This window comes from Xenorhabdus ehlersii, assembly GCF_003610465.1.
GTDB lineage: Bacteria > Pseudomonadota > Gammaproteobacteria > Enterobacterales > Enterobacteriaceae > Xenorhabdus > Xenorhabdus ehlersii.
Genome location: NZ_RAQI01000006.1, coordinates 173,015 through 230,685, shown reverse-complemented (window position 1 = coordinate 230,685; position 57,671 = coordinate 173,015). Strand labels below are relative to the sequence as shown.

At 46.5% G+C, this 57,671-nt stretch carries 30 protein-coding genes (1 of these 30 cut by a window edge); 10 read left to right on the top strand and 20 right to left on the bottom strand.

The features are described from left to right. Positions 1-81 precede the first annotated feature (81 nt). Positions 82-2,226, top strand: a complete 2,145-nt coding sequence (pta, locus tag BDE27_RS17385; protein WP_099132000.1) for a phosphate acetyltransferase — start codon at positions 82-84, stop codon at positions 2,224-2,226. A 64-nt stretch (positions 2,227-2,290) separates the two neighbouring features. Here the strand turns inward: pta and BDE27_RS17380 are convergent, their stop codons facing one another. Genes BDE27_RS17380 through BDE27_RS17355 form a run of 6 tightly spaced genes read right to left on the bottom strand, consistent with a single transcriptional unit; the run spans position 2,291 to position 9,908 of the window. After that, the gene (locus BDE27_RS17380) at positions 2,291-3,715 is read right to left on the bottom strand and encodes an amino acid permease (protein ID WP_099132001.1); all 1,425 of its coding nucleotides are present in this window, start codon (positions 3,713-3,715) and stop codon (positions 2,291-2,293) included. Between the two features lie 36 nt (positions 3,716-3,751). After that, positions 3,752-4,732: a succinylglutamate desuccinylase gene (astE, locus tag BDE27_RS17375; RefSeq protein ID WP_099132002.1), complete on the bottom strand. Its 981-nt coding sequence runs from the start codon at positions 4,730-4,732 to the stop codon at positions 3,752-3,754. Positions 4,733-4,744: 12 nt separating this feature from the next. Then, positions 4,745-6,088 (bottom strand): N-succinylarginine dihydrolase, encoded by a 1,344-nt coding sequence (astB, locus tag BDE27_RS17370; RefSeq protein WP_099132003.1) that lies wholly within the window; start codon positions 6,086-6,088, stop codon positions 4,745-4,747. Positions 6,089-6,104: 16 nt separating this feature from the next. Continuing rightward, positions 6,105-7,586 carry a succinylglutamate-semialdehyde dehydrogenase gene (gene astD, locus BDE27_RS17365; protein ID WP_099132004.1) on the bottom strand — a complete coding sequence of 494 codons (1,482 nt, stop codon included), beginning with the start codon at positions 7,584-7,586 and terminating at the stop codon, positions 6,105-6,107. Between the two features lie 58 nt (positions 7,587-7,644). Beyond that, positions 7,645-8,673 (bottom strand): arginine N-succinyltransferase, encoded by a 1,029-nt coding sequence (gene astA, locus BDE27_RS17360; RefSeq protein ID WP_244208834.1) that lies wholly within the window; start codon positions 8,671-8,673, stop codon positions 7,645-7,647. A 23-nt stretch (positions 8,674-8,696) separates the two neighbouring features. After that, positions 8,697-9,908, bottom strand: a complete 1,212-nt coding sequence (locus tag BDE27_RS17355; RefSeq protein WP_099132006.1) for an aspartate aminotransferase family protein — start codon at positions 9,906-9,908, stop codon at positions 8,697-8,699. A gap of 775 nt (positions 9,909-10,683) precedes the next feature. Here BDE27_RS17355 and BDE27_RS17345 point away from each other — a divergent pair. The 5 genes from BDE27_RS17345 to BDE27_RS17315 all read left to right on the top strand — a co-directional run bounded on the left by BDE27_RS17345 (position 10,684) and on the right by BDE27_RS17315 (position 40,910). Next, positions 10,684-12,318 (top strand): cyclic peptide export ABC transporter, encoded by a 1,635-nt coding sequence (locus BDE27_RS17345; RefSeq protein WP_099132008.1) that lies wholly within the window; start codon positions 10,684-10,686, stop codon positions 12,316-12,318. Between the two features lie 349 nt (positions 12,319-12,667). After that, the gene (locus tag BDE27_RS17340) at positions 12,668-15,907 is read left to right on the top strand and encodes a non-ribosomal peptide synthetase (protein WP_120211384.1); all 3,240 of its coding nucleotides are present in this window, start codon (positions 12,668-12,670) and stop codon (positions 15,905-15,907) included. A gap of 36 nt (positions 15,908-15,943) precedes the next feature. Then, complete coding sequence (locus BDE27_RS17335) at positions 15,944-25,915, top strand: non-ribosomal peptide synthetase (protein WP_099132010.1); 9,972 nt, start codon at positions 15,944-15,946, stop codon at positions 25,913-25,915. A 4-nt stretch (positions 25,916-25,919) separates the two neighbouring features. Beyond that, the gene (locus BDE27_RS17320) at positions 25,920-39,983 is read left to right on the top strand and encodes a non-ribosomal peptide synthetase (RefSeq protein WP_244208829.1); all 14,064 of its coding nucleotides are present in this window, start codon (positions 25,920-25,922) and stop codon (positions 39,981-39,983) included. A gap of 309 nt (positions 39,984-40,292) precedes the next feature. Continuing rightward, on the top strand, positions 40,293-40,910 hold the full coding sequence (locus BDE27_RS17315; protein ID WP_099132011.1) for a beta/gamma crystallin domain-containing protein: 618 nt from the start codon (positions 40,293-40,295) through the stop codon (positions 40,908-40,910). 102 nt (positions 40,911-41,012) lie between these two features. On the opposite strand, the gene yfcD is transcribed toward BDE27_RS17315, so the two are convergent. After that, positions 41,013-41,531 carry an NUDIX hydrolase YfcD gene (gene yfcD / locus BDE27_RS17310; protein WP_099132012.1) on the bottom strand — a complete coding sequence of 173 codons (519 nt, stop codon included), beginning with the start codon at positions 41,529-41,531 and terminating at the stop codon, positions 41,013-41,015. A 124-nt stretch (positions 41,532-41,655) separates the two neighbouring features. Between yfcD and BDE27_RS17305 the strand changes: the two genes are divergently transcribed. After that, the gene (locus BDE27_RS17305) at positions 41,656-42,276 is read left to right on the top strand and encodes a glutathione binding-like protein (protein WP_099132013.1); all 621 of its coding nucleotides are present in this window, start codon (positions 41,656-41,658) and stop codon (positions 42,274-42,276) included. A 148-nt stretch (positions 42,277-42,424) separates the two neighbouring features. After that, positions 42,425-43,345, top strand: coding sequence for a TIGR01777 family oxidoreductase (locus BDE27_RS17300; RefSeq protein ID WP_099132014.1), 921 nt, complete (start codon positions 42,425-42,427; stop codon positions 43,343-43,345). 63 nt (positions 43,346-43,408) lie between these two features. On the opposite strand, the gene BDE27_RS17295 is transcribed toward BDE27_RS17300, so the two are convergent. The 11 genes from BDE27_RS17295 to BDE27_RS17245 form a co-directional block, all read right to left on the bottom strand. Next, positions 43,409-43,999 carry a UbiX family flavin prenyltransferase gene (locus tag BDE27_RS17295; protein WP_099132015.1) on the bottom strand — a complete coding sequence of 197 codons (591 nt, stop codon included), beginning with the start codon at positions 43,997-43,999 and terminating at the stop codon, positions 43,409-43,411. A gap of 45 nt (positions 44,000-44,044) precedes the next feature. Continuing rightward, positions 44,045-45,562, bottom strand: coding sequence for an amidophosphoribosyltransferase (gene purF / locus BDE27_RS17290; protein WP_099132016.1), 1,518 nt, complete (start codon positions 45,560-45,562; stop codon positions 44,045-44,047). Between the two features lie 32 nt (positions 45,563-45,594). After that, positions 45,595-46,083 carry a colicin V production protein gene (gene cvpA, locus BDE27_RS17285; RefSeq protein WP_099132017.1) on the bottom strand — a complete coding sequence of 163 codons (489 nt, stop codon included), beginning with the start codon at positions 46,081-46,083 and terminating at the stop codon, positions 45,595-45,597. Positions 46,084-46,223: 140 nt separating this feature from the next. Next, positions 46,224-46,907: a cell division protein DedD gene (dedD, locus tag BDE27_RS17280; RefSeq protein WP_099132018.1), complete on the bottom strand. Its 684-nt coding sequence runs from the start codon at positions 46,905-46,907 to the stop codon at positions 46,224-46,226. Continuing rightward, positions 46,897-48,201, bottom strand: coding sequence for a bifunctional tetrahydrofolate synthase/dihydrofolate synthase (gene folC, locus BDE27_RS17275; RefSeq protein ID WP_099132019.1), 1,305 nt, complete (start codon positions 48,199-48,201; stop codon positions 46,897-46,899). The genes dedD and folC overlap by 11 nt, the downstream gene beginning before the upstream one ends. Beyond that, entirely contained in the window at positions 48,194-49,141 is a 948-nt protein-coding gene (gene accD, locus BDE27_RS17270) for an acetyl-CoA carboxylase, carboxyltransferase subunit beta (RefSeq protein ID WP_099132020.1), read from the bottom strand. The genes folC and accD overlap by 8 nt, the downstream gene beginning before the upstream one ends. A 125-nt stretch (positions 49,142-49,266) precedes the next feature. Next, positions 49,267-49,965 (bottom strand): DedA family protein, encoded by a 699-nt coding sequence (locus BDE27_RS17265; RefSeq protein WP_099132021.1) that lies wholly within the window; start codon positions 49,963-49,965, stop codon positions 49,267-49,269. Positions 49,966-50,035: 70 nt separating this feature from the next. Continuing rightward, positions 50,036-50,869, bottom strand: a complete 834-nt coding sequence (gene truA, locus BDE27_RS17260; RefSeq protein ID WP_099132022.1) for a tRNA pseudouridine(38-40) synthase TruA — start codon at positions 50,867-50,869, stop codon at positions 50,036-50,038. Then, the gene (locus tag BDE27_RS17255) at positions 50,869-51,879 is read right to left on the bottom strand and encodes an aspartate-semialdehyde dehydrogenase (protein WP_099132023.1); all 1,011 of its coding nucleotides are present in this window, start codon (positions 51,877-51,879) and stop codon (positions 50,869-50,871) included. Before BDE27_RS17255 ends, truA begins: the two co-directional genes overlap by 1 nt. 54 nt (positions 51,880-51,933) lie before the next feature. Further along, positions 51,934-53,061 (bottom strand): 4-phosphoerythronate dehydrogenase PdxB, encoded by a 1,128-nt coding sequence (gene pdxB / locus BDE27_RS17250; RefSeq protein WP_099132024.1) that lies wholly within the window; start codon positions 53,059-53,061, stop codon positions 51,934-51,936. A gap of 73 nt (positions 53,062-53,134) precedes the next feature. Then, the gene (locus BDE27_RS17245; protein ID WP_099132025.1) at positions 53,135-53,914 is read right to left on the bottom strand and encodes an AraC family transcriptional regulator; all 780 of its coding nucleotides are present in this window, start codon (positions 53,912-53,914) and stop codon (positions 53,135-53,137) included. Positions 53,915-54,063: 149 nt separating this feature from the next. On the opposite strand from BDE27_RS17245, the gene BDE27_RS17240 reads away from it, so the two are divergent. Continuing rightward, complete coding sequence (locus tag BDE27_RS17240; RefSeq protein WP_099132026.1) at positions 54,064-54,966, top strand: DMT family transporter; 903 nt, start codon at positions 54,064-54,066, stop codon at positions 54,964-54,966. Here the strand turns inward: BDE27_RS17240 and BDE27_RS17235 are convergent. After that, positions 54,916-56,349, bottom strand: coding sequence for a sensor histidine kinase (locus tag BDE27_RS17235; protein ID WP_099132027.1), 1,434 nt, complete (start codon positions 56,347-56,349; stop codon positions 54,916-54,918). The genes BDE27_RS17240 and BDE27_RS17235 overlap by 51 nt on opposite strands. Continuing rightward, entirely contained in the window at positions 56,349-57,014 is a 666-nt protein-coding gene (gene tctD, locus BDE27_RS17230) for a transcriptional regulator TctD (protein WP_099132028.1), read from the bottom strand. The genes BDE27_RS17235 and tctD overlap by 1 nt, the downstream gene beginning before the upstream one ends. A gap of 284 nt (positions 57,015-57,298) precedes the next feature. Between tctD and BDE27_RS17225 the strand changes: the two genes are divergently transcribed. Then, a protein-coding gene (locus BDE27_RS17225; protein WP_222941512.1) for a Bug family tripartite tricarboxylate transporter substrate binding protein crosses the window boundary here: on the top strand, positions 57,299-57,671 show its start. The gene runs 602 nt beyond the window's last position; only the first 373 of its 975 coding nucleotides appear in the window; its start codon is at positions 57,299-57,301; the stop codon falls past the right edge of the window.

Sequence of the window (57,671 nt, the reverse complement as noted above, 5' to 3'; positions counted from 1 at the left end):
TTGCTATTGCCGGCGGTTTTCTCGAATATATCGCACTGAGTCACATTTATTGACTGACGAGCAACCGTTAAAGAGGTTTCCGTGTCCCGTACAATTATGTTAATCCCTACTGACACTAGCGTTGGTTTAACCAGTGTCAGCCTGGGTGTTATCCGCTCCATGGAGCAAAAAGGCGTTCGTCTGAGCGTTTTCAAACCTATCGCACAACCACGTCACACTGGTTCCCAGGATCAAACTACTTCGATTATCCGTTCACATGCCAGCATTCATGCTGCTGAACCTCTGGATATGGCATATGTGGAATCACTGCTGACCACTAACAAAAAAGACGTGTTAATGGAAGAGATCGTGGCGCGTTACCACGAAAACGCCAAAGATGCGGAAGTGGTTCTGCTCGAAGGTTTGGTTCCGACTCGCAAGCATCCGTTTGCCCAATCCCTGAACTATGAAATCGCCAAAACACTGAACGCTGAAATCGTGTTCGTGACTGCCCTGGGTACTAACACCCCAGAGCAACTGAAAGAACGAATTGAACTGAGCCGTGCTGAATACGGTGGCAGCAAGAACCAAAATATTATCGGTGTTATCGTCAATAAACTGAATGCACCGGTTGATGACCAAGGCCGTACTCGCCCAGATTTATCCGAGATCTTTGACGAATCAACTAAAGCGACGATTACCAACGTCGATCCAAAAACTATCTTTAAAAACAGCCCACTGCCAATTCTCGGTTGCATCCCGTGGAGTTTTGACCTGATCGCTACCCGTGCGATTGATATGGCTAAGCACCTGAAAGCGGACATTATCAATGAAGGGGCTATCGAAAGCCGTCGCATTAAGTCTGTGACTTTCTGTGCTCGCAGCATCCCTAACATGCTGGAATACTTCCGTCCGGGTTCTCTGCTGGTGACTTCTGCTGACCGTCCTGACGTCCTGATCACTGCATGTCTGGCAGCCATGAACGGTATTGAAATTGGTGCCGTATTGCTGACTGGTGGTTACTCAATTGATGATTCTATCCGTGAGCTGTGCGAACGTGCATTCAATACTGGCCTGCCTGTTTTCACTGTGAAAACCAATACATGGCAGACTTCCCTGAACCTGCAAAGTTTCAGTCTGGAAGTTCCAGCCGATGACCACGAGCGCATCGAAAAAGTACAAAACTACGTTGCACAACATATCAGCAGCGAGTGGATCGATTCTCTGGCAGCCGCATCAGAGCGTCCAAATCTCCTGTCACCACCGGCATTCCGCTATCAGTTGACCGAACTGGCTCGTCAGGCTGGCAAGCGTATCGTTCTACCAGAAGGCGACGAACCACGTACCGTCAAAGCAGCGGCTATTTGTGCTGAACGTGGCATTGCAGAATGTATCCTGCTGGGCGATCCAGAAGAGATCCGTCGTGTAGCTGCGGCTCAAGGCGTTGAACTGGGTGCAGGTATTGAAATCATCAACCCAGCATCAGCACGTGAACGTTATGTGCCACGCCTGGTTGAACTGCGCAAAAACAAAGGCATGACCGAAGTTGTTGCCCGCGAACAACTGGAAGACAACGTGGTTCTGGGCACTATGATGCTGGAACAAGGCGAAGTTGACGGTCTGGTTTCCGGTGCAGTACACACCACAGCGAACACGATCCGCCCACCATTGCAGTTAATTAAGACAGCACCAAATAGCTCTCTGGTTTCTTCTGTCTTCTTTATGTTGCTGCCAGAGCAAGTGCTGGTTTACGGTGACTGTGCCATCAACCCAGATCCAACCGCAGAACAACTGTCCGAAATCGCGATCCAATCTGCGGATTCTGCCAAAGCATTTGGTATTGAGCCTCGTGTTGCGATGATCTCTTACTCCACCGGTAATTCTGGTGCAGGCAGCGATGTTGAAAAAGTGCGTGAAGCAACCCGTTTGGCACAGGAAAAACGCCCAGATCTGATCATCGATGGCCCATTGCAGTACGACGCAGCTATCATGGCAGATGTAGCGAAATCCAAGGCACCAAACTCACCAGTTGCAGGTCAGGCAACCGTGTTCATCTTCCCAGATCTGAACACGGGTAATACCACTTACAAAGCAGTACAACGTTCAGCGGATCTGGTTTCCATCGGGCCAATGCTGCAAGGTATGCGCAAACCAGTTAACGATCTGTCCCGTGGCGCGCTGGTTGATGATATCGTTTATACCGTTGCACTGACTGCAATTCAGGCAACTCAGCAAGAAAACGCATAATTTTCTGGCTGTATAAACATGAAATAGCCCTATGCTGTTAGCGTGGGGCTATTTTTTATAACGACTAATTTACCATTTCATCCCGCATACCCTGCTGTTCGCGATTTTTCCGCATGCGCCACAAAATTTCCAATATCACAAACCACACTGGCGTACCATACAGTGCAATACGGGTGTCATAATCAAACACCATGATCACCACCGTAAAGACAAAAAAGATCAAGGTACACCATGTCATGGGAATACCCATTGGCATTTTATAGATAGATTTTTTATGCAGATCAGGACGTTTCTTACGATAAGCCAGATAAGCAATCAGTATCATACACCAGCTATAAATAACCATGATGGCTGCCACGGTCGTAACAATAGTAAATAATTTCATGACATTGGGGATAATAAACAGCAAGAATACGCCACTTGCCATGCAAAGCACCGAAAATATCAAGCTAAAAATGGGAACGGCACTGTTGATTGAAAGTTGCCCAAATTTGCGGTGCGCCAGCTTTTCCGTGGATAAACCATAAAGCATACGGGTACAGGCATATAATCCACTGTTGGCCGAGGACATCGCCGAAGTCAGGGCTACAAAATTAATCACCGCAGCCGCTGCCGGTAGTCCTGCCAATGCAAACAGTGTCACAAAGGGGCTAACTTCCGGTGAAATCTGTGGCCATGAGGTAACAGCGATGATGCACATCATGGAAAGCACGTAAAAGATAATGATCCTGATCGGAATATTGTTGATAGCTTTTGGTAAAACTTTCTCTGGTTCTTTGGTTTCAGCCGTCACTGTGCCAACCAGTTCAATGCCGGTAAAAGAGAAAATGGCAATCTGAAAACCGGCCAGAAATCCAAATACGCCATTGGGCAGGAAGACTTCTGGCTCCGTCAAATGGCTTATAGAAGCGGTCACACCATTCGGTGAAGTCCAGCCCACAAAAACCATGCCAATGCCAACGACAATCAAAGCAACTATCGCCACCACCTTAATCATGGCAAACCAGAATTCCGCTTCACCAAACAGCCGTACTGAAAAGAAATTACACAGGCACATCAAGCCCAAAATAAACAGTGCCGTTAACCAAAGCCAACTGTCTGGAAACCAATACTGAATATAGCCACCACATACCACAACATCTGCGATGCAACTGACGATCCAGCTCATCCAATAAGTCCATCCCAGAAAATAGCTGGCCTTATCCCCAAGATAATCTGCGACAAAATCAGCAAACGTTCTATAGTCCAATTTAGTGAGCAACAGTTCGCCCATTGCTCTCATTACCATAAAAGCAAAAAAGCCAATCAAAAGATAAGTCAGGATAATTGAAGTCCCTGATACTGCGATGGTTTTCCCTGCTCCCATAAACAATCCTGTACCAATAGCGCCACCAATTGCGATCAACTGAACATGGCGCTTACCCAATCCACGGTGAAGTTTCTGCTCACCGGCGGATTGTTCCACAGGTGTTTTTAATGATCTCGTCATCAATAACCTCTACGGCTTGCTGTTTTATGAATTGATTTAGGTTAATTTCTCTAACAACAATCCTGCCCGTAGCCCAATAGCAACACGGGCATTAGGAAACAGGATAAAATTTGCTGGAGACCCGATTTTCCAGGATTGATTTTGCTGGCGGGCGATTTCAAAACCTTCCGGTAATTCAGTAAAGTTTTTCGTATCTTCTGGAATATTGAGCTGAAAACTATCATGTTGTTTGATAATTGCATCAACCACATGATAACGTTTAAGCGCCGGTTTAGCTCGTTTGCCGCAAGACAAACCGGCGATCAAATCCTGCAACGCTATGGTAATATTGCTGAATCTTGCCAGATCGTTTTGTCCAAAAGGCAGTGCCTTACCGATTTCTAACGTGCAACTATCCATATTGAAATGTTCGCTGGTAAAGTTACTGAACGTTCCCCCTACGGTGTTATGAAATACCAAGGCATCGAGATCGCTATCTTCCAGCCATTGTAAAAAATCCGCAGCATATTCACGTGTCTGGTATGGCAATAGCGCGAATTGTTCATGGTAGGAACCTCGGATTGCAGTGTGAAGATCGAGGTGCCGATGTTTCGTTGATGCCATCACCGCAGGTTCATGAAAAAATCGACGGATAACAGACTCCAATTCCATTGCACGCTTCGATTCATTCCCCAAAGGAAAATTTTGATAACGACCACCAAACATGCGGTTGAGATCATTATCAATATACCGCTGCCCTGCCCGCATGGCAGGTAAGTTGCCAAATATCAGCAAAAGGTTATGTTGCAATGGCAATTTTCCCTGAGCCAGTTGTGACAATAACTGGATAAGTATTTCCACAGGTGCCGTTTCATTGCCATGAATTCCAGAGGAAATAATCAATGTATCGGCGGGTTTTGATGATCTTTGCGGTAATAACTGCAATACGCCTTCTGCCAACCATGATGACTGAATAGCTGATGGAAAACACAAGTTATTTTCGATTTTGTTTTCAAGCAATAAAGTCAGTAAATCCATTTCATCTCCTGATTAATTCTGAAACTCATAAATCGAGCCCAACTTGAGGATCTGCGTCAGTTCATCAAGGGCAGAATAGACTTCCCTTAATAGTTGCGGATCAGCAAGATCAGCCGCATACAAGGAATCCCGATAATGGTGTTCAACCCATGTCGTCAGGCGTTGATACAGTTCTGGTGTCATCAAGGTAGCTGGATTTACCGCAGCTAACTCTTGTTCGTTCAAAACAACCCTGAGTCGCAAACAAGCCGGCCCGCCGCCATTGCGCATACTTTCCCGCAAGTCAAAAAAATGGAGTTTATTGATGGGAGAATTTCCTTTCACAATCAACTCGTGCAAATAAGCTGAGACATTGTGATTTTGACGGCACTCTTCCGGTAAAATCAGCATCATGTTGCCATCTGGCTGGCTCAACAACTGGCTGTTAAACAAGTAAGACTCGACCGCATCCTGAATAGTGACTTGCTCCATAGGCACTTCAATTGCCACCAAGGTGTGTCCAATCCGAGCCATTTTTTCTCTCAACTCAGTCAATACTGATTGCTGATTTAAGAAAGCCTGCTGATGATAGAAAAGGACATTACGGTTGCTAACTGCGATAACATCGTTATGAAACACACCACTATCAATGGCAACGGGATTTTGTTGGGCAAATACGATCCTGGATCCTTCAAGCTGATGTAGACGAGCAATTGCCTGACTTGCTTCCAATGTCTGCCGGGCGGGATAACGCTTAGGTGTAATTCCTTCCTGCAATGCCTTGCGACCATAGACAAATAACTGTACGCCGGCTTCATCATATTCGCCGCAAAAACGATTATGGTTTGCCGCACCTTCATCTCCCCAATCCGCATGTTGTGGCAGAGGATCATGATGAACAAAATAATTTTGATCAGGAAAAGTCGCTTTCAAAGCCCGTGAAGTCGTGGGGTTTTCCAGCGAACGATGCAGCTTGTTATTTAAATTAGCCACCGTGAAATGGACACATTGATCCGCACTATCTGCTGAAGGGGAAACCGTTGCCGCATTTGCTGTCCACATAGAAGAGGCAGAACTGAGGTTAGACAGCAACAACGGAGAATATTGTGCGGCTTTATTTAATACTTGTTCATCACTGCCGATAAACCCTAGTTGGCGCAATGCAGGCAGGTTAGGACGCTGTTGCGGGGGTAAAACCCCCTGTACTAACCCCATATCAGACAACGCCTTCATTTTCATTAATCCCTGAAGTGCGGCTTTGCGAGGATTAGATTCTTTACCCTGATGATTCATGGAAGCTTCATTACCTGTTGATAGCCCAGCATAATGGTGAGTCATTCCCACCAAACCATCAAAATTTGCTTCAACTCCTGACATAATCACCTCTGCCATCCTATTGATTGATGAAAAAATTAAGCCCTGGTGCAGGTGTTTCAGGCAAAACCAAACTTTCAGTAGTCAGGGAAGCCATCGGCCAGGCACAATAATCCGCTGCATAATAAGCGCTGGGGCGATGATTACCGGATGCCCCAATACCACCAAACGGTGCCTTACTGGATGCGCCTGTCAGCGGCTTATTCCAATTCACAATCCCCGCTCTCGCCTCTTGCAGTAACTTCTCAAACAGGCTGGCGTCAGGAGAGATTAGCCCAGTTGCCAGCCCAAATCGGGTATCATTTGCCATTGAGATGGCTTCATCGAAAGTGGTATAGCGCTTCACTGTTAACAGAGGGCCAAAATATTCTTCATCAGGAATATCTTTGACATCGGTGAGATCAATAATGCCGGGTGTCATAAACGTTGAGTTCGGATCAGGCTGGGTTAAGGTGAGCAAAGATCTCCCCCCTAAGGCTAATAACTTAGTTTGGGCTTCCAGCAAACTTTCCACTGCCGCTAAAGAGATGACCCCTCCGATAAAAGGCTGAGGATCAGCATTCCAATGGCCTGGCACAATCTGGCCTGTGGCATCAACTAACCGCTGGATTAACGCATCGCCTTTCTCTCCCTGCTTCACCAGCAATCTGCGGGCACAAGTGCAGCGCTGCCCTGCGGAAATAAATGCCGACTGGACGATGGTATAAACTGCAGCTTCAATGTCATCATAATCGTCCACAATCAGCGCATTGTTGCCTCCCATCTCCAGAGCCAGCATTTTTTCTGGCTGACCCGCCAATATACGATGGAAGTGGAACCCTGTTGCCGCACTGCCTGTAAACAGCACACCATCAATTTCGCGATTATTCAGCAAAGTACCGCCAGTTTCTTTGCCCCCCTGAACCAAATTCAGCACACCTACAGGCAATCCCGCCTTAATCCATAACTCCACCGTGTTCTCCGCCGTCATTGGCGTCAATTCACTGGGCTTGAACACCAATGTGTTACCGGCAATTAGCGCAGGGACAATATGTCCATTCGGTAAATGCCCCGGAAAATTATAGGGACCGAAAACAGCCATTACTCCATGAGGACGATGCTGTAATATCGCTTTCCCGTCTGGCATCGATGTTTCGGAATACCCCGTTCGCTGTTCCCATGCTTCAATCGAAATGGTGATCTTACCTATCATAGATTGGACTTCTGTCCGTGTTTCCCACAAAGGTTTACTGGTTTCCTCACTGATCACTTGCGCAATCTTTTCTTTTTCCTGGGCCAGCAAATCAGCAAATGTCTGAATAATTGCAATCCGTTTTTCAATCGCCAATCCAGACCATGCAGGAAACGCTTTGCGGGCGAATTGGCAGGCTGCATCTACCTGATCGGCAGAAGCGCCGTTTGCCTGCCATAAAACTCGCTGATCTACAGGAGAGTATTTAACGACAGGTAGACCTTTCCCTGCTATCCACTCACCGCCAATGTAATTTGCTTGATGATTCATTACGAAATTCCTCAATTGCAACAGCGCTTAATGACAAAGCCTTTAATTGTGAAAACACTTAAGAAAAAAGAGAAACGAAGCGTACCAGATCGCCATCATCCACATGCAACACCTCCATTTCTGCGGAGGTAAGCAGCAATTCATCGCTATCTAGCGGCTCAGAAACAGGCAGAAGGAGTGCTTTAAATGCCTGAAAATTCAGGTTAGAAACAATACATTGTACGCCACCCTGTGATCGGGAAACCTGGTCGTCTCTTTTCACATGCACAAGCCGGCTGGCTTTGATTGTACGTACATTGTCAATCTCGGCATCCAAGATAGCGCCCGCATCAAAAATATCGACCGCATCGTGATAAGCAAATCCCTCTTTTTCCAAAATAGCGCGGGCGGGCAGCGTATTTTCATGTACCTGGCCAATGGTCTGGCGTGCTTCTTCTGGCAACAAAGGCACATAAATCGGATGAAATGGCATCAATTCTGCAATAAACGTTTTGGAGCCAATGCCAGTCAGATAGTCAGCTTCAGCAAAGGGAACATTGAAGAAATGTTTCCCCAGGGCATCCCAAAATGGCGATTCACCCTGTTGATTCGCCACGCCACGCATTTCCGCAAAAATGCATTTCGGGAAGAGATGCCTGAATGCGGCAATAAACAAAAAGCGGCTGCGGGAAAGAAAAACACCATTGCCTCCCCCGTGATAATCGGGATCAAGGAACAACGTACACAATTCACTGCATCCGGTATAATCCTGCCCAACAGTCAGCGTTTCAAATGTGTTATAGACGCCCAATTCGCGGGAAGCTCGCACTGATCGATGTATGCGAAAATTGTAGAAAGGTTCCTCCAGCCCAACAGCAACTTCCAGCGCACTAACACCAACAACACGATGCTTTTCCGTGTCTTCCAAGGTAAATAAAAATCCTTGTTGTGCTCGTCCCTTTGCATTGTTGAAAGAATCAATACTGCGTGAAATCCGTGCCGTCAGATATTCCTGATTATTGGGTAATGTCGTCAGGCCAATTCCTGCACGGGACGAAAGATTGAGGATATCCTCTAAATCTTCATATTGAACGGATCTAAATAGCATCATGATATCACCTCAAATCGGCTTTATTCCTGAACAAATCGCCTGAGGGCGTTTTCAAGGCGGCTGAAACCGTCATTGATATCCTGCTGTTCGATATTTAACGCAGGAGCAAAACGCAACACATTGGGGCCGGCTATCAAAGCAATCAGTCCCTCTTCCGCAGCAATATTGGTCAGGTTTTTCGCCTTACCCTGATATTTTTCAACCAACTCTGCTCCCAACAATAGCCCTTTACCACGCAACTCACTAAATACCTGATAACGCTGATTAAGCTCAGACATCCGCCGCATAAATTCATGGTGACGCTCTTGTACCCCTGCAAGAAACTCCGGTTGGTTCACCAACTCAACGACTTTGTTAGCAACGGCTGCCGCCAGCGGATTGCCGCCAAATGTTGTGCCGTGTGACCCTGGCTGGAAAGCCTCTGCGATATGTTGCCTGACCAACATGGCGCCAATTGGGAATCCACCACCAAGCCCTTTGGCACTGGTCAAAATATCCGGCTCTACCCCACCCCCCTCGTAGGCATACAAATACCCAGTACGACCAATACCCGTTTGAATTTCGTCAAAAATCAGTAACGCTTGATATTGATCACATAACTCCCGTAATACTTTTAAAAATGCCGGTTCGGCAGGGATCACCCCCCCTTCGCCAATGATCGGCTCAACGATCACAGCGCAGGTTTTTGCTGATATATGAGCCTTGATAGCGTCGATATCGTTAAATGGCAGATGAGTAATTTGCTGCGGTAGTGGAGCAAAATCTTGAGAATATTTAGGTTGCCCTCCGACAGTCACAGTAAATAATGTTCTGCCGTGGAAGGAGTTCTCAAATGAAATAATTTCGTTCTTATGATTTCCATATTTATCCAGCGCATATTTTCTGGCAATTTTTAATGCCGCTTCATTCGCTTCCGCTCCGGAATTACAGAAAAAAACCTTATCTGCGAATGTATTTTCAACCAGAGATTTCGCCAGTTTTAAAACAGGTTCATTTGTATAGCCATTACCGATATGCCACATATTCTCCATTTGAACATTTAATGCATTCTTTAATTCATCATTGGCATGGCCCAGTGAATTCACAGCAATTCCACCAGCAAAATCAACATATTCCTTACCATTCTGATCCCAGACACGCGAGCCTTTAGCAACGACTGGGATAAAATTTGCAGGTGAAAAACAGGGAACCATATACTGGTCAAACCAATTTCTTTGAATCGTGTTTAACATTTGTTTTTCCTCAAATGATTAAGGTATAAAAAAATAAGAATAATTTTATATATTATTAAATTTAACCTTTAATAATTGGTCTTATTTAAGTTATCAATTCATTGTTTCGATAAGCTCTCAATGAATTATTTCGATCTTGTTTGATCATGAATTGACCTCATAATTCCTTTGATATTTAACAAAGTCAACACAACTGAATCACAATTGATTTACTTTATGATGTTTTTCACAATTTATAAAAATGCATTTTTTTCAATTTATGCATCGTTTATGCATAAAAAAATAAATAAAAAGAGGTATGGAATTGAAGATAGTGGAGAGGGAGTATTATTGTTTAATAATTATTCAAAAATAATGGTTATAAGTTATTCCCATAAACTAAAAAATGTATTTGCAATTAGTAATTTTTATCCTATAAAAAATATTATTGTTTAAAATCAATCAATTAATTTTATTCTATCCGTTTTTAGTGCTTTAGAGTGAAACCCAACCTAAACCTCTTTGTACTATACCTATGCTATCTCCTATCCCTTAAAAGGGGAGCGATTTCTGAAAAAATAGTATTCCTCAAAATCCTTCAAATTATTCACCTGGTTAGTTACATGTAGTTATCATTAATATTGCTATTAATCTTTATCACAATTATATTTATTAATATTGCCATACCATAAATCACACTTGCAGTTTTATAAGAAAAAAATAACCATAGTGGATTGAGTAAGCAGATATATGAATTTTCATATTAATTATAACCTTCGACAATGGCTTGTTTTTTATGACTCTAATAGCTTATTTATATCGTCAATCTTGGGTATTACTGTTGGTATCGACAATAAGCGCATTAATTAGTGGGTTTGCCGGTGCTTCGATAGTCGGGATGATCAGTCAAGGAGTAACAGAAGAAATTAATCTAATTACATTTCTTTGGAGCTTTTTTGGCGTCTGTTTTATCTTTTTTATTACTAAAACCGTGTCAGAAATTACATTATCTCACTTAGCCCAATCCACTATTTTTTCATTACGTCTAAGTTTGAGTAATAAAATTTTGCGGGCACCACTCAAAAAACTGCATAAACTTGGACGGCACGGTTTATTAGCAGTTTTAACCAAAGACGTCGATGTTTTCGTCCATTCCTTTATGTTGGCCCCTTCTGTTTTTGGCAATATCACCCTAATCATAGCCTGTTTCGGTTATTTAGCCTGGATGTCCTGGCAACTGTTTCTCATTTTAGCGGCACTCAGTCTTATCGGCATGTATGTGTTTTATCTGTGGGAAAAATACCCATTACAATTAATGACAGATATGCGTGACCAAATAGATAAAATATATCTTAATTTCCAAAGCCTGATTGATGGTAGTAAAGAACTGCAACTCAATAAACAAAAAGGAAATCTTTTCATTAATAAAGTGATTGCTCCTGCCGCCAAAGTATTCCAGGAGATCTGTATTAAAGCCAACTCCAGCTATGCCTGGGTTATTAATGCCAGTTCTGTTACATTTTATGTCATGATTGGTATCATTATTTTTGTTGTCCCGATTTGGCTTCCCCAAGAACCATCAACATTGGTTACTGTATCGCTGCTTGTTCTCTTCTTATCAGGCCCAATCAGTGAAGTTATTGGCGCAATCCCAGAACTGAGAGAGGCGGAAGTTTCATTGAATAAAATGCGGCGTCTTGATAGCCAACTGGAAGAAGCCCTGTCAGTACAAGTTGAAGGCACGAACCCATTTAACCAGCAACAATCACTCGAGATTGAACTGAAAGATGTTGTCCACCATTACACAACGGATAAAGAAGATCGCCAATTTGCACTCGGCCCATTAAGTTTGAAAATATCGCAAGGCGAAATTGTTTTTATTGTCGGTGGGAATGGCAGTGGGAAAACAACCCTCGCCATGTTGCTTGTTGGCCTGTTTGAGCAAGAATCCGGCACTATCTCACTGAATGGTGTACAAGTAACACCAGCAAATAATGAACATTATCGTCAACATTTTGCTGCCGTTTTTTCTGATTACCATCTATTTGAGCAGTTACTCAACAGCGATGCGAATGTCACTGAAAAAGCAACACATTATATTGAAGCATTAAACATGGCACACAAAGTTAAAATCGTTGATGGCGGATTTTCCACCACAAATCTTTCCGCAGGCCAACGGAAACGACTGGCTTTGGTTTCAGCTTACTTAGAAGACCGTCCTATTTATCTGTTTGATGAGTGGGCAGCCGACCAGGATCCCATGTTTAAACGCTTATTCTATACTGAGCTGCTGCCAGAATTAAAAGCCAGAGGTAAAACTGTCCTGGTTATTAGTCATGATGATGCTTACTTTAATATAGCTGACCGCATTATTAAATTAGAGGATGGTCATATTAAAGAAGTTGATCATAAGGACCATTATATTCAATAAAATGAAATAACGCTTATAGCAAAGAGCCTGATAAAACAGGCTCTTATTTCACTTTATATACCCCAAAAAACTTGAGCAACAAAGTGAACAAAAAAATCACCAATGGCAATAAAATTTATCACATAATACCTATAATAAAATTAGACACATTAGAAAAACATTATTAGAAATGTGTAACAAAATCATTTAATGTAAAATTATCTAATTTTGTAATAAACATAAAAAATAAGACTGTTCTTTTTTATTAGAATGGTCAGTTATTTTTATTGTTTAAACCTAAGTGTGATTTTTGTTTTATCAGTTCTCATGTTTTTATTTTTTAATGTACCCATAAAAAGGGATCTATAGAATGAATTACCCTGAAAAATTGAAATCATTCCCTTTATCAGAAGCTCAACGCAGCCGCTGGTTTCAATATCAAATTGCCCCTGACAAACGCGGTCAGAATAATAGTGCATTTTGCGCTCACATTAAAGGATTAACGGCTAAGCGTTTAGAAGAGGCTCTCAACAAATTGGTACAAAGACATCCAATGCTGCGGGCAAGTTTTGGACTATACCACGGCGAATTAGGCTATTGCATCGCAGACAGCGCTAAAATCACACTTACAGTACATGATGCCCAACATCTTAGCGAAGAAACGCTTAAGCAGCGTGTTCAAGATGATTGCTGGCATATGTTTGATCTAGCCCATCCGCTGCGGGTTTATGCCAGTTGGTATCAGCGCAATCAACAAGAAAGTGTAATGGTCTTGACTTTTGATCATCTGGCCGTTGATGGCTGGTCTTATTGGATACTGTTAGATGAACTTGATGCTCTGCTCTCTGCAAAACCCCTGAAACCCGCACCAGAAAATAGTTTCCACGATTATGTGGAATGGCAACAACAATGGCTAAAAAGTGCCAGCGCTAAAAAACAACAACAATACTGGCAAAATACATTGGCGGGTGATTTGGCTGTCTCACAATGGTCGCCTAAAAACAGCACCCTGCCCGCCACAGGAAAAATATCGTTAAAGAAAATAATTAACAAATCACTGACACATAAGCTGCAAGCACTGGCCCTAAAATATGATAACAGCCTGTTTGCTGTTTTTCTGGCCGCCTACCAAATTCTTCTGAGCCGCTATACCGAAGTGGATGATGTCATTATCGGTTCTATCTTGCCGGGAAGAGGCCGTGCTCGTTGGGGAAAATTAGTTGGTGAATTTATCAATCCGGTTGCTTTACGCTGCCAGATAAACGGTGATATGACAGTACAGGAACATATCACACAAGCGACTAAGACCATCCGGCAGGGTATTGAAAACCAGAAATATCCGTTCACCAAGGTACTGGAACAACTGAAACTGCAACGCAATGCAGATACTCATCCCGTTTTCCAGACAGTCATGATATTCCAAAAAGCCAGATATATCGGTGACCTGACCACCCTCTGGATGGCGGAAGATGACGATGTCACGGTACAGTGGGGAAATGCAGAGTTGCGGTCTTTCTCATATCCTCTCTATGCCGATGTTCCCGTTCCATTGATGATAAATGTCTTAGAATCCGGCGATCATATCGGTTATACCTTTTATTACGATACTGCAATATTTGATGCAGCATTCATTTCCCAGCTTATGCAGAACCTCTTAACTCTGCTGGAAGCAATAGTCGATGATGAACAGCAAACAATTGATCGTTTGCCATTGATGGATGAACAGGCACGTCAGCGAGTCCTTCATGATTTTAACAACACGGATAAACCCTTCCCACAACACGCCTTAATCCATCAATTTGTTGAGCAACAAGCAGCACGCAACCCAACTGCAATTGCACTGCTGTATGGAAATACTCAACTCAGTTATATGGAATTGAATCAGCAAGCTAACCAGCTAGCTCATGCCCTTGTCGCAGCGGGAATTCATCCAGATGATCGCGTCGCCATTTGCATGGAGCGGAGTTTGGATATGGTCATTAGTCTGTTAGGGATTTTAAAAGCGGGGGCTGCTTATGTGCCACTCGATCCTGAATATCCCACAGACAGGCTCGCTTATATCCTGTCAGACAGTGAACCTGTGGTTCTGCTGACCCATCATAGCTTGCAAAAACAATTGCCCGTGACCGAACTTCCTGTTTGGTTTTTAGATAATCCAACCATTCAGGCCAATATTGCCCGTCAAGACGATGATAACTTAGAGGCTTCTCATTTAGGGCTAACATCGCGTCATCTGGCTTATGTACTCTACACTTCTGGCTCAACGGGATTACCCAAAGGCGTGATGAATGAGCACCGCGGTGTGGTTAACCGTTTGCTCTGGGCACAGGATACTTATCAATTAACCCCGCAAGATCGTGTCTTACAAAAAACGCCGTTTAGTTTTGATGTTTCTGTTTGGGAATTCTTCCTTCCCCTGATGTTTGGGGCTAAATTAGTGATGGCTCGCCCCGGCGGTCACAAAGAACCGCATTATTTATTGGAAGAGATAGAAAACCGTCATATCACGACGATCCATTTTGTGCCTTCCATGTTGCAAAGTTTTCTCCATTACATTCCGGCCGGACGCTGCCTTTCTCTGCGCCAAATTTTATGCAGCGGGGAAGCGTTGCCCTATGCCTTGCAACAACACTGTCTGTCCCATTTGCCTCACAGTGAACTGCATAATTTATATGGACCCACGGAGGCGGCCATTGATGTCACTGCCTGGCAATGTGTTCCGGATCGCTATATCGGGCAAGTGCCGATTGGGCATCCTATTGCCAATATCCAAATCTATATTCTCGATACCTACGGAGAACCTGTTCCAACTGGTGTGGCGGGGGAAATTTATATCGGGGGCGTGGGTGTTGCCCGTGGCTATTTGAACCTGCCTGAGTTGACTGCTGAACGTTTTATTAACGACCCATTCAATACCGATCCTGCTGCTCGTCTGTATAAAACTGGCGATCTGGGACGTTGGCTACCGGATGGCAGTATCACTTATCTGGGACGCAATGATTTTCAGGTCAAAATTCGCGGATTACGCATTGAACTGGGTGAAATTGAAACCCGCCTGACCCAATGTGCCGGCATTCGTGAAGCTATAGTTGTTGCCCGTGAAAATGGAGCCAATGACAAGCGACTGGTTGCCTATTTGATCCCAAATCAGGATAGCACACTGAGCATTTCTCAACTGCGTGAGCAATTAAGCCGAAATCTTGCCGATTACATGATACCGAGTGCCTTTGTAGTGATGGAGGCGTTTCCTCTCTCTCCAAATGGCAAACTCGATCGCAAGGCTCTGCCTGCTCCCGATCATGCTGCCATATCAACCCGTGAATATGCAGCTCCAGAAGGCGAAACCGAAGAGCAGTTGGCCGCCATTTGGCAAGCGTTACTGGGACTGGATCGGGTAAGCCGCTATGACAACTTCTTTGAATTGGGCGGGCATTCACTGTTAGTGCTACAGCTACAGTCACAAATCAAACAAACATTTGATGTTGAATTATCTATTCATCAACTGTTTTCCCACCCAACCCTCTGTCAACTTGAAGAATGCATTATCGACTCTCTATTACTGCAATTTGATTCAGAGTCTCTGCAAGAGATTTATAAATCAATGAATTAGATTTTAATTTACCTTGTTTTAAGTGGTGATAATCAAATGAATAATAACGAGCTTTCATCTCTACCATTAGCGGAACGCAGAAGACTACTTGAGTTAGCCACATCAGCAAAACTAACCCGCCAATCGACGCAAAAAACAACAATCACGGCTCAGTCGCGTGATAACGGTGTGCCTTTATCCTGGACACAACAACGCTTATGGTTCCTTGCTCAATTAGATCCTGCTGCACAAACGGCATACCATATGTCAGCGGGGTTAAACCTAAAAGGAAAACTGAATCTGAATGCCTTGCAAGCAGCCTTGGATCATATTGTGGCGCGCCATGAAATTTTACGTACTACCATCGTGACGGTAGAAGGTGAAGCACAACAAATCATTCATGATGCAGATTGCGGTTTTCCCCTGCTACAAGAAGATTTCAGCCAGCACTATTCAGAACACAGAACTGCGTCAGAACAACAAGCGGCAATTGAAAGAGTGGCCTATCTTGAGGCAAATCACCCCTTTGATTTTGTTAACGGCCCATTAGCACGGGGACGCTTGCTAAAACTGGCAGAAGAACAGCATATCCTGCTGTTAACTCAGCACCATATCATCTCTGATGGCTGGTCAGTCAGTATCTTTATGCAAGAACTGTCCACACTTTATCACGCATTCTGTCAAGGACAGCCTGACCCGATGCCAGCCCTGACAATTCAGTATGCTGATTATGTTCTCTGGCAGAAAAATGGGCTACAGGGAGAAGTGCTGGCAAAACAGGTCGAATTCTGGCGTAACACCCTGCAAGGTGCTCCCGCACTTCTGGAATTACCCACCGACCGTCCGCGTCCTGCAAAGCAAAGTTATCTCGGCGGACGCGTCAATATTGCTCTGCCTCCCGCATTGCAGGCAGGTTTAAAAACACTCAGCCAACGTCACGGAACAACCTTCTTTATGACGTTATTGGCTGGATGGGCTATATTGCTCAACCGCCTCAGTGGTCAGGATGATATTGTAATTGGCACTCCCATTGCTAATCGTCAACAACCTGAATTAGCGCCTTTAATCGGCTTTTTTGCCAATACATTGGCATTACGCGTGCAATTACACGATAACCCCAGTGTCAGTGAACTCCTGGCACAAGTGAAAAAACAAGCAATCAATGCATTTGCCCATCAAGACCTGTCCTTCGAACAATTGGTCGAGATCTTACAACCTCCGCGCAGCCTAAGTCATAGCCCAATTTTTCAGGTTATGCTGGCAACCAATAATACACCGGGACAACGGCATTTCGAGCTGCCGGGATTGGTATTGAATGAGCGGCCATTAATCAGGGATAGTTCTTACTTTGACCTGACATTAACCCTGGATGAAACAGAAAATGGGTTAGTGGGTGATCTGGAATATGCCCGTGATCTGTTCGATCACACTACGATTGAACGTATGCTAAGTCACTTAAACACGTTGCTGGCGGCAATGGTGGCTGATGATAGCCAGCGCGTGGCTGAACTACCACTGATAATCCCCCAACAGCGCCAACAATTGTTGGTGGATTTTAATGACACTACCCTCACCTACCCACAAGACAAATTGATCCACCAGCTATTTGAACAACACGCAGAGTCGATGCCTGATGCTATTGCCTTGGTGTATCAAAATACGCAACTGAGTTATACAGAGTTGAACCAACGCGCCAACCAACTGGCCCACAGACTGATTACCTTTGGTATACGCCCAGATGACCGCGTGGCACTGTGTGTCGGGCGCAGCCCGGATATGATCATTGGCATGTTGGGCATTCTCAAAGCAGGGGCAGGTTACGTTCCATTCGATCCAGAATATCCTGCCGAACGGCTGGCTTATCAGTTATCAGACAGCACCCCAACGTTATTGCTGACCGAAAAACATTTACAGGCGAGTTTACCGCTGACGGAGGTTCCGGTCTGGTTACTGGATGATGAAAATTATCTAAATATTGTGGCACAACAGCCAATCCATAATCCTGATGCCAGCCAGTTAGGGCTTCTGCCACATCATCTGGCCTATATTATCTATACCTCCGGTTCGACCGGAGTGCCTAAAGGTGTGATGCTGGAACACCGCAATGTTGTCAATTTTATTCATGCTCAACATCAAATCAGCCAACCCCAACCAGGGGATCGCATTCTGCAATTTGCGACTATGGCATTTGATACCTCCGTATCGGATATTTTTCCGACACTGGCTGCGGGCGCAACTTTAGTCCTGCGCCCTGCCCATATCCGTGTGCCGGATACGGAATTTATTGACTTTTTACAGCAGCAGAAGATTACCATCATGGATGTGCCGACTGCGTTCTGGCATCAATGGGTACAGGAGATGAAAGCCGATCGTACAGGTTTCAGCCCTTACCTGCATACGGTTATTGTTGGTGGTGAGAAAGCGGAATACCGCTATTGGGTAGATTGGCAATCATTGCCAGAAACGCAATCTTGTCGTTGGATCAACACCTATGGCCCAACTGAAACCACCGTTATCGTCACTTCACTGATACTAAATGGTGGCTCTTCCAACGAAATTGTCAACAACATTCCCATTGGTCGCCCCAATGCTAATTCGCGTATTTATATTCTCGATCCCTTCGGACAACCTGCTCCCATCGGGGTTAGTGGGGAGATTTATATTGGCGGTGCCGGTGTTGCTCGTGGTTACTTGAACCAACCAGAACTGACAGCAGAACGTTTCGTCCCCGATCCATTCAGCAAAGAACCTGATGCTCGCCTGTATAAAAGCGGTGATCTGGGACGCTGGCAGCCAGACGGCAACATTGAATATTTAGGGCGCAATGATTTTCAGGTCAAACTGCGTGGCTTCCGTATTGAATTGGGCGAAATCGAAGCGCAATTGGCAGCCTGCGACGGAGTCAAAGATGTTGTGGTCATTGCCCGTGAAGAGACGGCTGGCGACAAGCGTCTGGTCGCCTACCTGATACCACAACCTGGTGTTACACTTACACCTTCCCACCTGCGTAAACAATTAAGCATCCATCTGATGGAACACATGATCCCCAGTGCATTTGTCATACTGGATGCATTTCCTCTGACCGGTAGCGGTAAATTAGATCGCAAGGCCCTGCCTGCACCAGATCATACGGCAATCGCCAGCCGTAAATACGAGACCCCTCAAGGGGAAATTGAGCAGAAACTGGCGGAAGTCTGGCAATCTCTGCTTGGGCTGGAGCAAGTGGGACGTCATGACAATTTCTTTGAGTTGGGTGGTCACTCTTTACTGACGGTACAAATGGCTACCCGCTTACGCCAAGTTTTCAACAGCCAAGTGGACTTGCAAGATCTCTTCACCCATCCAATTTTATCAGATTTGGCACACTCACTGGATACAGCCAATCAGCCAGCACAGCATTCTACACAACCGGTGATATTACCCGCCGACCGGCAACAAGTTCTGCCCCTCTCTTGGGCACAACAACGCCTGTGGTTCTTGGCACAGTTAGATCCTGCCGCCCAGACGGCATATCACATCTCTGGCGGATTGCGTCTGAAAGGAGAGCTAAACCTGAATGCCCTGCAAGCAGCTCTGGACAGGATCGTTGCCCGCCATGAAATTCTGCGCACAACTATCAAAATGGAGGATGGTACAGCCCAGCAAGTGATTGCCAATGCAAATTGTGGCTTCAATTTGACCATTAAAGATCTCAGTCAATCAGATGAGGCAGAAAAACGGGCTGCTATTGATGCAACCGCTCAATTTGAAACTGACCATCCCTTTGATTTTGCTCTGGAGCCATTAATTCGCGGGCAATTACTGAAACTCACCAATGATGAACATGTTCTGTTGTTGACCCAGCACCACATGATTTCGGATGGCTGGTCATTAAACATCCTGATATATGAATTGACCACCCTCTACCGTGCTTTCATTCAGGGACAAGACGATCCACTGCCTGCACTGACAGTGCAATATGCTGATTATGCTCTCTGGCAGCGGCAATGGCTACAAGGTAAGGTGCTGGAAAAACAGGTCAATTTCTGGCGAGAAGCACTGCAAGGCGCCCCTGCGTTACTGGAATTGCCGACAGACAGAGCACGTCCTGCGGTTCAGAGCTACCGTGGGGATCAAGTGGCATTCACCCTTCCACCTGCATTAAGTGACAGCTTAAAAGCATTGAGCCAGCGCCATAGTTCCACACTATTTATGACCTTATTCACTGCATGGTCAATCTTGCTTGCCCGCATCAGTGGTCAACAAGACATTGTTATTGGAACGCCTATCGCTAACCGACAGCACAGTGAATTAGAACCGTTGATCGGTTTCTTTGCCAATACGCTAGCGCTCAGGGTGAAACTGGAAGATAACCCCACCGTTAGCTCATTATTGGCACAAGTCAAAGCCCATGCACTGGCAGCCTATGTACACCAAGACTTACCCTTTGAGCAATTGGTCGAAGCATTGCAACCGCCACGTAGCTTGAGTTATAGCCCGATATTTCAGGTCATGCTCGCGCTGGATAACACGCCAATACAACAATCCCTTGAATTACCCGATTTAGTGATAGATGAACTGCCGTTAACCCGAAAAAGCACTCATTTCGATCTGTCACTTTCCATGAACGATACCGATAATGGGTTGGTCTGTGAATTGGAATATGCCAGTGATCTGTTTGATCGTGCCAGCATTGAACGACTCGCAAGCTACCTGCAAACTCTGTTAGCAGCGATGGTTGCTGATGATTCTCTACGTGTACAAGATTTACCGTTACTGCAACCACAACAACGCAAGCAATTATTGGTAGATTTCAACAATACCGCTCAGGCCTATCCGCAAGATAGGTTGATCCACTCACTGTTCGAACACCAAGTCACGCAGACACCGAATGCCACTGCGTTGATATTCGGTGAAAACATATTGAGTTATACCGAACTGAATCACCACGCCAACCAGTTAGCTCATTATCTGATGGCATCCGGTGTGCGCCCTGATGATCGCATCGCAATCTGTGTTGAGCGCAGTCTGGATATGATCATCGGCATGTACGCTATCCTAAAGGCAGGTGCCGGTTATATTCCGCTTGATCCGGAATATCCCACAGAACGGCTGGCCTATCAGTTGTCAGACAGCCAACCTGTTTTATTGCTGACCCAGCGCCATCTACAGGCACATTTACCGATACAAGGCATACCCGTCTTGCTGCTGGATGATGACAACCACCGTAACGCGGTGGTACAACAATCCGGCCACAACCCTGATGCCCAGAAAATGGGTCTCCAACCACACCATCTGGCCTATATCATCTATACCTCCGGTTCCACCGGTCAGCCCAAAGGCGTCATGCTGGAACACCGCAATGTAGTGAACTTTATCCATGCCCAATGCCAAACCAGCAAACCCAAATCGGGGGATCGTATCCTGCAATTTGCCACCGTGGCATTTGATACATCGGTATCAGATATTTTCCCGACCCTGGCATCCGGCGCGACACTGGTTCTGCGCCCGCCACATATCCGCATACCGGATATCGCGTTTGTCTCGTTCCTGCGTGAGCAGAAGATCACCATTATGGATATGCCGACTGCTTTTTGGCACCACTGGGTACAGGAGATGGTGGCAGGCCGCAGTGGTTTCAGCCCTTATCTGCACACCCTTATTGTAGGTGGTGAAAAAGCGGAATACCGCCATTTAATGAATTGGCTGTCCAGTCCAGAAACCCAATCCTGCCGCTGGATCAACTCCTATGGTCCGACGGAGACCACCGTTATTGCCACAACTCTAAAACTGGACAACCAAAATCTACCGTACCTCGAAAATATTATCCCGATTGGTTATCCACTACCCAATACCCGCATTTATATTCTGGATGGACAGGGACAGCCAGTTCCCATTGGGGTAAGTGGAGAAATCCATATTGCCGGTGACGGTGTTGCCCGTGGTTATCTGAACCGCCCCGATGTGTCGGCAGAGAAATTTATTCCTGATCCGTTTAGCGAACAAGCAGATACCCGTATGTATAAAACGGGGGATTTGGGACGCTGGTTGCCCAACGGCATGATTGAATATCTGGGACGCAATGATTTTCAGGTCAAGATCCGTGGCTTTCGCGTTGAGCTGGAAGAAATTGAAACCAGACTGGTTGCTTGTGAAGGTGTCATGGATGCTGTAGTGATCGCCCGTGAAGAAGAAACCGGTGATAAACGCCTGGTTGCTTACCTCATTCCACAATCGGGAGTCACACTCAACCCCGCCTGCCTGCGTGAGCAATTGAGTTCCGGTTTGATGGAACACATGCTCCCCAGTGCCTTTGTCATACTGGATTCTTTTCCGCTGACCACCAATGGCAAGCTGGATCGTAAAGCCCTGCCCGCACCGGATAGCTCTGCCATAGTCAGTCGCAATTACGAAGCGCCGCAAGGACAAACTGAACAAACCCTGGCCGCAGTTTGGCAATCCCTGCTGGACTTGGAGCAAGTGGGACGCCATGACAATTTCTTTGAACTGGGTGGGCACTCTTTACTGGTAGTCAATCTGATCGAGGAATTACGCCAGCATGACCTACTCCTTGATGTTAGTACGGTCTTCTCTGCACCAACATTGGCAACCATGAGCGCTCGTTTAAATCAAAAAACCGCTCAAGGTGTCACAGAATTGATGGTTCCACCAAACCTGATCCATGAAGACAGCCAGATGATTACCCCAAACATGCTGCCTCTGGTGGAGTTAACACAAAACCAAATCGAGGAGATTATCAATCTCGTCCCTGGAGGTGTTGCCAATATTCAGGATATCTACCCACTGGGGCCATTACAGGCAGGTATCCTGTTCCACCATTTGCTGCAAACCGAAGGCGATATCTATCTGGACAATCAGCTTATGGCGTTTGATAGCCGAACACGTTTAGATACTTTCTTACAGGTATTTCAACAAGTCATTGATCGGCACGATATCCTGCGCAGTGCTGTGCATTGGCAAGAATTGCCAGAACCTGTTCAGATTGTCTATCGTCATGCACCGCTGTCGATTATTGAACACGCGTTGTTAACAGAAACGCAATTACGCCATCTCACTGATCCACACTCGGTGCGCATGGAGATCACCAAAGCACCACTTCTGGCGGCACATATTACCCAAGATCCTGAATCTAGACAGTGGCTGCTCTCCTTATTGCACCACCATTTAGTTTGCGACCACATTTCATTAAGCATGATTTTCAATGAGATTAATACGCTGATCTTGGGAGAAAGTGATAGCCTTCCTGTTCCCCTGCCTTACCGTAATTTTATCGCCCAGACCCGCAGTGTGCCGCAGGAAGTCCATCAAACCTATTTCCGCAAACAACTTGAAGATGTTGAAGAGCCAACTCTACCCTTTGGATTACTTGACGATCTCAAAGAAACAAACCGCAATAAAATCGTAGAGAATACCATCACACTGGATAGCGAACTCGCCCACAACCTGCGTAACTGCGCCCGCCAACTCGGCATGAGTGCCGCAGTGCTGTTCCATGTCGCATGGGCCCAAGTATTAGCCCGATGCAGTGGGCGAAGCGATGTGGTGTTTGGCACGGTCCTACTGGGACGCTTACAGGGCGGAGTCGGTGCTTCCGAAGTACTGGGTATGTTTATCAATACCTTGCCTATCCGCATTCGGTTACAGGAGCGTACCGTTAAGCAGGCAGTCCGGGAAACCCATCAACAACTCAGTGAATTGCTCGATCACGAGCAAGCATCATTGGCCGTTGCCCAGCGTTGCAGTGGCATCCAGGCACCATTACCATTGTTTAACAGCTTGCTGAATTTCCGCCATAGCCCACGTAATGCATCTCAATCTGCATCGTTGGCATGGGAAGGTGTACAGATACTCAGGGGTGAAGAACGCAGTAACTATCCACTGTCACTGGATGTAGATGACTTTGATGATGGATTTGCACTCACCGCACAGTGCAGTCAGCAGATTAATCCGGCGCGTATCAACGCCTATATGGATATGGCGTTAAGAGGAACTATCGCAGCCCTGCAACACACGCCGGAACAGAAAATTGAATCGCTCGATATTCTGTCCTCGGAAGAGCGCATTCAAGTATTGGAAACATTTAACGATACTGCCGTCGATCTTACGCCAGATGTTTTAATTCACCAATTGTTTGAACAGCAAGTGGAACGGACACCTGATGCCACCGCATTAGTGTTTGGTGAAAATCAGGTGACTGGTGAAAGCCAATTGAGCTATGCTGAACTGAATCACCATGCCAATCAACTGGCTCATCATCTGATTGCATCCGGCGTACGCCCCGATGACCGTATCGCTATCTGTACCGATCGCAGTCTGGATATGATCATTGGCATGTATGGCATCCTTAAAGCAGGTGCAGGTTATATTCCCCTTGATCCAGAGTACCCCACAGAACGACTGGCTTATCAGTTATCAGACAGTAAACCCACCTGGTTGTTGACTCAACGCCATTTGCAAACACGTTTGCCGGTACAGGATATTCCAACCCTATTGTTGGATGATGACGGCTATCGTAACGCGGTAGCACAACAACCTATTCATAACCCCGATATTGGTCAAATGGGGCTTCAACCACACCATCTGGCCTATATCATCTATACCTCCGGTTCCACTGGACAACCCAAAGGCGTGATGCTGGAACACCGCAATGTGGTGAACTTTATCCATGCTCAACGCCAGACCAGCCAACCACAATTGGGTGATCGTATTCTGCAATTTGCCACCGTGGCGTTTGATACTTCGGTATCCGATATTTTTCCAACCCTGGCATCCGGTGCGACATTGGTTCTTTGCCCGCCTCATATCAGAGTACCGGATGCGACATTTGTCGCCTTCTTACGCGAACAGAAGATCACCATCATGGATATGCCCACGGCCTTCTGGCATCACTGGGTACAGCAGATGATGGCGGGTCGCAGTGGTTTCAGCCCCTATCTGCACACCCTTATTGTGGGTGGAGAGAAAGCGGAGCATCGTCATCTAATGAGCTGGTTGTCTCACTCGGAAACGCAATCCTGCCGCTGGATTAACTCCTATGGCCCGACTGAAACAACTGTTATTGCTACAACGCTGACGATAGATAACAAGCAAATTCCATATATCAATGACAATATTCCGATTGGTCGCCCATTGCCCAATACCCGTATCTATATTTTGGATACCCTCGGTCAACCGGTTCCTATTGGTGTCAGTGGTGAAATTCACATTGCTGGTTTAGGTGTCGCACGGGGTTATCTAAATAAGCCGGAGATGACAGCGGAGAAATTTGTTGCCGAGCCATTCAGCGCACAGCCAAATGCGCGCATGTACAAAACCGGTGACTTAGGACGCTGGTTGCCAAACGGCATGATTGAGTATCTGGGACGCAACGATTTTCAAGTCAAGATACGCGGCTTCCGCATTGAACTGGGGGAAATTGAAGCACAACTGGCCGCCTGTGAAGGTGTCAGAGATGCTGTGGTCATCGCCCGTGAAGAAGAAACCGGCGACAAACGTCTAGTGGCATATGTCATTCCACAATCCGGTTTCACAATAGAGGCCAATGGTCTGCGTGAACAACTGAATCACCGTCTGGCTAGCTATATGGTGCCTGGCGCGTTTGTTGTACTGGAAACCTTCCCGCTCACCGGAAGCGGCAAACTAGATCGCAAAGCACTGCCAGCGCCAGATCGTTCAGCCATCGCCAGCCGTGAATACGAAGCGCCCCAAAGTGAAATCGAACAGCAAATTGCCGCTATCCTACAGAATTTATTGGGGTTAGAACAAATAGGACGCCATGACAGCTTCTTTGATCTGGGTGGAAATTCCCTATCAATCATTCAGTTAATGGCAAGATTGCGTGATGCATTCCATCTTGAAGTGTCTATTCAAGACATATTTACCCATCCAGAACTTTCTGAACTCGCCGAGCTTATCGCATCAAGACAGATTGAAACCTTTTTCGCACAAGAAGATATCGAATTGCTGCAAAAAGAATTGGAAAACTTGTCCGAAGATGAACTGCGTGCCCTGTTAAATGGAGATAATTAATTAAATGAGTAACGAAGAACTAAGCCTACTTGAATTAAGACAAGCGGTACTCCAGAAAAAAATTAAAGAACGCATTAAAAACAGTCAGATTGGGGAAAACAAGCAGATCGGAGAAAAAAGGCAAATTATACCGAGAAACGCTGATCAGCAAACGCTTCCCCTATCCTGGGCACAGCAACGCTTATGGTTCCTGGCACAGTTAGATCCAGCAGCACAAACGGCATACCACATTCCAGGTGGTCTGCGTCTGCAAGGTTATCTGAATTTAGATGCCCTGCAAGCAGCATTAAACAGAATTGTTGCTCGTCATGAAATTTTACGTACTACGATCAAGAGAGCCAAGGGCATCAAGATGGCCGAAGGCCAGGCCCTACAAATTATTGGTAAACCAGATAGCGGCTTCTCTTTGGCAGTGGAAGATCTCAGCCATCTGCCTGCGGAAGAGCAACAAACTATCATCGAAGAGACAATCCAGCGTGAAACCAGCCAGCCATTTGACTTCGCACAAGGTCCCCTAATCAGGGGACGCTTGCTGCGACTGGCTGAAAATGAACATATCCTACTATTAACCCAGCATCATATTATTTCCGATGGTTGGTCTCTTAATATCCTGATGCACGAGCTATCCACGCTTTATCATGCGTTCAGCGAAGGACAGGGTGATCCCCTGCCCGCGTTGACACTCCAATATGCTGACTATGCCCTTTGGCAAAGGGAGTGGCTACAGGGAGAACTATTGGAAAAACAGGTGAATTTCTGGCGCGATGCGTTACAGGATGCTCCTGCACTTTTGGAACTACCGACAGACAGGCCACGTCCAGAGAAACAGAGTTATGCCGGAGGGTATGTTGATATCACTCTGTCACCGGAACTGAGTGCCGGATTAAGAAACCTTTGCCAGCGTCACGGGACAACATTATTTATGACCCTGATGGCGGGATGGGCAACTTTGCTGTCCCGTCTTAGCGGGCAGAAAGATCTGGTGATTGGCACACCTGTCGCTAATCGGCAATATAGCGAATTAGAGCCGTTAATTGGATTTTTTGTTAACACACTGGCTCTGCGAATTCAAATAGATGACAATCCAACGGTCAGCGCTTTGCTAGCCAGGATTAGGGCCCATACACTGAATGCCTACGCGCATCAGGATCTGCCATTCGAACAGTTGGTGGAAGTACTCAAACCACCACGTAGCCTCAGTTACAGTCCGATTTTTCAGGTTATGATGTCAGTGGATAATACCCCTGGACAGCAGAATATAGCATTACCGGATATCACTATTAGTGAAATCAACCTGGCCGAAAACAGCTCGCATTTCGATCTGTCCCTCTCGATAAATGATACTGAAAATGGCTTAGTGGGTGGCCTGGAATATTCCAGTGATCTGTTTGACCATGCCAGCGTTGAACGCATCGCCAGTTACCTGCAAACCCTGCTGACCGCGATGGTTAAAGATGATTCGCAACCAGTGGAAAGTTTACCACTATTGCAACCATACCAACGCACTCAAGTGTTAGACGATTTCAATGATACGGCCTTCCCATACCCACAAACGTTATTGATTCATCAACTGTTTGAACAACAGGTGGAACAAACCCCTGACGCCACGGCGTTAGTGTTTGGCGATAGCCAACTGAGTTATGCAGAGCTAAACCGCCACGCTAACCAACTGGCACACCATTTGATCGCTTCTGGCGTGCGCCCCGATGATCGCGTGGCAATCTGCGCTGAGCGCAGTCTGGATATGATCATTGGTCTGTACGCTATCCTTAAGGCCGGCGCCGGCTACATTCCACTCGATCCGGAATACCCAGCCGAACGTCTGGCCCACCAATTATCGGACAGCAAGCCGGTGTTATTGCTGACTCAACAGCATCTACAGACCCGTTTACCAATACAGGATACCCCTGTCTGGCTGCTGGATGATCAACATAATCGGGACAACGTGGCAAAACAACTAGCCCATAATCCCGATACCGATCAATTGGGGCTTAAGCCGCACCATCTGGCTTATATCATCTATACTTCCGGCTCTACCGGACAGCCTAAAGGTGTGATGCTGGAACACCGCAATGTGGTGAATTTTATCCATGCCCAACACCAAACCAGTGAACCACAATTAGGGGATCGTATCCTGCAATTTGCGACCATTGCCTTTGATACCTCGGTATCCGATATTTTCCCCACCCTGGCATCGGGAGCAACACTGGTTCTGCGTCCGCCCCATATCCGGATACCGGATATCACTTTTGTCACCTTCCTGCATGAGCAGAAGATCACCATTATCGATATGCCAACGGCCTTCTGGCACCACTGGGTACAGGAGATGATGGCAGGACGCAGTGGCTTTAGCCCACATCTGCACACCCTCATTGTGGGCGGTGAAAAAGCGGAGTACCGCCATTTAATCAGTTGGCTGTCTCATCCGGAAACCCAATCCTGCCGCTGGATTAACTCGTATGGTCCCACGGAAACCACGGTGATTGCCACCACGCTGACATTGGATCATCAAAATTCATCGCACCTCAACGGTGTTATCCCGATTGGTTATCCATTGCCCAATACACGCATTTATATTCTGGATACCCAGAGTCAGCCGGTTCCCATTGGCGTCAGTGGTGAAATCCATATTGCCGGTGCAGGGGTGGCCCGTGGCTATCTCAATCGCCCCGATTTAACCGCAGAGAAATTTGTGGCAGATCCGTTTAGCGCCCGGCCCGATGCCCGCATGTATAAAACCGGCGATCTGGGGCGCTGGCTGCCCAATGGCACGATTGAATATTTAGGGCGCAATGATTTTCAGGTCAAGCTACGCGGTTTCCGCATTGAATTAGGGGAAATTGAGGCGCAACTGGCGGCTTGCGAAGGCGTCAGCGATGCCGTGGTGATTGCCCGTGAAGAAGACACCGGTGACAAACGTTTAATCGCTTATGTGATCCCCGAAACCGGCATGACACTGAGTCCGGCTGAATTACGTAAGCAACTGAGCACCCGATTGATGGAACATATGCTACCCAGTGCCTTTGTTATGCTGGGTGCTTTCCCAATGTCCGCCAACGGTAAACTGAATCGCAAAGCCCTACCGGCGCCGGATCGGAGCGCTATCGTCAACCGTGAATATGAAGTTCCACAAGGCGAAACTGAACAAACACTGGCCGTAGTCTGGCAATCCCTGTTGAATGTGGAACAAGTCGGGCGGCAAGACAATTTCTTTGAACTGGGTGGGCATTCACTGCTCGTGGTCAATTTGATTGAGCAACTACGCCTCCACGACCTGTCTCTGGATGTCAACGCGGTCTTCTCTGCCCCCACACTGGCGGCTATGAGCGCCCTAATCCGTCATAATAACACTCAGACTACAACCCTACAGGACGTACCGCCTAACCTGATTAGAGAAGACAGCTCTGTCATTACGCCAGATATGCTGCCACTGGTGGAATTGACCCAAGACCAGATAGATCAGATTGTTTCCCATGTAACAGACGGTATCTCCAACATCCAGGACATTTACTCATTGGGGCCATTGCAGGAAGGCATCCTGTTCCACCATTTGCTGGAAACAGAAGGTGATCTCTATCTGGACAACCATCTGATGATCTTCGACAGCCGGACGCGGTTGGAGCTTTTCTTGCAAGCCCTCCAGAAGGTGATTGACCGGCACGATATTCTGCGCAGCGCCGTTTACTGGAAAGAGCTTCTTAAACCAGTACAAATCGTCTATCGTTATGCACCACTGCCGATCACTGAGCTCACGCTATCGGCAGAGGCCCCCCCAGAAACCCAGCTACGCCGCCTTACCGATCCCCGTGCAATACGGATGGATATAACCAAAGCACCACTGTTAGCTGCTCATATAGCCAAAGATCCAGCCTCCGATCAATGGTTACTCTCCTTGCTGTATCACCACTTAGTTTGTGATCACATATCACTGGATATGATATTCAGTGAAATACAAACCTTACTTTTGGGTGAAAGTGAAAATTTACCAACACCACTGCCTTACCGAAACTTTATCGCGCAGATCCGCAACGTGCCGTTGGAGGTTCACCAAAACTATTTCCGCGAATTATTGGGAGATGTGGAAGAACCCACTCTGCCATTTGGGTTACTTGATGTACAAGGTGGCAGTCTCAATGAAATAGAGGAAGATGTTCTCACTCTGGATAGCAAGCTCGCCCAAAATCTCCGGGATTGCGCCCGTCAATCGGGTATGAGTGCCGCCGTACTGTTTCATGTGGCCTGGGCACAGGTGCTGGCTCGATGCAGTGGACGGAATGATGTCGTATTCGGCACTGTTCTGTTGGGACGGTTACAAGGTGGGGTTGGTGCATCCGAAGTGCTGGGGATGTTTATCAATACCTTACCTATTCGCGTTAAGTTACAGGCACGTACCGTTAAACAAGCAGTACAGGAAACTTATCAGCAGTTAACCGCACTACTGGAACATGAGCAGGCACCTCTGGCTGTCGCCCAACGTTGCAGTGGCGTCCAGCCGCCCTTACCGCTGTTTAACAGCCTGCTGAATTTCCGCCATAGCCCAGGTGAAGATGAGCAAGTGGCCTCAATCGCCTGGGAAGGCATTGGTGAGATAGAGAGTGAAGAGCGCAGCAACTACCCCTTGTCACTGGATGTGGACGATTTTGATGAGGGATTTGCACTCACGGCACAATGCAGCCAGCAAATTAATCCCGCTCGTATTAATGCCTATATGAACACAGCCTTGCAAGGCATTGTGGCAGCCCTGCAATCTGCGCCTGAGCAACCGATCCACACTATCGATATCCTGCCATTGACCGAACGCACCCAACTATTGGAAACATTTAACAATACCGCAGTCGAATATCCGCAAGACACCTTAATCCACCAACTGTTTGAACAACAGGCCGCACGTACACCGGATGCCATTGCGCTGGTATTTGATAAGCACGAACTGAGTTATGCGGTACTGAACCGCCATGCCAACCAACTGGCCCACCAACTGATTGCCGCGGGGATACGCCCTGATGATCGTGTGGCAATCTGTGTTGACCGCAGTCTGGATTTGATTATTGGCCTGTACGCTATTCTTAAAGCAGGAGCCGGCTATGTTCCGCTCGATCCGGAGTACCCGGCCGAACGTTTGGCCTACCAGTTGTCGGACAGCCAACCCGTGTTATTGCTGACGCAGCAGCATTTGCAGGGACTGTTACCATCAGCAGACCTGCCCGTCTGGTTGCTGGACGATAAAACCCAGCGAAATAACGTGGCACAAAAGCCGATCCATAATCCTGATGTGCAACTTAAGCCCCATCATCTGGCCTATATTATCTATACCTCCGGCTCCACCGGTCAGCCCAAAGGCGTGATGCTGGAGCACCGTAATGTGGTGAACTTTATCCATGCCCAGCACCAGACCAGCGAACCACAATTGGGGGATCGTATCCTGCAATTTGCGACCATTGCCTTTGATACCTCGGTATCCGATATTTTCCCCACCCTGGCATCGGGAGCAACACTGGTTCTGCGTCCGCCCCATATCCGGATACCGGATATCACTTTTGTCACCTTCCTGCGTGAGCAGAAGATCACCATTATCGATATGCCCACGGCCTTCTGGCACCACTGGGTACAGGAGATGATGGCAGGACGCAGTGGCTTTAGCCCCTATCTGCATACCCTTATTGTGGGCGGCGAAAAAGCGGAGTACCGCCATTTAATCAGCTGGCTGTCTCATCAGGAGACCCAATCCTGCCGCTGGATTAACTCGTATGGTCCCACCGAAGCCACGGTGATTGCCACCACGCTGACATTGGATCATCAAAATTCATCGCACCTCAATGGTGTTATCCCGATTGGTTATCCGCTGCCCAATACCCGTATTTATATTCTGGATATGCACGGCCGGCCGGTTCCCATTGGCGTCAGTGGCGAAATCCATATTGCCGGCGCAGGGGTGGCCCGTGGCTATCTCAATCGCCCGGATTTAACCGCGGAGAAATTTGTGGCAGATCCGTTTAGCGAGCAGCCAAATGCGCGCATGTATAAAACCGGCGATTTGGGACGCTGGCGGCCCAATGGCTCGATTGAATATTTAGGGCGCAATGATTTTCAGGTCAAGCTACGCGGTTTCCGCCTTGAACTGGGGGAAATTGAGGCGCAACTGGTGGCTTGCGAAGGTGTCAGCGATGCCGTGGTGATCGCCCGTGAAGAAGGCACCGGTGATAAGCGTTTGGTTGCTTATCTGATCCCGGAAACCGGCATCACGCTAAAACCGGCTGATTTGCGTGAACAACTCAGTACCCGCCTGCTGGAGTACATGCTGCCCAGTGCCTTTGTGATGCTGGGCGCCTTCCCGATGTCCGCCAACGGCAAACTGGATCGCAACGCACTGCCGGCACCGGATCGGCACGCTATCGTCAGCCGTGAGTACGAAGCACCACAAGGCGAAACCGAACAGAAACTGGCGGCAGCCTGGCAATCGATTCTGGAACTGGAACAGGTCGGGCGCCATGATAACTTCTTCGAACTGGGCGGCCATTCCCTGCTGGTCGTCAGCCTGATCGAACAGTTGCGCCAGCAAGGGCTTTCCCTGGAAGTCAGCACGGTCTTCTCTGCCCCCACCCTGGCGGCCATGAGCGCTCGCTTACATCAGAAGCAAGATGCGGAAACCTCTGTCATTCCGCCTAACCTGATCCGCGAAGACAGTCCGCACATTACGCCGGCTATGCTGCCACTGGTGACATTAACCCAGGCCCACATTGACCATATTGTTGACCATGTTCCGGGCGGTGTCGCCAATATTCAGGATATTTACCCGCTTGGCCCCTTGCAGGAAGGTATCCTGTTCCACCATTTACTGGACGAGACCGGCGACACCTACCTTGAAAATATTTTGATGCACTTTGACAGCCGGCCACGGCTGGACAGTTTCTTGCAGGCATTGCAGCGGGTGATTGACCGGCACGATATTCAACGCAGTGCCTTCCTCTGGCAAGCGCTGCCAATCCCCGTGCAAGTGGTCTACCGTCACGCGCCACTGCCGATAACGGAACTGACGTTATCCGCAGGAGAAAGTGCCGAGACTCAACTACGGCGTCTGACTGATCCGGACAGAATACGGTTAGATATTACCCGCGCCCCATTACTGGCTGCTTATCTGGCCCAAGATCCTGACACCGAACGGTGGTGGTTAAGCCTGCTGCATCACCATCTGGTGTGTGACCATCTGTCACTGGACATCATTTTCAGCGAAGTACAGGCGCTGATGCAGGGGGAGGAAGAACACCTGCCCGCTCCATTGCCTTACCGCAATTTTATCGCTCAAACCCGTCAGGTGCCGATTGAAGTGCATCAGGCTTATTTCCAGCAATTACTGGGCGATGTAAACGAGCCAACTTTACCGTTTGGGTTACTGGATGTGCAGGGAAACAGCCGCGATAAAATCGTGGAAGATATCGTCACGTTAGATGACGAGCTGGCTCGCCAGATCCGGGATTGCGCCCGCCAATCGGGTATCAGTGCCGCCGTACTGTTCCATGTGGCCTGGGCCCAGGTGCTGGCGCAATGTTGCGGCCGTGAGGACGTGGTCTTCGGTACTGTGTTATTAGGTCGGTTACAGGGCGGCATGGGCGCTTCTCAGGTGCTGGGGATGTTTATCAATACCCTGCCAGTCCGTATCCAGCTACAAGCCCGTACCGTGAAGCAGGCGGTACAGGAAACCTATCAGCGCCTGAGCGAATTGCTGGATCATGAACAGACCCCGCTGGCGATTGCCCAGCGGTGCAGTGGCGTCCAGCCGCCCTTACCGCTGTTTAACAGCCTGCTGAATTTCCGCCACAGTCCGCGTGATGAGGAACAAGTGGCCTCAATCGCCTGGGAAGGCATTGGTGAGATAGAGAGTGAAGAGCGCAGCAACTACCCCTTGTCACTGGATGTGGACGATTTTGATGAGGGATTTGCACTCACGGCACAATGCAGCCAGCAAATTAATCCCGCTCGTATTAATGCCTATATGAACACAGCCTTGCAAGGCATTGTGGCAGCCCTGCAATCTGCGCCTGAGCAACCGATCCACACTATCGATATCCTGCCATTGACCGAACGCACCCAACTATTGGAAACATTTAACAATACCGCAGTCGAATATCCGCAAGACACCTTAATCCACCAACTGTTTGAACAACAGGCCGCACGTACACCGGATGCCATTGCGCTGGTATTTGATAAGCACGAACTGAGTTATGCGGTACTGAACCGCCATGCCAACCAACTGGCCCACCAACTGATTGCCGCGGGGATACGCCCTGATGATCGTGTGGCAATCTGTGTTGACCGCAGTCTGGATTTGATTATTGGCCTGTACGCTATTCTTAAAGCAGGAGCCGGCTATGTTCCGCTCGATCCGGAGTACCCGGCCGAACGTTTGGCCTACCAGTTGTCGGACAGCCAACCCGTGTTATTGCTGACGCAGCAGCATTTGCAGGGACTGTTACCATCAGCAGACCTGCCCGTCTGGTTGCTGGACGATAAAACCCAGCGAAATAACGTGGCACAAAAGCCGATCCATAATCCTGATGTGCAACTTAAGCCCCATCATCTGGCCTATATTATCTATACCTCCGGCTCCACCGGTCAGCCCAAAGGCGTGATGCTGGAGCACCGTAATGTGGTGAACTTTATCCATGCCCAGCACCAGACCAGCGAACCACAATTGGGGGATCGTATCCTGCAATTTGCGACCATTGCCTTTGATACCTCGGTATCCGATATTTTCCCCACCCTGGCATCGGGAGCAACACTGGTTCTGCGTCCGCCCCATATCCGGATACCGGATATCACTTTTGTCACCTTCCTGCGTGAGCAGAAGATCACCATTATCGATATGCCCACGGCCTTCTGGCACCACTGGGTACAGGAGATGATGGCAGGACGCAGTGGCTTTAGCCCCTATCTGCATACCCTTATTGTGGGCGGCGAAAAAGCGGAGTACCGCCATTTAATCAGCTGGCTGTCTCATCAGGAGACCCAATCCTGCCGCTGGATTAACTCGTATGGTCCCACCGAAGCCACGGTGATTGCCACCACGCTGACATTGGATCATCAAAATTCATCGCACCTCAATGGTGTTATCCCGATTGGTTATCCGCTGCCCAATACCCGTATTTATATTCTGGATATGCACGGCCGGCCGGTTCCCATTGGCGTCAGTGGCGAAATCCATATTGCCGGCGCAGGGGTGGCCCGTGGCTATCTCAATCGCCCGGATTTAACCGCGGAGAAATTTGTGGCAGATCCGTTTAGCGAGCAGCCAAATGCGCGCATGTATAAAACCGGCGATTTGGGACGCTGGCGGCCCAATGGCTCGATTGAATATTTAGGGCGCAATGATTTTCAGGTCAAGCTACGCGGTTTCCGCCTTGAACTGGGGGAAATTGAGGCGCAACTGGTGGCTTGCGAAGGTGTCAGCGATGCCGTGGTGATCGCCCGTGAAGAAGGCACCGGTGATAAGCGTTTGGTTGCTTATCTGATCCCGGAAACCGGCATCACGCTAAAACCGGCTGATTTGCGTGAACAACTCAGTACCCGCCTGCTGGAGTACATGCTGCCCAGTGCCTTTGTGATGCTGGACGCCTTCCCGATGTCCGCCAACGGCAAACTGGATCGCAACGCACTGCCGGCACCGGATCGGCACGCTATCGTCAGCCGTGAGTACGAAGCACCACAAGGCGCAACCGAGCAGAAACTGGCGGCAGTCTGGCAATCGATTCTGGAACTGGAACAGGTCGGGCGCCATGACAACTTCTTCGAACTGGGCGGCCATTCCCTGCTGGTCGTCAGTCTGATCGAACAGTTACGCCAGCAAGGGTTTTCTCTGGAGGTCAGCGCGGTCTTCTCTGCCCCCACCCTGGCGGCCATGAGCGCCCGCTTACATCAGAAGCAAAATGCGGAGACCTCTGTCATTCCGCCTAACCAGATCCGCGAAGACAGTCCGCACATTACGCCGGCTATGCTGCCACTGGTGACATTAACCCAGGCCCACATTGACCATATTGTTGACCATGTTCCGGGCGGTGTCGCCAATATTCAGGATATTTACCCGCTTGGCCCCTTGCAGGAAGGTATCCTGTTCCACCATTTACTGGCAGAAACCGGTGACACCTATCTTGAAAATATTCTGATGCACTTTGACAGCCGACCACGGCTGGACAGTTTCTTGCAGGCGTTGCAGCGGGTGATTGACCGGCACGATATTCAACGCAGTGCCTTTCACTGGCAGCAACTTCCGATCCCTGTGCAAGTGGTCTACCGTCATGCGCCACTGCCGATAACAGAACTGACGTTATCCGCAGGAGAAAGTGCCGAGACTCAACTACGGCGTCTGACTGATCCGGACAGAATACGGTTAGATATTACCCGCGCCCCATTACTGGCTGCTTATCTGGCCCAAGATCCTGACACCGAACGGTGGTGGTTAAGCCTGCTGCATCACCATCTGGTGTGTGACCATCTGTCACTGGACATCATTTTCAGCGAAGTACAGGCGCTGATGCAGGGGGAGGAAGAACACCTGCCCGCTCCATTGCCTTACCGCAATTTTATCGCTCAAACCCGTCAGGTGCCGATTGAAGTGCATCAGGCTTATTTCCAGCAATTACTGGGCGATGTAAACGAGCCAACTTTACCGTTTGGGTTACTGGATGTGCAGGGAAACAGCCGCGATAAAATCGTGGAAGATATCGTCACGTTAGATGACGAGCTGGCTCGCCAGATCCGGGATTGCGCCCGCCAATCGGGTATCAGTGCCGCCGTACTGTTCCATGTGGCCTGGGCCCAGGTGCTGGCGCAATGTTGCGGCCGTGAGGACGTGGTCTTCGGTACTGTGTTATTAGGTCGGTTACAGGGCGGCATGGGCGCTTCTCAGGTGCTGGGGATGTTTATCAATACCCTGCCAGTCCGTATCCAGCTACAAGCCCGTACCGTGAAGCAGGCGGTACAGGAAACCTATCAGCGCCTGAGCGAATTGCTGGATCATGAACAGACCCCGCTGGCGATTGCCCAGCGGTGCAGTGGCGTCCAGCCGCCCTTACCGCTGTTTAACAGCCTGCTGAATTTCCGCCACAGTCCGCGTGATGAGGAACAAGTGGCCTCAATCGCCTGGGAAGGCATTGGTGAGATAGAGAGTGAAGAGCGCAGCAACTACCCCTTGTCACTGGATGTGGACGATTTTGATGAGGGATTTGCACTCACGGCACAATGCAGCCAGCAAATTAATCCCGCTCGTATTAATGCCTATATGAACACAGCCTTGCAAGGCATTGTGGCAGCCCTGCAATCTGCGCCTGAGCAACCGATCCACACTATCGATATCCTGCCATTGACCGAACGCACCCAACTATTGGAAACATTTAACAATACCGCAGTCGAATATCCGCAAGACACCTTAATCCACCAACTGTTTGAACAACAGGCCGCACGTACACCGGATGCCATTGCGCTGGTATTTGATAAGCACGAACTGAGTTATGCGGTACTGAACCGCCATGCCAACCAACTGGCCCACCAACTGATTGCCGCGGGGATACGCCCTGATGATCGCATCGCGATTTGTGTTGACCGCAGTCTGGATTTGATTATTGGCCTGTACGCTATTCTTAAAGCAGGGGCCGGCTATGTTCCGCTCGACCCGGAGTACCCGGCCGAACGTCTGGCCTACCAGTTGTCGGACAGCCAACCGGTGTTATTGCTGACGCAGCAACATTTGCAGGACCTGTTACCATCAGCAGACCTGCCCGTCTGGTTGCTGGACGATAAAACCCAGCGAAATAACGTGGCACAACAGCCGATCCATAATCCTGATGTGCAACTTAAGCCCCATCATCTGGCTTATATCATCTATACCTCCGGCTCCACCGGTCAGCCCAAAGGTGTGATGCTGGAGCACCGTAATGTGGTGAACTTTATCCATGCTCAGCACCAGACCAGCGAACCACAATTGGGGGATCGTATCCTGCAATTTGCAACCATTGCCTTTGATACCTCGGTATCCGATATTTTCCCCACCCTGGCCGCCGGTGCGACACTGGTTCTGCGTCCTGCTCATATCCGTGTACCAGATGCAGAATTTGTCGATCTGTTAAATAAGCAGAAAATCACTATCATGGATATGCCCACCGCCTTCTGGCATCAATGGGTACAAGAGATGATGGCAGGACGCAGTGGTTTCAGCCAATACCTGCGCACAGTTATTGTCGGTGGTGAGAAAGCGGAACTACGCCATTTGCTGAGCTGGCAATCTATAGCAGAAACGCAATCCTGCCGCTGGATTAACTCTTATGGCCCTACCGAAACCACGGTAATTGCCACCACCTTAACCCTCAATGATAAAGGTCAAGATTCGCCTGAATTGACTGACATTATCCCGATTGGTTATCCGCTGCCCAATACCCGTATTTATATTCTGGATACACACGGCCGGCCGGTTCCCCTAGGTGTCAGTGGTGAAATCCATATCGGTGGAGCAGGTGTTGCCCGTGGCTATCTCAATCGCCCCGATTTAACTGCGAAAAAATTTGTGGCGGATCCGTTTAGCGAACAGTCAGATGCCCGTATGTACAAAACGGGTGATCTGGGACGTTGGTTACCCAATGGTATGATTGAGTATTTGGGACGCAATGATTTTCAGGTTAAGATCCGTGGCTTCCGCATTGAACTCGGTGAAATAGAAACTCGTCTGGCGCAATGCCAGGGCGTGCAGGAAGCCATTGTCCTGGTCCGAGAAATAACACCTGATGATAAACGTCTCGTTGCATATGTTCAGCCTGAATCCGGTGTAAACTTGGTTCCCAGTGAGCTGCGTCAGCAACTTGCTCAACATCTTGCCGAGTATATGCTGCCCAGTGCATTTGTAACCCTTGACACTTTCCCGCTTACCTCTAATGGCAAAATCGATCGTCAGGCTTTCCCTGCTCCCGATCAATCTGCCATCGTAGCCCGTGATTATGAAGCCCCTCAAGGTGAGGTTGAAATAACACTGGCGCAAATTTGGCAAGATCTGCTCGGATTAGAACGTGTCAGCCGGCATGACCATTTCTTTGAGTTAGGAGGACATTCGCTGCTTATTTTGAAAGCCTGCTCTTTGGCAATTGAAAAACTTGGACTTCAGCAGAATATGATGGCGAGCTTGATGACGTTTACCACTATCAAAGAACAAGCCAGAGCCATTGAAGATCGAGATAATATCTATGTTGGTTCTATGGTCGGCCTGTCACGAAACATCAAAGCAACACCGCTGTTCTTTGCTCCCGGCGCCGGAGGGCATGTGCTCTATTTACGGGAATTGGCGACAGCATTGGAAGGTGCTTATTCCGTTTGGGGTATGCAATCACCAGAGTTAGATGGACGCAGCGATCCCCCACCATACCTTGAGATGAACGGCCTTGAAGCAATGGCCAGCGTTATGATCGATGATCTTAAGAAAGTTCAACCAAATGGCCCTTATTACTTAGGTGGACACTCTTTCGGAGGCTGGCTCGCATTCGAAATGGCCCGACAACTCCTCCAGCAAGGTGAAAGCATTGGCTTGCTGGCTTTAGTTGATTGTGAATCCCCTCTGGAGAGCTTAACCCAAGAGATCGAATCAGAATGGCCTAATAGCCGCTGGCTGGCCGAGTTTGGCAATGTACTTGCTGCATTGGAGGGAGCAGAGGAAAACTTTACCGAAGAAGAATTCCAATCCATGACAGAAGAAGAACAACTCGATAACTTGCGACTTCGTCTAATTGAAGAGGAACTCTTACCGCCTCAACTTGAACTTAAAGAAATCGCCACCTATTTAAGTGTTTTTAAAGCTCACTCTTTGGCAACTTATCAGCCGCAAGAACGCTATCCAGGAACACTCCATCTGTTTCTGGCTAACGATAACCAAGAATATGAAGGACGAAATACCTCTGTTGAGAGCATTATTGATGGATGGAAAACGTTAGTGACTGGAGAAGTTATCTCCGAAACTTTATCCGGTGACCACATAACGATTATGCGTCAACCTTGCGTTCAGGGTTTAGCATCCGCTATAGTCGGTGTGAATAAATGAGTATAAATATAAACCACCCATAAATTGCTGGCAGCTAATGGCTGCCTTATCCACTAAAAAACCTCGTTGAAAATAGCGAGGTTTTTTTATCTCAGGAAATTAAAATAAAAAACAGTGATAAAAACAGAATAAAAATAAATCTTACAATTTTAAATGGTGTTATTTATTAATCAAAAACAATATAAAACTAAATGAATACTTTTTAAAGGCCAGATTCAATATAAGAGCCACCCCTCACCTTGACATATAAACACACCCCCTTATTCTAGTTATTCATCTCAGTTATCAAACATAAGGAAAAAAGCCATTATGTCTAAAGATAAATTAATTCATGGTGCTATATTCTATACTGAAAAGAATTATAGCGGGGATATTTATGCATATTCAGAAAATAGTCAGGAAGTTAATTTAATTGGTACTCCATTAAATGATAAGTTTCGTTCCGTTAAAATTGGAACAAATTCTATCGTGTTCGCTTGGCGACATGGAAATGATAGTCAAGCAGGACAAATTTACCGTGAATGGGATACAAGCCAACCAGATATCAGCGATATTCAAGGATTATCAAAGTTTATTGTATCACCCGCAAACCGTGATTTACTCGCGGTAAAATTGATTAATGAATCAGGTGTTGATCAAATATTCAGAGCTCATATTCAAACCTATAAAATTCCCAATCCCGTAGATTGCTATTCAAATGGAGACTATGAAATAGTCGGGTTAATTCCTAAAGATGGTCTACAGTATGTGGCATTCGTTGTCGTCTTTGATCAGAAGAATATTCCGGTTACTCAAGGAGCCGTCTATTTTAAACATGATGATCAAGGTCTTGAAATCATTACTTATGATACAACCAAACCACCCCATATTCGGTTTGAAAAAATAGATGGTTATCATTTTAAATTCTTCCTGGAAAAATTTAATTAATAAAAGTGAAATACCAAATTAGATATTTACTAATGTTCATAAAATAACAAAGCATGTAATAAAAAAGGGGTATGTTTTGTAAATAGACATCCCCCTGACAAACTACTCCACTTGATTGTTACGCGCTAACCATAAGGAGAGAGCCTTCAGTGAATCCTGTGTGAACTCATCACAACGCGCCGTGATCTCTTGTGGCGTTAACCAGTAAACTGCGGCGACTTCTTCTTCCTGCAATGCAAATGGTCCATGGCTCACACAACTGAACAAACCACCCCATATACGACAAGTGTCCTCTTCATAATAAAAAACACCATGTTCGGCAAAAGGAACACCTGCAATCCCCAATTCCTCTTCGGCTTCCCGACGCGCAGCCTCAAGCAAAGTTTCTCCCGCCATCACAACACCACCAGCCGTTGCATCCAATTTTCCCGGATAAAAGTCTTTCGTTTCTGTACGATGCTGAACCAGAATTTTGCCCATTCCATCATGCACGACAACATAAGTGGCACGATGCCTCAAATTTTGCGCTCTCATCTGCTGACGAGACGATTGCGCAATGACTTCATTGTCTTCATTGACAATGTCAATCCATTCAATATTTGCTGATTTTTCTTGCATCATTCTAAAAACCTTTTATCAATGAGTTGCATGTTACTTTTTGCAGTAAATTTATAACATTTATAAACAAACGATGGTAAGGTAACATCGTTACATTTTTCAGAAAGTTATTATCGCTGGAGGTTATATGATAGATCTATACTATGCCCCAACTCCAAATGGCTATAAAATCACCTTTTTTCTTGAAGAAGTCGGCATTCCTTACACTATCTATCCCATCAATATCAGCACTGGCGAACAGTTCAAACCTGAATTTCTCACCGTTTCACCCAATAACAAGATCCCGGCTATTGTCGATCATCAACCCACCGATGGAGGAGAGCCTGTCTCTATCTTCGAATCAGGGGCCATTTTACTTTATCTGGCAAACAAAACAGGCCAGCTATTAAGCAAAGATTTGCGTGAACGTACCGCACAACTGCAATGGCTGTTTTGGCAAGTTGCTGGCTTTGGCCCAATGCTCGGTCAAAATCACCATTTCAACCGCTACGCTCCAGAAGTTGTACCCTATGCCATTAATCGCTATGTGGAAGAATCAAAACGTTTATACAAGGTGCTAAATACCCAACTGGAAAAAACGGCTTATCTTGGAGGAGACGAATATAGCATCGCAGATATTGCCACTTATCCGTGGGCGAGATGTCATGAACACCAAAAAATCAACCTACAGGATTATCCGGCGGTTGCTAAATGGCTGGATAAGATCAACCAACGCCCTGCAACACAAGCAGCCTATAAGGAAGCTTAACTCCATATATGTAATAAATTCATCTGATGGCGAGATTTTTCACCATAAAACTTGATATTGGTAACAGATAGCAGCCTATTTCGCTGCCACTTAAGTCATCCCTTGTTATAGTCCAATACACAATTATCTTTTGTTACAGGGGGTGGCTATGCGTATCTTAATTACGGGGGGAACAGGGTTAATTGGTCATCGCTTAACCTGTCAGTTGATTTCTCTCTCCCATTCCATCACCATTTTAAGTCGTTCACCACAAAAGGTGTATTCACTGTTTTCTGATCGCGTTGAATGTTGGACAACGCTAAATGACCAACACGATCTTAATGGCTTTGATGCTGTTATCAATCTTGCTGGTGAGCCTATTATCAATAAACGATGGACACCGAAACAAAAAGAGAAACTTTGTCAAAGCCGCTGGCAGATCACTGAACAATTGAGCAGGCTAATCAAGGCCAGTGAATCTCCGCCATCTGTATTTATTTCCGGTTCAGCCGTTGGCTATTACGGCAACCAGGGGCAATCAGTCGTTACCGAAAACGTTCTTCCTCACAATGAATTTGCCCATCAGCTTTGTGAACGTTGGGAACAGCTTGCCCTACAGTCCCAAAGTGACAAAACCCGTGTATGCCTGTTACGTACAGGCATTGTCTTGGCTCCCAAAGGGGGCGCACTGCAAAAAATGCTGCCACTGTTCCGGTTAGGTTTAGGAGGAGCAATCGGCACTGGCAAGCAGTATATGCCGTGGATACACATTGACGACATGGTCAATGGTATTTATTACTTGCTGGTATCACCTGATCTCTATGGTCCCTTTAATATGACATCTCCTTACCCTGTTCATAATGAGCTGTTTAGTGCCACACTCGCCATTGTATTACATCGTCCTGCTTTTATGCGCATTCCTGCATTTGTGTTAAAAGCAATAATGGGACAAGCCGCAGAGTTAGTCTTAGGGGGTCAACAAGCCATTCCCAAAAGACTGGAAGAAGCCGGATTTGGTTTCCGTTATTTTCAACTGGAAGAAGCCTTGCAAGATGTAATAGAGGAAAGGGACAATGTTTATGTAGCCTGAACAAATATAGGGCAATAAACGATATGCTGTTGTGGTTTCCTCACAACAGCATATTGGCTCAACTTATATGCCATATCCAATGGGCTTAACACCCTGCCAACGGCTAAACAGATCTTCTGGCAAGTCAATATCAAATTGATCAAGCACACGGTTAACCGTCTGGTCGATAATATCCTGAATATGTTCGGGACGGTGATAAAATGCCGGAACAGGTGGCATGATCACCGCCCCAATTTCTGCTGCCTGCGTCATTAATCTCAAGTGCCCCAAGTGCAAAGGGGTTTCTCTCACCCCCAACACGAGTTTGCGCTTCTCTTTCAAAACAACATCTGCGGCACGGGTAATTAAGCCGTCAGTGTAACTATGCACAATTCCTGATAGGGTTTTTATGGAGCAAGGCAAAATCACCATACCCAATGTTTTAAAAGAGCCAGAGGAAATGGATGCGGCAATATCACGATTGTCATGTACAACATCTGCCAAAGCTTGTACATCTCGCAATGTATAGTCCGTCTCCAATGCCAGAGTCTGCCGGGCTGATTGACTGATCACTAAATGCGTTTCAATGCCTTCTATTGGTCGCAAAACTTGCAGCAACCTGACACCATAAATCGCACCACTCGCGCCGGTCAGTCCGACAATCAATTTTTTCATGTTTTCCCCTGAGATTCTGGCTATAACTGCATGATAATAACAATATTATCCTTCATTATATATTTCCAGATCCTCTATTTCGCTCTGGCCACGCACTTTCATGGCATCATCTTTGCGCAGGTTTTCCAGATAGTCGAGGTAACACTGGTCAATGTCTTTCGTGACATAGATACCATCGAATACGGAGCATTCGAATTTTTCAATATCAGGGTTTTCTTCCCTGACAGCCTGGACAAGATCGTGGAGGTTTTGGTATATCAGGGCATCGGCACCAATGATCTGACGAATTTCATCCACTTCCCGGCCGTGAGCAATCAGTTCATTGGCATTTGGCATATCAATACCATAAACATTCGGGAAGCGAACTTCCGGTGCCGCCGAAGCAAAATAGACTTTCTTAGCTCCCGCTTCACGCGCCAGTTCAACAATCTGTTCAGAAGTGGTTCCACGCACTATGGAATCATCCACCAGCAAAACATTCTTACCCCGGAATTCAGCGCGATTAGCATTCAGTTTACGACGAACAGATTTACGTCGCTCCTGCTGACCTGGCATGATAAAGGTACGCCCTACATAACGGTTTTTGACAAATCCCTGACGATAGGGTTTATCCAGAATATGGGCGATTTCCAGGGCGATATCACAAGAGGTTTCCGGTACGGGAATAACGACATCAATATGTAAGTCTTCCCATTCACGGGCAATTTTTTCCCCCAATTTCCGCCCCATCCGCAACCGGGCGTTATATACCGAAACCTTGTCAATAAAGGAATCTGGACGAGCGAAATAGACAAATTCAAACAAACAAGGTGTTAATGACGGATTTTCTGTGCACTGGCGAGTAAACAATTGCCCATTTTCAGTAATATAAATCGCTTCCCCAGAAGCCACATCACGCAGGAACTCAAAACCCAATGTATCCAGCGCCACACTTTCCGATGCCACCATGTATTCATTGCGACCATCTTTCAGTGTTTTCTTTCCCAACACCAGAGGGCGAATGCCATGTGGATCACGAAAAGCCACTACCCCATGCCCAATAATCATGGCAACACAAGCGTAAGCTCCACGAATTTTTTTGTGCATTTTTGAGACTGCCGAGAAAATATCATCAGGCTCTAAGGGGAAATGGGGAAATTGGGCCAATTCATTGGCAAAAATATTCAGTAGAATTTCAGAATCTGAGGTTGTGTTGACATGACGGCGGGCATTTTCAAACAGCATTTTTTTCAATTCATGTGCGTTTGTCAGATTGCCGTTATGTGCCAACGTGATACCAAAAGGAGAATTCACATAAAAGGGCTGCGCTTCAGATGCACTGGAACTGCCCGCCGTAGGATAACGGACATGCCCAATGCCGACGGTTCCCTGTAAACGTAACATGTGCCGTGTTTCAAACACATCCTTGACCAAACCATTAGCCTTACGTAAACGAAACCCATTGTTACCATCAATAGTTGCAATACCTGCTGCATCTTGCCCACGGTGCTGAAGCACCGTCAATGCATCATAAATCGACTGGTTAACCGGTGTAAAACCGACGATACCGACAATACCGCACATGTAGCCTTTCCTCATCAGCCAAGCGGAGAGCGTTATCTCTCCGGCAGGAAACTCGACGCACTTTGTAGGTAGTCAAAAAACCACCTGATAATTTGACTAAATTGTGGGATCAGTTGTGATTGTTGCCAATCCTGACTTTTGGGTAGTGGCGTGAAAGAGTCCGCAATAAACAAAATAGCAGACACCACCAAGACACCACGCAAGGCGCCAAAGCAGATCCCCAGAACCCGATCAGTGCCTGACAGGCCCGTTCGCTGAACAAGTGAACCAATGACATAGTTTACTACTGCGCCAACAATCAGTGTTGCAATAAATAAGATAGCAATCGCTACCCCATTGCGCACCAGTTCATCCTCAAGGCGGGTAAAATAAGCCGCCAGATAAGTATAGAAATGGCTCGCAACAAAGAAAGCACAGCCCCACGTTATCAGGGAAAGCGCTTCGCGAACAAAACCACGAATCAAGCTAACCAGTGCCGAAAAACCAATGATGGCAATGATCGTATAATCAATCCAGACCATATTTTAATCCAAAACAGGCTCCCGACATTCAGGTCGGGCGCATTCTAACAGAAAACGAAAACGTTTGCGTAGTAGATTCATCACTCTACTGAAAATAATTTTCGACAGGTAAACAAACAGCATTTGCTGTGCCAATCAGATTATGGCTTATAATTTTTGATCTGCCCTTGTAATCCCGTAAGTTCCCTTAATTCGGACAAAACAGATTCCAGTGCCTGCCTTGATGCATTCGGTCCTACATAGATTCGGGTTAATTGTCCCTGTACCGGGGAAGAAGGAACTGTATATACCTGGTGCCCAGAAAGACGCAGCCTTGCCACTATTTCGTCAACCTTATCCGCATTTTTTAACGCACCAAGCTGAACAACATATGCTGTTGCCTGAGGAGGCTGTTCTGTTGGCTTTTTAGTTTCTGGCTTGCTTTCAACACGAGGTTCAGGTTTAACCTGTGGCTTAGTTTCCGCTTTCTGTTGAGGAGATGGCTCAGGTTCCACTGCTGTTTTAGGATTTTGAGTAACAGTGACAGGAGGCGCTGTTATTGGCTCTGAAGGCGATGGCCTGGACAACATGTCTATATCTGGCTCTTGCTCCTGTGATTGCATTGCTTGTGCAGCACCTTCTGGCGGTGTAGATGGCATGTTTTGTGTCAATGGAGGAATCGAGTCAACATCTTCTTCATCACCAGGTTTTGGCACCAAAGGAATCGAAGCAAATTGCTCTTCGTTATATTTCTTATCACCATCAAAAATCATGGGCAGGACAATCACGCCCAATGCGACAAGAACGATGACACCCACCAAGCGATTTTGGAATTTACTGGCCACTTTCCTTGCCCTCCTCCAGTGCTTCCATGACATGTGCGACAGTGTGGAAAGAGCCACAAACCACGATAATATCTTGCACCGATGCATCTTCCATTGCCTGCTGCCAGGCTGTTTTTACTTCGGAGAATGTCCGAGTCCGAGCCTGCACAAGATGTCCAGATAGTACTTCGGCCTCTGTTCCCCTCAATTCATGCAATGATGCGCAATACCACTCATCAATCTGTTGGGAAAGGCAAGCAAGTGTACCTGCTATGTCTTTATCTCCCAACATGCCAACTACACCACGGATCTTACTGTCTGGTAAGCGAGGAAGTTCGGCCAGTTTTTGCACTAGATAGCCCGCAGCATGTGGATTATGAGCCACATCCAAAATGACTAACGGATTTTCCCTGACAATTTGGAAACGCCCCGGTAATTGCGCATTTCTTAACCCTGCACAGATCGCTTGTTCATTAATGGCTCGGCTGATTTTGTCATCCTGCTGCAACAAGCAATGTATCACTCCCATTGCAGTCGCGGCATTTGCCAACGGCAAATTAGGTAAAGGTAACTCATTGAATTGTTGCTTACCGCTTAACCAGTTCCAGCTATTTTCACGCTGTGAGAAATGCCAATCAATCCCACGACGAAAGAGCTTAGCGCCTAATTCATCCGCAACTTCAGCAATTGAGTGAGGCATATCATATTCACCCACCACCGCAAAATGTTCACGGCGGAAAATACCCGCTTTTTCACGACCAATGTGTTCGCGATCTGCGCCCAACCAATCTGTATGATCCAATGCAATACTGGTGATTGCGGCAATATCGGCATCAACGATATTGGTGGCATCCAAACGCCCACCCAGACCAACTTCCAAAATCACAACATCAAGTTTCGCTTCTTTAAAAAGCTGTAATGCTGCCAACGTCCCATATTCAAAATAGGTTAATGAGATGTCGCCACGTTGAGCTTCAATCGCAGCAAATACACGGCAAAAGTCTTGTTCCGCGGGTTCTTTCCCCTGAATACGCACCCTTTCGGTGTAGCGTACTAAGTGCGGGGAACTATACACGCCGACTTTAAGCCCTGCAGCCAGAAAAATAGATTCCAGGCTATGACAGGTGGTTCCCTTGCCATTGGTGCCTGATACTGTGATAACTTTTGGAGCCGGGTTCAATAAGCCTAACTGGCGACCCAGTTTACCCACACGTTCAAGCCCCATATCAATGGCTTTGGTATGCAGGTTTCCCAGATAGGAAAGCCACGTCATCAGTGGCGACGTGGCTTGAGGAATTTGTGAAATATCAGACATCTTCTTTATTAGGATTGATGTTTATATCAGCTTCGACATCGGCAGAATCAACAACGATTGCTTCTACTGGCTCTGCTTTTGTGCCCGGATGGGGTTTGTGGGTCAACATGGCAAGCAGGCTGGCAACCTTATCGCGCATGTCTGGACGACGCACGATCATATCAATCGCACCTTTCTCCAACAAGAATTCACTGCGCTGGAAACCTTCCGGTAATTTTTCACGCACAGTCTGCTCGATGACACGAGGACCCGCAAAGCCAATCAATGCCTTAGGTTCAGCGATATTGATATCACCCAGCATACCCATACTTGCCGTTACCCCACCCATTGTTGGGTTGGTCAACACACAGATATAAGGCAAACCACGATGTTGCATTTTTGCCAGCGCAGCACTGGTTTTTGCCATCTGCATCAGTGACATCAACGCTTCCTGCATACGCGCCCCGCCACTGGAAGCAAAACAGACAAATGGACAGTTGTCTTCCAGAGCCTGCTCAACAGCACGCACAAAACGAGCGCCAACCACAGACCCCATTGAACCCCCCATAAAATTGAACTCAAAGGCACCAGCCACAACTGGCATATCATGCAGCTTACCCTTCATAACGATGAGTGCATCTTTTTCTTGCGTCTGCTTCTGGGCTGCAACTAAGCGATCTTTATATTTTTTGATATCGCGGAATTTCAGGGTATCTTTGGGTTCCAGTTCACTGCCTAATTCTGTGCCAGTACCTTCATCCAAAAATGAATGCAATCTCTTACGGGCTGAAATGCGCATGTGGTGGTCACATTTTGGACACACTTCAAGATTACGCTCTAATTCAGCACGATAAAGTACCTGACTGCAACTGTCGCATTTTGTCCAAACTCCTTCAGGGATGCTTGCCTTACGAGTTTGTATAATTTTGCTTTTGTTTAGAATCTTTTCAATCCAGCTCATTAATGAACCTTTCCGTCTGAATCTGGCTGCTGCCAGCTTTTGTTTTACGTGCCATTAAACCACAATGCTATTGCAGTGTGGATAAAAAACTGCTCAAACCTGTTTACGGTTTATCTATCTTCTATTTATCTATCTACTGCACTGCCTGCTGCTTTTTTCGATGCAGCGCGGCGATGACGCCAAATTTCTATGATGCCAGGCAGAATAGAAATAAAAATAATTGCAACAATCAATAACTTCAGATTTTGTTGTATAACTGGCATATCACCAAATAAATAACCGGCATAAGTGAATAATAGCACCCAGATAAATGCACCGATTACATTATAAGCAGCAAAGTGGCGGTAAGACATTTTCCCCATTCCTGCCACAAACGGTGCAAACGTTCTAACAATTGGCACAAACCGAGCCAAGATTATTGCTTTACCACCATGTTTTTCATAAAACTCATGAGTCTTATCTAAATAACTGCGGCGAAAAATCTTTGAATTGGGATTGGTAAATAATTTCTCACCAAAAATTCTGCCAATGGTATAGTTGATAGCATCACCAATAATCGCGGCCGTAATCATCAAAGCCACCATAATGTGTACATTCAGATCATTGGTATCTAATGCAGATAGTGCGCCAGCCACAAACAGCAAGGAGTCCCCTGGCAAAAATGGCGTGACCACCAAGCCTGTTTCACAAAATATAATCAGAAATAGGATGCCATAAACCCAATCACCATAACTAGCAACCAATTCAGCTAAATGAGCATCAATGTGTAAGATAAAATCGACAATGAATTTCGCAAAATCAACAAAATGAGTCAAAAACTCCATAATATTCCTCGTTATGACCAAACATCCCTGTCACTATTCGAAAATATCAGATTAAATGATTTGCCAGAAACTAATCATTTTCCAGAAACAGAGGCCCCATAATTGGTTCAGGTAAACCAAAACGCTCAGGATAATCCACAGCAACTAAATATAAGCCTTCAGCCTTAGCAGTTGCTGCCGCTTTTGTCCTGTCTTTTAATGCCAATAGTTCAGCCATCCAGCCAATATCCTGGTTACCGCAACCAATCTCCAGTAAGCTGCCAACGATATTGCGTACCATGTGATGAACGAAAGCATTCGCCTTAATGTCCACGACAATATAATGCCCGTATCGACTAACGTTAACATGCATCACATTGCGCCACGGTGAATTAGACTGGCACTGCACTGCCCGGAAAGAGGTGAAGTCATTTTCTCCCAATAAGCTCTGTGCCGCTTCATGCATTTTTTTCTCATCCAATGGATAATGAAAATGCGTGACGCCGTGCGCCAATACCGCCGGACGATAGCGATGGTTAAAAATCACATAGCGATAACGGCGAGCGGTTGCGCTAAAACGGGCATGGAATTCATCATCCACCGTTTTAACCCAACGTACTGCAATATTTGGTGGCAAATGGGTATTTACCCCCATTGTCCATGCAGCATCTTTACGTTGGGCCGAGGTTTCAAAATGCACGACCTGCCCAGTCGCATGTACTCCTGCATCCGTTCTACCCGCACAAAAAACTGAGATCGGCTCATTCGCGACTTTCGACAGGGCTTTTTCCAGGCATTCCTGTACGCTTTTCACTTCTTGCTGACGCTGCCAACCATAATATCGACTGCCGTCATATTCAATCCCCAGTGCAATTTTCACTTTTTCTGCCTCTGGCACAGACTGACTCAGCTCTGTATCAGACATCAGTAAAATTGCTCCTGCATCAGTTTCTCGGCGATCTCAACTGCCATCAAAGCGCCACCAAAACGGATATTATCGGCAACTGACCAGAATTGCAGCATCTCTGGCATACCATAGTCATTGCGCAGACAGCCTATGCTCAAGCTATCACTGCCCGAAGCATCAGTGACCTGAGTCGGATAATCCCCCTCTTCTGAAACCTGAATATCTTCAAGGCGTTCAAATTCACTACGGGCTTCTTCTATGCCAACCGGACGCAGCGTTTCCAAATTCACCATTTGGGCAGTGCCATAGAAAACCGAAGATTGGACACAGTTTACGGAAACCGGCAATCCTTCCTCTTGTAGTACTTTGCGAATTTGATCGACAATACGACGCTCTTCGCGCACCACACCTTCAGCATCAGGCAACAACGGCAGCACATTGAAAGCCAATTGTTTGCTGAAACGGCCTTCATCCGGTGGAATTCCATTCAATAAACGCGCACTCTGCCCTGCCAAATCATCAATGGCTGCTTTGCCATGAACAGAAACTGGCAATATATTGGTCAAATGTAAACGGGCAATGCCCGCCGTATCGATCAATGGCTTGATGGCGGTCAGAACCTGACTCGTTGAGCTATCTGCCACAGCAATGATGTTACGGTTACGATATTCAGCCAATGCATAAGGGTTAACGCCAGGAACAACCAGAGGCACATCTGGCTCTGCTGCAAACAAGCCGCTGCTATCAATCACCAGGCAACCAGATTCTGTTGCTTTTTCAATATGTTGTGCAGTTATTTCCATCGTCGCGGCAAAAAAAGCGAGTTGTACCTGTGACCAGTCAAATTCTGCCGCATCACGAACCGTGATGTTTTTTCCGTTAAAACGCTGGATCTTTCCAACACTTTGTTCACTGGCAAGAAGATGCAGTTCACCAACCGGAAATTGACGTTCCTGTAATAACGCCAATATCGCTTCACCTACTGCGCCCGTTGCACCCAAAAGCGCAATATTCCAACCTTCTGACATGTTGGTTCTCTCCACTTCTCTTATTTTGCTGACAGACAGGGATCCCTGCCTGTATTAAATCACTTTTGCATTAAACCCAATTCTGGACAGTAATTGAGCACTCTCTTCTGAGTCACAATGCACGGTCAGGGAAGACCATTCCCGACGTTCTGGATAGTATTTGCGTAATCGATCAAAAGCACCTTCCTGATCCGCAACCTGACGTAAGGGCGCATCATCACGGCGCACATCATACACTAAATGCATTAAACGCTTGAGGAGACTTTGTGTCACTTCCCCCTGCACTGTGACTTGATTAAAATCTGGTGTCGGCAACAGATCAGCCAACTCCGTCTGGCGAGATTGCCCCAAGAATTCACAATAGGCCTCAAAAACCTGAGTTGTACCCCGTGCTTTGCCTTCCAAGGTATAACCAGCAATATGTGGAGTTGCAATATCAACCAACGCTAACAGGGGTAGAGAAAGGTTAGGCTCTGGTTCCCAAACATCAAGCACTACACGTAACTTTTTCCCATTTTGTAGCACGGAAAGTAACGCTTGATTATCAACCACCTCACCACGGCTGGCATTAATCAAAATACGGTTGTCCGGTAATGCAGAAAGTAATTCTGCATCAGCTAAATGATAAGTCTGGTACGGACCAGAGTCATTAAGAGGTGTATGGAAAGTCAGAATATCTGCTTCTTGAACTAATTTTTCCAAAGACCAAAACTCCCCCTCATCACCACGATCTGCACGGGGGGGATCGCATAATAACGTCTTCACGCCCAAAGCCGCCAGTCGATCAGCTAATCGCCCTCCGACATTGCCAACACCGACAATACCGACCGTTTTATCTTTAAGCTGAAATTGATCTTGCTCAGCCAATAGCATCAATGCCGAGAATACATATTCAACCACGGCAATGGCGTTACATCCAGGAGCAGCGGAAAAACCAATCCCTGCCTGAGATAACCATTGCTGATCAACATGATCCATTCCCGCAGTGGCAGTTCCAACAAATTTCACCGAACTGCCTTGCAATAAAGACTCATTGACTTTAGTGACAGATCGAACCATAAAGGCATCAGCATGTTCCAAAATTCCCTCAGGCACTGGACGCCCCGGAATTGCCTGCACTTCACCTAATTGCTGGAAGAGTTGCTCAGCATAAGGCATATTTTCATCAACTAAGATTTTCACTTTTCTCATCCAATGGCTTAAATGGGCGTGATCCACTATTCTGCCATTTTATCCACATAAAACCTATATGCCCTTACCCTTTTCTGAAACGTTCTGGCGTTGTGCCCGCAATCTGCTGAAACATGGCGATGAAAGCTGATGATGAGCTATACCCCATATCAAACGCGATTTCGTGAATACTTTTCCCCTGTTCTAATAAGGATATGGAATACAGAAAACGCAGCCGCTGCCGCCATTCACTAAATGACATTCCTAACTCCTGCTTACAGCGCCGCGATAAAGTTCTCTCTGAGGTATAACGCTTTTTGGCCCACTCAGCTAAAGAGGTATTATCCGCCGGATTGCGTTCTAACATCTGTAATACTGGAGCGAGCAACTTATCTTTTGAAGAAGGTAAGTAGGTACACTGCCTTGGTGACAATTCCAACTGATCAATCAATATTTGTGCTAACCGCCGATCTTTTTCTGTTTCCGGCTGCCAGATCTTTCGTTCAAAAAAATCCACCATAATGGCATTAAAGATGCCACTCAATCGAATAATACAAGGTTGTTGTGGTAAGGTATCCGTCCGTTGGGGGGAAATATCAATTATCCAAAATCGCAATGCCTTCCGGTTATAACTCGAATGGGCCGCATTTTTCGGTATCCAGATACAAAACTCTGGTGGAGCAAGAAAACGCTGCTTTCTCACCTGTATTTCCATCACGCCACAAACTACATAAATTAATTGACCAAAAGGATGCGTCTGTAACTGACATTCAGTATCAGCATTCAATATTTCATCACGAAAAGAGAGTATATCTGGCATGATTGGTTGAAATATAGCTTGATTCCTCTCCACCCGTTCTACCATTTTTACTCCCGTAATCTTTTATCCATAAAATAATAAAGGGTAAATATCTTGTCTTAATTGCCATATCTGTTGTCTGATTATCAATATATATAATAAATTGGTCATTGCTAAACTAAATAGACGAAACACTTACATAAATATCCAGCCTAATGAAGAATTTATTATTCCCCTTTGTCGCTGTGCTGATCTGGTCAATCAATGCCGTTGTCAGTAAAGCGGCTGCCACCCTTATTGAACCGGCTGCAATTGCTTTCTACCGATGGTTTATTGCCTTTCTGGCCCTGACGCCTTTTATCTTATTGCCAATCCTGAAGCAGCGGAAAATCGTTGCTCAATATTGGTGGAAATTATTGATTTTGGGTTCTCTGGGCATGGTGCTTAACCAAAGCCTGGCCTATTATGCAGCCCACACTGTCAGCGCGACAATCATCGGCATTTTCACTTCATTGATACCATTATTAACTGTCATTATCAGCATCTTTGCCTTGCGGGCTGCCCCTACTGTTGGTATCACCCTCGGCACCGTGCTGTCTCTATTCGGCCTTGTGTGGTTAGTCAGCAAAGGGAAGCCATCTTCCTTATTGCAACACGGTCTGGGTATTGGAGAAGTGATGATGTTTATTGCAGCAGCTTCTTATGCCTTGTATGGGGTTTTAACCAAACGCTGGGCAATTCCATTACCCAACTGGCAATCACTCTATGTACAAATTGGGTTTGGCGTTTTATTGCTTTTACCCAATTTTATGATGACAGATGATATTCAGTTAACCGCCGATAATATTTCTCTTGTTCTGTTTGCCGGCATTCCCGCATCCATTCTTGCACCCTATTTGTGGATACAAGGTGTCATTCGCATTGGAGCAAACATGACTTCTATTTTTATGAATCTGGCGCCCGTATTTACTGCCATCATTGCTATCGTGGCTCTCCATGAAGAAATGCACAGTTACCACTTAATTGGAGGAGGTATTGTTTTAGTTGGTGTGATACTTGCGCAACAGTTACGCATCCCGCTCACTCATAGAAAGCCCGAATATAATTCTCACCAATAATCCACCCAATACCTCACTGGGTAAAAGCTGGAGAGTGGCATTGTGGTATCGGCAGATTTCTTTAACAATAGTCAACCCTAATCCCGTCCCCTCCAGCCCAGCAGCGTTGTCCAATCGGTTAAACGCCATAAGCGATTGACAAATATCTTTTTGATCGATACCCGGTCCTGAATCATCGATCTCAAGGAAAGCCTGTTTTTTATCTGCCATTATGTTTACTCTTCCCGTCACCACTCCCATTTGCGGGGTATATTTGATGGCATTATCCAGCAAATTGGCACACATTTCGGCTAACAATAGGGGATCTCCCCTGATCCATAACACATCTTCCCCTTCGTAACCTAAATCAATATTTTTGCTTTCTGCTGGCTGTAAACGAGAAAAACAGACTTGTTGCAATAGTTCCACGATATTGACTGGCTGATAATTTTGTATTGCTTCTTTTTCATGCACTTTAAGCTGTGAAAGTTGCAATAGGCGATCAGTCAGTAATATCATGTTATCCAAACTCTTATCAATCGCCGTCAGTATATTATCCCTTTGTTCTGGATCTTGACTGCCACATGCTACTGCAACCTGTGTTTTCAATACCGCTAAAGGTGTTCTCAATTGATGAGAAGCGTCCGCACTGAATCGCTCTTGGCGTCCAACCATTAATTCCAACCGCCCAATATATCGGTTAAACGATTGCAGTAATGGAGCAAGTTCTGACCACGGTAAAATATTTGGTAATGGTGTTAGATCATTAGCAGAACGGAGGCTCATAATGCCTGAAAGTTTTCGTAACGGTTTAAGCAGAAGTTTGAGCAGAATGTAAGCAAGGAGTAATGTCAATAATACGACTGCCCCCTGATTAACCAACGAAGATAACAACAATTGGTTAGCCATATATTGGCGAGAATTCACAGTTTCTGCCACCAATATCAACGCCATCCCCATGATGTTGCCTTCATTGACCGGTTGATACAATCCCACTACACGTATAGGTTGCCCCTTGTATTCCGCATTATAAAAATAGGCTAATGCTGTATACAAGGATGAACGCTGGATGTTCTGCGGTATCCGAGGAAGGTCATCATAACCGGAAATCGTCTTTCCTTCCGGCGAGATAACCTGATAGTACAGGCGATCATTTGTATTGCGCTCGAAACTGTCCAAGACAACATAAGGTACATCAACGATCAAGTTATGATCCCGAACAGACAAGCGTTCAGCGACTGTTCTTGCTGATGCAAGCAGAGTTCTGTCATAAGCCAGCATTGCGGCATTTCTCACACTAATATACTGACTATAAACAGAAGCACAGCCCAGTAACAGTAGAGGTACACCAAAGAACAGCAACAATTGGTGGAATAACAACCGTGGTATTTTGAGATATTTCATTATACCAGTCTCTCCAACCGATATCCCAACCCACGCAATGTCCTGATCTCTACATCACTGTTGAGTAATTTTTTCCGCAACCGATGAACATACAGTTCTATGCTTTGTGGATTCGCCTCATCCGATAGGGAGAATACCTGTTCAAACAGTTGTTGTTTAGAGACCGGACGCCCTCGACGATGAAATAGTGTTGTTAAAACAGATAGCTCTCTGGGGGTCAGTGCCAACGGGACATTGTTCAATACAAAATACCCTTCGCCTTCATAAGATAATGAACCAAATTTCTGTTCCTCTTGTGGTATAGCTGAACTACGACGCAACAATGCACGAACACGCGCTTCCAGCTCTTGAAAATCAAAAGGCTTGGTCAAATAGTCATCAGCACCAGAGTTCAATCCTTTCACACGATCCGTAACCTCTGTTTTGGCAGTTAATAACAGTACGGGTAAGTTTTGACCACGCTTACGCAACCGCAATAACAGAGACAAGCCATCCAATCTGGGTAAAGCCACATCCAGAATCAACAAGGCATAATTTTCAGTCTGCAAAAGCTGATCTGCCACAATACCATCTTTCGCCAAATCAACCACAAACCCAGCATTATTCAATGCTTTTTGTAACCAATGTGATAATTCTGGGTGATCTTCAACCAATAAGAGCCGCATGAATAATACCTATTGTTAAAAATTAACCAGAGAAATAAAACGGAGATATCGCATAATTGCAATATTAAGATTCAGCAATTGCTTAGGGGTTAACAAAAAAATATTAATACAAACAAACAATTAACAAGATTATGTAAAACACTACGCAAATTAAGCGATTAAGGTCACATCCAGACAACTTTTGTTGTTAATGAAAGGTAATTGAAAGGTTTCGTTTTTATAAATAAACATGCACCAGAAATTTGTTATTCATATCCTTTACTGGTGCTATGTGAGGAATAAAAATGAGAACTTTTAAAACGTTATTAACCGCTGCAAGCCTGTTTATTTGTGCCTGCGCTTTTGCAACTTCTACTCCCAATAGAACCGAATGTATTGCACCAGCCAAACCTGGTGGAGGCTTTGATTTAACCTGTAAACTCATCCAAATTTCACTATTAGAAACCAAAACTATCGACTCTCCCATGAGAGTGACATTTATGCCCGGAGGTGTCGGTGCGGTTGCCTATAATGCCATTATTGCCCAGCGGCCTGGTGAACCCGGCACTATCGTTGCCTTCTCTGGGGGTTCCTTATTGAATCTTGCGCAAGGTAAATTTGGTCGCTACAACGTCAATGATGTACGCTGGCTAGCCAGTGTCGGCACAGACTACGGTA

What these genes read in the sequence shown, in the direction of transcription:
- BDE27_RS17380 (WP_099132001.1), bottom strand. Translation starts at nt 3,715, where the DNA reads ATGACGAGATCATTAAAAACACCTGTGGAACAATCCGCCGGTGAGCAG.
- astE (WP_099132002.1), bottom strand. Translation starts at nt 4,732, where the DNA reads ATGGATTTACTGACTTTATTGCTTGAAAACAAAATCGAAAATAACTTG.
- astB (WP_099132003.1), bottom strand. Translation starts at nt 6,088, where the DNA reads ATGTCAGGAGTTGAAGCAAATTTTGATGGTTTGGTGGGAATGACTCAC.
- astD (WP_099132004.1), bottom strand. Translation starts at nt 7,586, where the DNA reads ATGAATCATCAAGCAAATTACATTGGCGGTGAGTGGATAGCAGGGAAA.
- astA (WP_244208834.1), bottom strand. Translation starts at nt 8,673, where the DNA reads ATGCTATTTAGATCCGTTCAATATGAAGATTTAGAGGATATCCTCAAT.
- BDE27_RS17355 (WP_099132006.1), bottom strand. Translation starts at nt 9,908, where the DNA reads ATGTTAAACACGATTCAAAGAAATTGGTTTGACCAGTATATGGTTCCC.
- BDE27_RS17345 (WP_099132008.1), top strand. Translation starts at nt 10,684, where the DNA reads ATGACTCTAATAGCTTATTTATATCGTCAATCTTGGGTATTACTGTTG.
- BDE27_RS17340 (WP_120211384.1), top strand. Translation starts at nt 12,668, where the DNA reads ATGAATTACCCTGAAAAATTGAAATCATTCCCTTTATCAGAAGCTCAA.
- BDE27_RS17335 (WP_099132010.1), top strand. Translation starts at nt 15,944, where the DNA reads ATGAATAATAACGAGCTTTCATCTCTACCATTAGCGGAACGCAGAAGA.
- BDE27_RS17320 (WP_244208829.1), top strand. Translation starts at nt 25,920, where the DNA reads ATGAGTAACGAAGAACTAAGCCTACTTGAATTAAGACAAGCGGTACTC.
- BDE27_RS17315 (WP_099132011.1), top strand. Translation starts at nt 40,293, where the DNA reads ATGTCTAAAGATAAATTAATTCATGGTGCTATATTCTATACTGAAAAG.
- yfcD (WP_099132012.1), bottom strand. Translation starts at nt 41,531, where the DNA reads ATGATGCAAGAAAAATCAGCAAATATTGAATGGATTGACATTGTCAAT.
- BDE27_RS17305 (WP_099132013.1), top strand. Translation starts at nt 41,656, where the DNA reads ATGATAGATCTATACTATGCCCCAACTCCAAATGGCTATAAAATCACC.
- BDE27_RS17300 (WP_099132014.1), top strand. Translation starts at nt 42,425, where the DNA reads ATGCGTATCTTAATTACGGGGGGAACAGGGTTAATTGGTCATCGCTTA.
- BDE27_RS17295 (WP_099132015.1), bottom strand. Translation starts at nt 43,999, where the DNA reads ATGAAAAAATTGATTGTCGGACTGACCGGCGCGAGTGGTGCGATTTAT.
- purF (WP_099132016.1), bottom strand. Translation starts at nt 45,562, where the DNA reads ATGTGCGGTATTGTCGGTATCGTCGGTTTTACACCGGTTAACCAGTCG.
- cvpA (WP_099132017.1), bottom strand. Translation starts at nt 46,083, where the DNA reads ATGGTCTGGATTGATTATACGATCATTGCCATCATTGGTTTTTCGGCA.
- folC (WP_099132019.1), bottom strand. Translation starts at nt 48,201, where the DNA reads ATGTCTGATATTTCACAAATTCCTCAAGCCACGTCGCCACTGATGACG.
- accD (WP_099132020.1), bottom strand. Translation starts at nt 49,141, where the DNA reads ATGAGCTGGATTGAAAAGATTCTAAACAAAAGCAAAATTATACAAACT.
- BDE27_RS17265 (WP_099132021.1), bottom strand. Translation starts at nt 49,965, where the DNA reads ATGGAGTTTTTGACTCATTTTGTTGATTTTGCGAAATTCATTGTCGAT.
- truA (WP_099132022.1), bottom strand. Translation starts at nt 50,869, where the DNA reads ATGTCTGATACAGAGCTGAGTCAGTCTGTGCCAGAGGCAGAAAAAGTG.
- BDE27_RS17255 (WP_099132023.1), bottom strand. Translation starts at nt 51,879, where the DNA reads ATGTCAGAAGGTTGGAATATTGCGCTTTTGGGTGCAACGGGCGCAGTA.
- BDE27_RS17245 (WP_099132025.1), bottom strand. Translation starts at nt 53,914, where the DNA reads ATGGTAGAACGGGTGGAGAGGAATCAAGCTATATTTCAACCAATCATG.
- BDE27_RS17240 (WP_099132026.1), top strand. Translation starts at nt 54,064, where the DNA reads ATGAAGAATTTATTATTCCCCTTTGTCGCTGTGCTGATCTGGTCAATC.
- BDE27_RS17235 (WP_099132027.1), bottom strand. Translation starts at nt 56,349, where the DNA reads ATGAAATATCTCAAAATACCACGGTTGTTATTCCACCAATTGTTGCTG.
- tctD (WP_099132028.1), bottom strand. Translation starts at nt 57,014, where the DNA reads ATGCGGCTCTTATTGGTTGAAGATCACCCAGAATTATCACATTGGTTA.